This window comes from Amycolatopsis sp. NPDC049252 (assembly GCF_043197175.1).
GTDB lineage: Bacteria > Actinomycetota > Actinomycetes > Mycobacteriales > Pseudonocardiaceae > Amycolatopsis.
On the sequence record NZ_JBICSQ010000029.1, the window covers coordinates 54856 to 98772 of the forward strand.

General features: G+C 72.5%; 31 protein-coding genes. 17 read left to right on the forward strand and 14 right to left on the reverse strand.

Annotation, left to right across the window (positions count from 1 at the left end; genetic code table 11):
- The 6 genes from ACGFMK_RS26910 to ACGFMK_RS26935 form a co-directional block, all read left to right on the forward strand.
- Positions 1–6598 (forward strand): beta-ketoacyl synthase N-terminal-like domain-containing protein (locus tag ACGFMK_RS26910; RefSeq protein ID WP_392768594.1); only part of this gene is annotated, 6598 nt, incomplete at its 5' end.
- A complete protein-coding gene (locus ACGFMK_RS26915; protein ID WP_392768596.1) occupies positions 6595–8190 on the forward strand; it encodes an acyl-CoA carboxylase subunit beta in 1596 nt (531 codons plus the stop codon). The genes ACGFMK_RS26910 and ACGFMK_RS26915, both read left to right, overlap by 4 nt.
- 13 nt (positions 8191–8203) lie before the next feature.
- Complete coding sequence (locus ACGFMK_RS26920; RefSeq protein WP_392768599.1) at positions 8204–9184, forward strand: alpha/beta hydrolase; 981 nt, start codon at positions 8204–8206, stop codon at positions 9182–9184.
- 14 nt (positions 9185–9198) lie between these two features.
- A complete protein-coding gene (locus tag ACGFMK_RS26925; RefSeq protein WP_392768602.1) occupies positions 9199–10428 on the forward strand; it encodes a lipase family protein in 1230 nt (409 codons plus the stop codon).
- A gap of 10 nt (positions 10429–10438) precedes the next feature.
- Positions 10439–10786: a helix-turn-helix domain-containing protein gene (locus ACGFMK_RS26930; protein WP_392768605.1), complete on the forward strand. Its 348-nt coding sequence runs from the start codon at positions 10439–10441 to the stop codon at positions 10784–10786.
- Positions 10787–10818: 32 nt separating this feature from the next.
- A complete protein-coding gene (locus ACGFMK_RS26935; protein WP_392768607.1) occupies positions 10819–11454 on the forward strand; it encodes a cyclase in 636 nt (211 codons plus the stop codon).
- A 54-nt stretch (positions 11455–11508) separates the two neighbouring features.
- Here the strand turns inward: ACGFMK_RS26935 and ACGFMK_RS26940 are convergent, their stop codons facing one another.
- Positions 11509–12735, reverse strand: coding sequence for a helix-turn-helix domain-containing protein (locus ACGFMK_RS26940; protein ID WP_392768609.1), 1227 nt, complete (start codon positions 12733–12735; stop codon positions 11509–11511).
- A gap of 143 nt (positions 12736–12878) precedes the next feature.
- Between ACGFMK_RS26940 and ACGFMK_RS26945 the strand changes: the two genes are divergently transcribed.
- Complete coding sequence (locus tag ACGFMK_RS26945; protein WP_392768612.1) at positions 12879–13349, forward strand: YdeI/OmpD-associated family protein; 471 nt, start codon at positions 12879–12881, stop codon at positions 13347–13349.
- Between the two features lie 11 nt (positions 13350–13360).
- Entirely contained in the window at positions 13361–14320 is a 960-nt protein-coding gene (locus tag ACGFMK_RS26950; protein ID WP_392768615.1) for a threonine/serine dehydratase, read from the forward strand.
- On the opposite strand, the gene ACGFMK_RS26955 is transcribed toward ACGFMK_RS26950, so the two are convergent.
- From ACGFMK_RS26955 to ACGFMK_RS26975, 5 genes are all read right to left on the reverse strand, one after another.
- Positions 14296–15174 carry a hypothetical protein gene (locus ACGFMK_RS26955; RefSeq protein WP_392768617.1) on the reverse strand — a complete coding sequence of 293 codons (879 nt, stop codon included), beginning with the start codon at positions 15172–15174 and terminating at the stop codon, positions 14296–14298. The genes ACGFMK_RS26950 and ACGFMK_RS26955 overlap by 25 nt on opposite strands.
- A 62-nt stretch (positions 15175–15236) precedes the next feature.
- Positions 15237–16754 carry a DUF2235 domain-containing protein gene (locus ACGFMK_RS26960; protein ID WP_392768620.1) on the reverse strand — a complete coding sequence of 506 codons (1518 nt, stop codon included), beginning with the start codon at positions 16752–16754 and terminating at the stop codon, positions 15237–15239.
- 140 nt (positions 16755–16894) lie between these two features.
- Positions 16895–18937, reverse strand: a complete 2043-nt coding sequence (locus tag ACGFMK_RS26965; protein WP_392768622.1) for a cellulose binding domain-containing protein — start codon at positions 18935–18937, stop codon at positions 16895–16897.
- Positions 18938–19074: 137 nt separating this feature from the next.
- Entirely contained in the window at positions 19075–20025 is a 951-nt protein-coding gene (locus ACGFMK_RS26970) for a hypothetical protein (RefSeq protein WP_392768625.1), read from the reverse strand.
- Positions 20026–20103: 78 nt separating this feature from the next.
- Positions 20104–21576 (reverse strand): hypothetical protein, encoded by a 1473-nt coding sequence (locus ACGFMK_RS26975; RefSeq protein WP_392768627.1) that lies wholly within the window; start codon positions 21574–21576, stop codon positions 20104–20106.
- A gap of 362 nt (positions 21577–21938) precedes the next feature.
- Between ACGFMK_RS26975 and ACGFMK_RS26980 the strand changes: the two genes are divergently transcribed.
- The 3 genes from ACGFMK_RS26980 to ACGFMK_RS26990 all read left to right on the forward strand — a co-directional run bounded on the left by ACGFMK_RS26980 (position 21939) and on the right by ACGFMK_RS26990 (position 25521).
- Positions 21939–22859 (forward strand): glycine betaine ABC transporter substrate-binding protein, encoded by a 921-nt coding sequence (locus ACGFMK_RS26980; protein ID WP_392768630.1) that lies wholly within the window; start codon positions 21939–21941, stop codon positions 22857–22859.
- Position 22860: 1 nt separating this feature from the next.
- On the forward strand, positions 22861–24186 hold the full coding sequence (locus ACGFMK_RS26985) for an NtaA/DmoA family FMN-dependent monooxygenase (protein ID WP_392768633.1): 1326 nt from the start codon (positions 22861–22863) through the stop codon (positions 24184–24186).
- A gap of 297 nt (positions 24187–24483) precedes the next feature.
- Positions 24484–25521: an ion channel gene (locus tag ACGFMK_RS26990; RefSeq protein ID WP_392768635.1), complete on the forward strand. Its 1038-nt coding sequence runs from the start codon at positions 24484–24486 to the stop codon at positions 25519–25521.
- 260 nt (positions 25522–25781) lie between these two features.
- Here the strand turns inward: ACGFMK_RS26990 and ACGFMK_RS26995 are convergent, their stop codons facing one another.
- Together ACGFMK_RS26995 and ACGFMK_RS27000 are read right to left on the reverse strand one after the other, a co-directional pair.
- Positions 25782–27104 (reverse strand): cytochrome P450, encoded by a 1323-nt coding sequence (locus ACGFMK_RS26995; RefSeq protein WP_392768638.1) that lies wholly within the window; start codon positions 27102–27104, stop codon positions 25782–25784.
- A gap of 326 nt (positions 27105–27430) precedes the next feature.
- Entirely contained in the window at positions 27431–27556 is a 126-nt protein-coding gene (locus ACGFMK_RS27000; RefSeq protein WP_392768641.1) for a hypothetical protein, read from the reverse strand.
- Positions 27557–27689: 133 nt separating this feature from the next.
- Here ACGFMK_RS27000 and ACGFMK_RS27005 point away from each other — a divergent pair, with 133 nt between their 5' ends.
- From ACGFMK_RS27005 to ACGFMK_RS27015, 3 genes are all read left to right on the forward strand, one after another.
- A complete protein-coding gene (locus ACGFMK_RS27005; RefSeq protein ID WP_392768644.1) occupies positions 27690–30887 on the forward strand; it encodes a family 78 glycoside hydrolase catalytic domain in 3198 nt (1065 codons plus the stop codon).
- 13 nt (positions 30888–30900) lie between these two features.
- Positions 30901–32658: an SGNH/GDSL hydrolase family protein gene (locus ACGFMK_RS27010; RefSeq protein WP_392768646.1), complete on the forward strand. Its 1758-nt coding sequence runs from the start codon at positions 30901–30903 to the stop codon at positions 32656–32658.
- Between the two features lie 312 nt (positions 32659–32970).
- Positions 32971–35379 (forward strand): hypothetical protein, encoded by a 2409-nt coding sequence (locus ACGFMK_RS27015; protein ID WP_392768648.1) that lies wholly within the window; start codon positions 32971–32973, stop codon positions 35377–35379.
- Positions 35380–35429: 50 nt separating this feature from the next.
- Here ACGFMK_RS27015 and ACGFMK_RS27020 read toward each other — a convergent pair whose 3' ends face one another.
- The 3 genes from ACGFMK_RS27020 to ACGFMK_RS27030 form a co-directional block, all read right to left on the reverse strand.
- Complete coding sequence (locus ACGFMK_RS27020; protein ID WP_392768651.1) at positions 35430–37382, reverse strand: DNA/RNA non-specific endonuclease; 1953 nt, start codon at positions 37380–37382, stop codon at positions 35430–35432.
- A 159-nt stretch (positions 37383–37541) separates the two neighbouring features.
- Entirely contained in the window at positions 37542–38684 is a 1143-nt protein-coding gene (locus ACGFMK_RS27025; RefSeq protein WP_392768654.1) for an FAD-dependent oxidoreductase, read from the reverse strand.
- A 9-nt stretch (positions 38685–38693) separates the two neighbouring features.
- On the reverse strand, positions 38694–39395 hold the full coding sequence (locus ACGFMK_RS27030; RefSeq protein WP_392768657.1) for a TetR/AcrR family transcriptional regulator: 702 nt from the start codon (positions 39393–39395) through the stop codon (positions 38694–38696).
- Between the two features lie 138 nt (positions 39396–39533).
- On the opposite strand from ACGFMK_RS27030, the gene ACGFMK_RS27035 reads away from it, so the two are divergent.
- Positions 39534–40544, forward strand: a complete 1011-nt coding sequence (locus ACGFMK_RS27035; protein WP_392768660.1) for a YncE family protein — start codon at positions 39534–39536, stop codon at positions 40542–40544.
- On the opposite strand, the gene ACGFMK_RS27040 is transcribed toward ACGFMK_RS27035, so the two are convergent.
- From ACGFMK_RS27040 to ACGFMK_RS27050, 3 genes are all read right to left on the reverse strand, one after another.
- On the reverse strand, positions 40545–41210 hold the full coding sequence (locus ACGFMK_RS27040) for an HAD family hydrolase (RefSeq protein ID WP_392768663.1): 666 nt from the start codon (positions 41208–41210) through the stop codon (positions 40545–40547).
- Positions 41210–41884, reverse strand: a complete 675-nt coding sequence (gene ribB / locus ACGFMK_RS27045; protein ID WP_392768666.1) for a 3,4-dihydroxy-2-butanone-4-phosphate synthase — start codon at positions 41882–41884, stop codon at positions 41210–41212. The genes ACGFMK_RS27040 and ribB overlap by 1 nt, the downstream gene beginning before the upstream one ends.
- A gap of 123 nt (positions 41885–42007) precedes the next feature.
- Entirely contained in the window at positions 42008–42925 is a 918-nt protein-coding gene (locus ACGFMK_RS27050) for an AraC family transcriptional regulator (protein WP_392768668.1), read from the reverse strand.
- Between the two features lie 82 nt (positions 42926–43007).
- Between ACGFMK_RS27050 and ACGFMK_RS27055 the strand changes: the two genes are divergently transcribed.
- Positions 43008–43424 (forward strand): pyridoxamine 5'-phosphate oxidase family protein, encoded by a 417-nt coding sequence (locus tag ACGFMK_RS27055; RefSeq protein ID WP_392768671.1) that lies wholly within the window; start codon positions 43008–43010, stop codon positions 43422–43424.
- A gap of 232 nt (positions 43425–43656) precedes the next feature.
- A complete protein-coding gene (locus ACGFMK_RS27060) occupies positions 43657–43902 on the forward strand; it encodes an ATP F0F1 synthase subunit C (protein WP_392768674.1) in 246 nt (81 codons plus the stop codon).
- The last annotated feature ends 15 nt before the right edge of the window (positions 43903–43917 follow it).

Genomic DNA, 43917 nt, shown 5'->3' on the forward strand with positions numbered 1-43917 from the left:
CGGGCCGGTCGATCCCGACCGGCCGTTGCAGGAAGCCGGACTGTCCTCACGGGACGCGATGAGCCTGACCGGCGACCTGGGCCAGTTCCTCGGCCGCCACCTCCCGGCGACCTTCGTGTGGCAGCACCCCAGCATCACCGCGCTCGTCACCGCACTGTCCACAGTGGACCATGTGCGCTCGGCTCCGGCCCCGATGGCAGCGGGGGAGCCGATCGCGGTCGTCGGCCTCGGCTGCCGCCTGCCCGGCGGCGTCGAGTCACCCGCGCAGTTCTGGCGGCTCCTCGACGCGGGTGCCGACGGCATCGGCGAGGTCCCCGAAGGCCGCTGGGAGTCCTTCGCCCCGGCCGACGCCCTCGCCGGACTGCCGCGCCGCGGCGGGTTCCTGGGTGACGTCGCCGGGTTCGACGCCGCGTTCTTCGGCATCACGCCCCGCGAAGCCGAGGCGATGGACCCGCAGCAGCGGACGCTGCTGGAGGTGACCTGGGCGGCCCTGGAGCACGCGGGCATCCCGCCCGGCTCGCTGCGCGGCACCCGGACGGGCGTGTTCGTCGGCCTGTCGGCCAGCGAGTACGGCTACCTCACGATGACCGACGTCACCGGCATCGACGCCTGGTCCGGCACCGGCGCCGCCGCGAGCATCACCGCGAACCGGCTGTCGTACCTGCTCGACCTGCGCGGCCCGAGCCTCACGCTCGACACGGCGTGTTCGTCGTCGCTGGTCGCCGTGCACCAGGCGGTGCAGAGCCTGCGCCGCGGCGAGAGCGAGACCGCGCTGGTCGCGGGCGTGAACCTGCTGCTGTCGCCGGGCATCACCGCGAACTTCCACCGCGCCGGGGTGCTGGCGCCCGACGGGCACTGCAAGCCGTTCGACGCCGGCGCGGACGGGATCGTCCGTGGTGAAGGCTGCGGCGTCGTCGTGCTCAAGCCGCTGAAGGCCGCCCGCGCGGCCGGCGACCGCGTGCTGGCGGTGATCCGCGGCAGCGCCGTCAACTCCGACGGCCGCTCCAACGGCATGATGGCGCCCAACCCGGACGCCCAGGCGGCGTTGCTGCGGGACGCCTACGCCGTCGCGGGCGTCAATCCGTCCTCTGTGGACTACGTCGAGGCGCACGGCACCGGCACCCTGCTGGGCGACCCGATCGAAGCCGGGGCGCTGGGCGAGGTTCTCGGCGCTGGCCGCGAACCCGGCCGCCCGTTGCTCGTCGGCTCGGTCAAGAGCAACCTGGGCCATCTCGAAGGCGCGGCCGGCATCGCCGGGCTGATCAAGGTGGTGCTGGCCCTGGTGCACCGGCGGCTGCCGCCGAGCCTGAACTACCACGAGCCCAACCCGCACATCGACTTCGACGGTCTCGGCCTGCGCGTGGTGGCGTCGGGCACCGGCTGGCCGCGGTACCCGGGCACCGCGCGTGCCGGCGTCTCGGCGTTCGGGTTCGGCGGGACCAACGCCCACGTCGTGCTGGAGGAGTGGCCCGCCGCGGCGTTCCCGCCCCGCGCCGGCGCCGACGGTCCGCGGATCTTCGCGCTCTCGGCCCGTTCGGCCGACGTCCTGCGTGCCCGCGCTGGTGAGCTGGCGGACTGGCTGGACTCGCCCGCGGGACGGGCCGTGCCGCTGGACGCCGTCGCGTCGACGCTGGCGACCCGGCGTGAGCACCTGCCCGTCCGGGCCGCCGTCGTCGCCGAGGACCGCGGCGCTCTCGTGAACGCGCTGCGCGACGTCACCCCCGGCGAAGCCCGGGGACGCGCGGACGTCGTGTTCGTTTTCTCCGGTTACGGCTCGCAGTGGCCGGAGATGGGCCGCCAACTGCTGGGGACCGAACCGGCGTTCCGCGCGGAGATCGACGCGCTCGACCCGGCCTTCCGCGCCGAAGCGGGGTTCTCGCTACGCGAAGTCCTTGCGGGGGAACAGGAGCTGCCCGACCTGGGCGCGACGCAGCTGGCGTTGTTCGGCATGCAGACCGCGCTGGCCGGGCTGTGGCGGGCGCACGGCGTTGTCCCCGCCGCCGTGCTGGGGCATTCGATGGGCGAGGTGGCCGCGGCCGTCGTCGCGGGCGCGCTGGACGTGACGGACGGGCTGCGCGTGATGGCGACTCGCGCACGGCTGCTCGCCGAGGTCGACGCGGCCGGCACCGGCGCGATGGCCGTGGTCGAGCTGTCCCCGGCGGAGCTGGCCGAGTTCCCCGACGTCACCGTCGCGGTCTACGCGTCGCCGACGCAGTGCACGGTCAGCGGGGACGCCGACCAGGTCGACGCGCTGGTCGCGCACGTCGAACGGCTCGGCAGGCTCGCCCGCCGTCTCCCGGTCCGCGGGGCCGGGCACTCGGCCGCCGTCGACGCCGTGCTCGACCGGTTCCGCTCGGACCTGGCCGGGTTGAAGCCGAGTCAGGCCGAAATTCCTTGTTACAGCAGCGTTCTCGACGATCCCCGTGAGACGCCGGCGTTCGACGTCGAGTACTGGGCCGCTAACCTGCGCCGCCCGGTGCGGTTCACCCAAGCCCTGGCGGCGGCGACGGACGACGGCCACACCGTGTTCGTCGAGGTCTCGCCGCACCCGATCGCGCTGGCCGCGGTCGAGCAGACCACCGGCGGCGCGGCGATCGGCCTGCCCACTGGCAGCCGCAAGATCGGCGAGCGGGTGGCGTTCCTGACGAGCCTCGCCCGGCTGCACGTCCTCGGCCGGCCCGGCGTCCTGGACCACGGCCCGCGCACGGCACCGGTCGAGCTGCCCGGCCCGGTCTGGCGGCACGAGCGGTTCTGGCCGTCGCGCCGACCCACCACTGGCACGCACCCGCTGCTCGGCGTCCACATCGAACAGCCCGGCGGCGACCTGCACCTCTGGCGCGGCGACGTCGGCACGGCGCAGCTGCCGTGGCTGGCCGACCACGCGGCGATGGGCGTTTCGCTGTTCCCGGCGACCGGCTTTCTCGAACTCGCGCTCGCCGCCGGGGACCGGATCGGTGATCTGGAGCTGCACCAGGTGCTGCCGCTGGAGGAGCACACGGAGGTGACGACGAGCCTGGCGGGCGGGGAGATCAGCGTCCACGCCAAGTCCGCGCACGGCTGGGTCCGCCACGCCACGGCGCGGGTCCTCGACGGTTCACCGCCGTTGATCCCGTTCGGCGCTGTGACCGGCGAAGCCGTCGACCTCTACCGGGTTTTGGAGGACCTGGGCCAGAGCTACGGCCCGGCGTTCCGCGGCCTGCGGCGAGTCGTGGCCGCACCGGGCCGGGCGTCGGCGTCGATCGCGCTGCCGCCGGAGGCCCGGGACCACCCGGCGTACCGGCTGCACCCGGCCCTCGCCGACGCCTGCCTGCACGCACTGGCCGCCGCGACCGGCGAGGCTTTGGGCGACGCCGCGGGCCTGTACCTGCCGCTGACGATCGGCGAGGTCACGCTGGCCGGTGACCCCCGCGGTGGCGTCCGGGTGGACGCCGTCCTCGACTCGGTCGACGAGTCGGGTGACGGGCTGCTGGGCAGCGTCCAACTAGTCGACGCCGACGGTGCGGTGCTGGTCCAGTTCCGGGACGTCTACTGCCGGCGCTTCCGGCGCCCGACGCTGCCGAGCCTGGTCTTCGAGGCCGGGTGGGAGCAGGCCGAGCTGCCGCCCGTCGCGGCGGACGGGACGCACAGCCGGGTCGTGCTCCTGGACGCCTCGCAGCCGTGGCCGGGCACCTTGGGCGACGACTCCCAGCGCACGGTCTCCCTGGGCGACCGCGAAGGCCTTGCGAAGGCGCTTCGCACGGGCGAGGTGACCAGTGTGCTGGCGATGGTCGGCTGCGCCGCCGAACTGGGCACACCGGACCCGTCCCGGGCCGCCGCGCAGATCCTGAGCTTGGCAGGGGTGGTCGCCGAGCTGGCGTCGTTGCCGACGCCACCACGGTTGTGGCTGGTCAGCGCCGGTGCGGCAGCGGTCGAGCCGGGCGAAACGGGCCATCCGGAGCTGGCGGCGCTGCGGGGCTTGGTGCGGGTACTGGCGTTCGAGCACCCGGAGCTGAGGGCAACCCACCTGGACTTCGACGCCGAGCCGGACCCGGCGCGCCTGTGGCTGGCCAAGCTGCAGGACGAGATCCGAGCGGACGCCCCGGACGACGAGATCGCCTGGCGAGAGGGCATCCGCTACACGCGGCGCCTGGTGCGCCCGGATCTCACCGAGCGACCGCGCCTCAGCAGCCCCGACGGCAACCACCCGGCGATCGCCTCGACGCCGCGGGTTCCGGCCGATGGGGTTGCGGGGCGGAATGGCCACGTTCGCACGCAGGTCGCGGAGGCATCGCGAGGCTCCTTGGGCAGGATTGACGAGCGGGATGGCAACCGCCCGGCTGTCGCCGAGGCGTCGCAGGGCTCGGTCGGCGGGATCGCGGGGCAGGGCCGTGTGCGTATCGAGGTCACCGAGCCGCCGCGGGTCCCGGTCGGGGTGGCCGAGCGGGACGGCAACCGTCCAGCCTCCGAGGTGCGACGGCGTTCGGGCGACCGTGATGCCGCACCCGTCGTTCGGGACGGTGCCTACCTCGTCACCGGCGGGCTGGGCGGCCTCGGCCTCGTCGCCGCGAAGTGGCTCGCCGAACGCGGTGCCACTCGCCTGATCCTCTCCGGGCGTCGCGGCCCCACCCCCGACACCGAAGCCTTCCTGCGCGACCTCGGGGTCGACGTCCGGATCGTCACCGGGGACGTCGCCGAACCCGGCACCGCCGAACGGCTCGTCGCCGCCGCGGGGGAGCTGCCCCTGCGCGGGGTGCTGCACGCCGCCGGCACCCTCGCCGACGAGGCCGTGATCGGACTGACCGAGGAAGCCGTCGAGAGCGTCTGGCGGCCCAAGGCCCTCGGCGCCTGGCGGCTGCACGAAGCGACCGCGGGCCTCGACCTCGACTGGTGGCTCGTCTACTCCTCCGCCGCCGCGCTGTTCGGCTCCCCGGGCCAAGCCGCCTACGCCACCGCCAACGCCTGGGCCGACGCGCTCGTCGCCTGGCGACGGGGGCGGGGACTGCCCGCCGCGACGATCAACTGGGGTGCCTGGGGCGAAGCCGGCGCCGCCATCGGCAGCCGGAACCCCGTGCTCGAGCCGCTCGGCACCGCCGAAGCCCTTGACGCCCTGGAAGTGATCCTCGGCAGCGATCGCGAAGCGACCGGCGTCGCCCGCGTGGATACCGACACCGTGCTCGCGCTGTTTCCGCGGCTGGCCGAACGCCCGTTCTTCGAGCTGTTCGTCCCGGCCGAAAAGCCCGAACCGTCCACATGGGACGGCATGGCCGCGCTACCGAAGAACGACCCGGAGCAGGCACGCAAGGCGATGACCGACCACCTGGCGGCGCTCGTCGCCGGGCTCATGGGGTTCCCCCAGGGGGAGATCGACCGGCACGCGCCGCTCACCAGCCTCGGCCTGGACTCGCTGATGGCGATGCGGGCCCGCGGCGCGGTGGAACGCGACTTCGGCCTGCCGCTGCCCGTTCCCCTCCTGCTGCGCGGTGCGAGCCTGACCGAGATCGCCGGGCACCTCGCCGAACAGGCCGGGTTCGGCGCGGGCACACCGGCCGAGCCGAGCCACACCGTGCTCGGGCCGCGGGATCCCGCCGAACGGTGGGTCGCCCGGCACTGGCAGGCCGTGCTCGGCGGGCCGGAACCGGGGGTCTACGACGAGTTCGGCGGCAACGCGGACCAAGCGAAAAGGCTGCGGGAAGCCTTCACCGAGGACCTCGACGACGTCCCCGACGCCGACCGGCTGTTCGCCACGCCGACCATCGCCGCGATGGCCGACCTGGTGCGCGCGGAGGTCGAGGGCTTCGGCGGCGGCCCGGTGCGGCTGCTGCGCGACGGCGTCGCGGCCGACCCCGTCTTCCTGTTCCACCCGGCCGGCGGCCCGACGAGCGTCTACCAGGAGCTCGTCCGCCTGCTGCCCGAAGGACAGCCGGCCTACGGGCTGGAGCGGATCGACGAAGAGGACACCGTCGAGGGCAAGGCGGCGTGTTACGTCGAGCTCCTGCGCGAGATCCAGCCGCACGGGCCGTACCGGCTGGGCGGCTGGTCCTTCGGCGGCTGCCTCGCCTACGAGACGGCCAAACGCCTGACCGCGGCGGGGGAGAGCGTCGACGTCGTCTTCATGATCGACACCATCCTGCCGCTGCCCGCGCCTAAGACCCAAGGCCTGCTCCTCGATCGCTTCGACCGGTTCGCCGAGCACATCGAGCTGACCTACGGCGTACCGCTGGAGATCCCGCGAGCCGAACTCGAACAACTCGGTGAGCACGACCAGATCCGGCTCGTGATGAGCCGGCTGGCCGCCCAGGTGCCCGGCATGGGCCAGGGTGTGCTGCACCACCAGTACACGTCCTATGTGGACGCCCGGGTCGCCGAACGCTACGAACCCGGACCGTACGCCGGGAAGGTCCTGCTGCTGCGCGCACAGGACCCGCACCCGCTGACGACCACGCTCGACCCGCGGTACCTGCGGACCGACGACCCGCTCGGGTGGGACGCGCACTGCGCGGACCTGGAGATCGTCCGCGTGCCCGGCGACCACCTCTCGATGATCGACCCGCCCCACGTGTCGGTGATCGCGGACGCCCTGTCCGCCGTGCTCACCGGACTGCACGCAGGAAAGGGATGACGATGACGCTCGAAGACCTCTCCTTCGCGCCGACGACGTCGTTCCGGATCGCCGACCTGGCCTCGCGTCAGGACGAGGTCGTCCGGATCGCCGAGAAGCGCGCGATCGACCGGCAGCACGCCAAGGGCAAGCTGACCGCCCGCGAACGAATCGACCTGCTGGTCGACCCGGGCTCGTTCGTCGAGCTCGACCAGTTCGCCCGGCACCGCTGCACCGAGTTCGGGATGGACGCCAACCGCCCCTACGGCGACGGCGTCGTCACCGGGCACGCCACTGTGGACGGACGGCAGATCTGCCTGTTCTCCCAGGACTTCAGCGTCTTCGGCGGCAGCATGGGCGAGGTCTTCGGCGAGAAGGTCCTCAAGGTGATGGACCTGGCCATGACGCTCGGCTGCCCGGTCGTCGGCATCAACGACTCCGGCGGCGCGCGGATCCAGGAAGGCGTCGTCTCGCTGGCCTACTACGCGGAACTTGGCCGCCGCAACGCCCACGCGTCCGGCGTGATCCCGCAGATCTCGATGATCATGGGCCCGTGCGCGGGCGGCGCCGTCTACTCACCCGCCATCACCGACTTCACCGTGATGGTCGACGAGACCTCGCACATGTTCGTCACCGGCCCGGACGTGGTGCACGCCGTGACCGGCGAACGCGTGACCGCGCAACAGCTCGGCGGCGCGGGCACCAACAGCGAGGTCGCCGGCAACGCTCACCACCGGGCCGCCGACGAGCACGACGCGATCGAGTGGGTCCAGACCCTGCTCGGCTACCTGCCCTCGAACAACCTCGACCCCGCGCCGGAATACGCCGACGACACCGCGCCCGAGCTGACGACGTCGGATCTGGAACTCGACCGGATCGTCCCGGACTCGCTCAACCAGGCCTACGACATGACCGAGGTGATCACCCGGCTGGTCGACGACGGCGACTACACCGAGATCCACAGTGCCTTCGCGCCCAACATGATCTGCGCGTTCGCCCGGATCCAGGGCCGCTCGGTCGGGATCGTCGCCAACCAGCCCCGCCACCAGGCCGGCGTGATCGACATCGACGCGTCCGAGAAGGCCGCGCGGTTCGTGCGGTTCTGCGACGCCTTCGGCATCCCGCTGCTCACCCTCGCCGACGTCCCCGGCTACCTGCCCGGCGCGGACCAGGAACGCGGCGGCATCATCCGCCGCGGCGCCAAGCTGATCTACGCCTACGCCGAGGCGACAGTGCCGAAGGTGACCGTGGTGACGCGCAAGGCGTACGGCGGCGGTTACGCCGTGATGGGCTCCAAGCACCTCGGCGCCGACGTCAACCTGGCCTGGCCGACCGCCGAGATCGCGGTGATGGGCGCGGAAGGCGCGGTGCAGGTGCTGCACCGCCGCGAACTCGCCGGGCTGCCCGCGGCGGAGCAGGCCACCGCCCGGCGCCGCCTCACCGAGGAGTACCGCGAGCGCCACGCGAGTCCTTACCTGGCCGCGGAACGCGGTTACGTCGACCAGGTCGTCGCCCCGTCGCAGACCCGCCTGCAGGTGGCCCGTGCGCTGCGCACGCTGCGGAACAAGCGGCAGACCCTGCCGGCCAAGAAGCACGGGAACATCCCCCTGTGAGAACGGAGTACCGATGAAGCTTCAGCGGGCCGGACTGGCGGCGCTCCTCACGGCCGTGCTGATCGGCGCGAGCACGGCGTCGGTGGCCGCCGCGGCCCCGGTCACCGCCGACGACGGCGCGAAGGTCACCCAGGAGACGTGGCTGGACGCGCGCACCGTCGACCTCAAGATCAGCTCACCGGCGCTGGGCACCACCGGGATGGTCCGGCTGATCGTGCCGGTGGGCTGGCAGGCGCAGCCGGCCCGGACCTGGCCGACGCTCTACCTGCTGCACGGCTGCTGCGAGCCGGTGGACTACCAGTCCTGGGACCAGTTCACCGACGTCAAGGCGTTCACCGCGGACAAGGACGCGATCGTGGTCATGCCGACCGACGGCGCGGCCGGGATGTACACCAAGTGGTGGAACTTCGGCCTGAAGAACACCCCCGACTGGGACACGTTCCACACCGCCGAGGTCCGCCAGATCGTCGAACGCGGTTACCGCGGCGGCACGCGCCGGGCGGTCGCCGGCGTGTCGATCGGCGGGTACGGCGCGCTCGCGTACGCCTTCCAGCACAAGGGGATGTTCGGCGCGGCGGCGTCCTACAGCGGCGTGCCCAACACGCTCTTCCCGGGCACCGCCGGGGTCATCAAGGGCATCCTGGCGCGGGCGGGGTTCTACAACTTCTTCGACCTCTGGGGCGACGAGGTGGCGACCTGGCCGATCTGGTCGGCGCACAACCCCTACGACCACACCGACGCCCTGCGCGGCACCGCGCTCTACCTCTCCTGCGGCAACGGCCAGACCGGCCCGCTCGACCCGCCCGGGCAGTCCGACCCGCTGGAACCGTCGGCCCTGCTGACGTCCCAGAGCTTCACGGACAAGCTGAGGTCGCAGGGGATCCCGGCGACCGTCGACTACTACGGCCCCGGCACCCACAGCTGGCCGTACTGGCAGCGCGCCCTGCACAACTCCTGGCCGATCCTCGCTAACGCGCTCGGCCTGCCCGCGTGAAAATCCCTTCCCCGATGGAGGTTTCGGTGAAACGCAAACTGTTCCTGGCTCTGCTGAGCCTGTCGCTGCTGGCGGCGGGCGTGGCGATCGCCGGCTCCCCGGCCACCGCGGCCCCGACCGCCGCTCCGGCCGCGGTGGGCCTGCCCGGGCCGTTCGACGACTCCTTCTACAAGGCCCCGGCCCCGCTGCCGGCCGGGCAGCCCGGTGACGTCATCCGCTGGCGCCCGTCGGTGCCGCTGATGAACGCCGCCAACGCCGACGCCTGGGAGGTCATGTACCTTTCGACCAACGGGCAGGGCCGGCCGGACGCGGTGACCGGCACCATCCTGGTCCCGAAGGGCGTCGACCCGGCGAAGGCGCCGATCATCGGCTACGGCGTCGGCACGCAGGGCCCGGCGTTCAAGTGCACGCCGTCGAAGGCGATCGAGCGCGGCACGCTGTACGACCAGCCGGCCATCAACGACTCGCTCTCCAGCGGGTACGCCGTCGCGATCACCGACTACGAGGGCTATTCGCCGACGACCGTGCCCACCTACATCACCGGGCAGTCGATGGGCCCGGCCGTGATCGACTCGGTCCGCGCCGCGCAGCGGCTCACGCCGACGAAGCTCTCGAAGACCGCCAAGGTGATCTTCCAGGGCTACTCGCAGGGCGGCGGCGGAGCCATGTGGGCGGGGGAGAAGCAGCCCACCTACGCACCCGAGCTGAACCTGGTCGGCGTCGCGGCGGGCGGTGTCCCGGCCGACCTGACCGAGGTCGCCAAGGGCCTCGACGGCTACGTCGGGTTCGGCTTCCTCGCCTTCGCCGCGGTCGGGCTGGACGCCGCGTACCCGGACCTGAAGCTGGACTCCTACCTCAACGACACCGGCCGCCAGCAGCTGAACGACGCCAAGCAGAACGCCTGCGTCGTCGAGCTGCTGACCAACTACCCGTTCAAGAAGATCAGCGACTACACGACGTCCAACCCGCTGGACACCCCGCAGTGGAAGGCGCGGCTGGCGCAGAACAAGCTCGGCGCGAACCCGCCGCGCGTGCCGGTGTTCCAGTACCACGCGAGCACCGACGAGATCGTCAACACCCCGCAGGCCGACGCGCTGCACAAGACCTACTGCGCCGCCGGGGTGCGCGAGCAGTGGAACACCTACGTCTCCGACCACCTGTCCGGCATCTTCGCCGGCAACGGGGACGCGCACCAGTGGATCGTCAAGCGGTTCAACGGCGACCCAGCCCCGTCCAACTGCTGACCGGCCGCACGTGCACGACGAGCAGCAGCAGGACCTGGCCGCGCGGCTGCGCGCGTGCCGCGAAAGCCACGGGCTGACCCAGCGCGCCGTCGCCGGCCGGCTCGGCGTGCCGCGGTCGGCGATCTCCGGGATCGAGGCGGGCACGCGCAAGGTCGACAGCCTGGAGCTGAAGGCCCTCGCCGCGCTCTACCGGCGCCCGGTCGGCTACTTCCTCGAGGAGCCGGCCGGGTCGCCGTCCGAGCCCGCGCGGCTGCTGCGGCTCTACCAGTGCCTCGCCGAGGGGGACCGCACCCGGCTGGTCGAGTACGCCGAACTGCTCGAAATCGCCCGCACGGCAAGGCGTTTCTCCGTTCGTTAGGTTCCGTCACCATCCACAAAGGAGTGGTCACCATGACGAAGTCCACCACGGCTCTGCGTTCCCTCGGTGTGCTGGCGGTCGCCGGTGCGGCCGCCGCGGCGCTCGCGGCACCGGCGTCCGCGGCGGTCGTCCCGGTCAACCTGGACTGCCAGGCGAACGCGCCGATCGTCGGCCCGCAGCAGGCGAACCTGACCCAGGGCACCGACGTCACGGCGCCGGCCACGGTCGCGCCGGGCGCCGCCTTCGACATCGTGGTCGACCCGGCGCCGAACACCGTGCCGGCCACGGTCGCGGGCTTCAAGCTCAAGCAGGTCAAGAACTTCGCGCTGAAACTGCCGGTGCCGGCGAACTCGACGTACGTCGGCTCGTCCCTGTCCGGCGGCTCGGGCCTGGGGTCCGGCACGCCGGCGATCTCGGTGTCCGGCGGGGTCGCGACGCTCAGCTTCGCCGGCCCGATCGCCGGTGGCGCCGCGTTCGAGCTGCCGACCATCACGTTCCACCTGACGGCCGGCACGTCGGGCACCATCCAGACGAAGCTGGCGGGCACGAGCTACAACGACCCGGGGCTCACGTTCACCTCGGTGGTCAACCAGATCTTCGACATCTCCGCCCCGACCGCCTGTTTCCCCAACCCCAGCCCGGTCTTCACCACCACGGCGATCGGCTGACCGGATCGGGGCCGTGGTGGCCGGGTGAGCCTCTCCCCGGCCGCCACGGCCCGTTCACGCGACGTCGAGCGGCCGGGTGCCCCGCAGGCGGTGGGCGTGCAGCGCGAGCTGCATGTCCAGCCGCTGCGCCGGGTCGTTGAGCCGGTCGCCGAACAGCTCGGTCAGCTGGTTGAGCCGGTAGCGCACGGTCTGCGGGTGGACCTTGAGCACCTCGGCGATCTCGGGGGTGCTGCCGCGCCCCTCCAGCCACGCCATCAGTGTCTCGCCGAGCCGGTCCTGCTGCTTCGCGGTCAGCCCGGTGAGCGGGCCGAGGGCCGTGCGGGTGAGCTCGGCGAGCAGGAAGTCGTCGTGCATCAACCACACCGTGCTGAGGTGCTCGGCGCTGTGCACGACCGGGGCCGGGTCGATGACGCCCTCCCGCACCAGCTGCAGCGTCCGGGACGCCCACCGCAGCGACGTCGCCGCCTCGGCCGGCGGGACCCGTGGCCCGACCGCCAGGTGCCAGCCGCGCAGCGCCGGCTGCAGGAGCCGCAGGTCGCGTTCCAGGTTGGCGGAGAGGAGACACGGCTGGGTGCTCTCGAGGTCGACCAGGACGTCCGCGGGCAGCGACGGGCCCGGCTCGTCGTCGTGGTGCCGGTCGGCGGGGGCCTGCAGGGCCACGGCGTTGACCCGCTCCGGGAGCGGCCAGCCGGCGGCCTCCGCCGTCGCGGCGACGGTCTTCGGGGGCGAGGGCGGGGTGGCCAGGAGCAGGTCGAGCAGCCGGCGGCGACGTCGTTCGAGCGTGCCCGCGGCCTGCGTCTGGGCCACCGTGTAACCCTCGACCGAGTACGAGGAGATCTCCTCGATCACCGCGAAGATCGCTTCGGCGCAGACGCACAGCATCGGGGTGGGCATGCCGGTGCGCTGGCCCCACGCCGCGATGTAGCGCCAGGCGGCCTGGCCACCGACGCGGTAGGACGCCTGCAGCGAGTCGAGGCTGCCGCCGCCCTTGTGGACGCCCCGGCCCACCTCCCGGAAGAGCTCGTCCCACTTGTGCCGGCCGGGCGGGCGGCCGCCGATGCTGTCGATGGAGCCGATGACGGCCTCCTCGATCGCCTTGATGATGACCGTGCCGAACCCGCCTTCGAGGGGCTTGGCGTACTCGGGCACCTCACGCTGGATGGCTTCGAGGATTTTCTTGCCGAGGTTGTCCGCGTGCGGGCGGAACCGCCGGGCGACCTCGCCCGGCAGGGACACCCACAGCGTCCGGGCCTGGCTGCCCGTCTCCGCCGGTTCGCTCATGCCGGAGCTCCTTCCCCGGTCATGGACTCACGCGCGTCGCGGCCGCGCAAACCGGGCGGTCCGAGCCTGAGGTGAGGTGATGAAACCCGGCGACGCCGTTGTTGCGCGGCTGCTAAAGGCCCGCCGTGTGCGACGATCGGGGCATGGGTGCGCAGCGGTTCGACGCCGTCATCACCGCTGGTCCGCGCGGTGCCGGCCGCATCGCGGTGCCGTTCGACCCGGACGCGGAGTGGGGCGCGAAGGCCGACCACCCGGTCGGCGGCACGATCGGGGACCGCCGCGTCCGCGGCCGCCTGACCCCTCGTGACGGCGGCTGGGAGCTGACCGTGACGCCGTTGTGGCTGCGCGACACGGCCACGGCGGTCGGCGACGAGGTGACGGTCGTGCTGGCCCCGGAAGGCCCGCAGCGCGGTGACCTCGCCGACGACATCGCGGTGGCCCTGGCGGCCGACCCCGCGGCCGGCGCGTTCTTCGACACGCTGGCCCAGTTCTACCGCAAGGCGTACCTGCGCTGGATCGACGGGACGAAGGGTCGCCCGGACGTCCGCGCGGCCCGGATCACGGAGGTGACCGGCCTGCTCGCGGCCGGGATCAAACAACGGCCCCGGCCGTAGGAGGCTCGTCCATGCCGCCGGAAACGCGCTTCGACAGCACCCGGATCGAAGCCGCCCGCGGGGTGATCGACCCGGTCTTCCTCGACACTCCGCTGTACCCCTGCGACGCACTCGGGCGCGCGCTCGGCTGCCGGGTCAGCGTCAAGCTCGAGACGGCGAACCCGGTGCGCAGCTTCAAGGGCCGCGGCACCGAACTCGTGGTGAACGGCCTGGCCGGGCCGGCCGCGGTGTGCGCCAGCGCGGGCAACCTCGGCCAGGCCCTCGCCTGGTCCGCCCGTGACCGGGACGTGGCCGTCACCGTCGTGGCGTCGCGGTCCGCGCCGGCGGCCAAGCTCGACCGCATCCGCGCGCTGGGCGCCGAGCTGGAACTGGTGGACGGCGACTTCGACGTGGCCCGCGAGCGGGCGGTGGCCATCGCGGGGGAGCGGGGGATCCGGCTGGTCGAGGACAGCCTGGACGTCGAGACGTGCGAGGGCGCGGCGACGATCGGCCTGGAGCTGACGGACACCACGCCGTCGTTCGACACCGTGCTGATCGCCCTCGGCGGCGGCGCGCTCGCCACCGGCGTCGGCCACGTCCTGAAGGAGCGCGCGCCCGCGGTGGACGTGCTCTGCGTCCAGCCGGCGGGCGCCCCGGCGATGACGCTGTCCTGGCGCGCCCGGCGGGTCGTCACCACGGACTCGACCAGCACCATCGCCGACGGCGTCGCGGGCCGGCTGCCGCTGGCGGAGGTCCTGGCCGACCTGCTCCTCGTCGCCGACGACGCCCTGCTGGTGCGGGAGGAGTCGATCATCGCCGGGATGCGGCTGCTGCTGGAGCACGCGGGCCTGGTCGTCGAGCCGTCGGCGGCCCTCGGCGTCGCGGCGATCCTGGAGGACCCCGAGCGGTTCGCCGGACGGCACGTGGTCGTCCTGGTCTGCGGCAGCAACGTCGACCTGCCCGCGTATCACCGCTGGCTCGGGAACGCGTAGAACCGCAGGGCGACTTCGCGGGTGCCCGGCGCGGGACGGCGCGGCTGGTGGCAGTACGGCGCGAGCATTTCCCGGTACGCCGCTTCGAGTTCCCGCAGCTGCGGCTCGGTCACCCGGACCGAGGCCCGCTGCGCCCTGGCCCACGAGCCGAACTCGTCGCGGTGGGCCACGGCCCAGGTCAGCAGGCTCAGTTCCCGCTCGTACAGCTCGTCGAGGTAGGCCGCGACCAGCGACCGGTGCGGCTCGTCGAACTCGTCGGGCCGGGGTTCGCGCAGGTACTGCGGGGTCGCGTGCCAGACGCCGTCCCCGTGCCGCTCGGCGTAACCGCCCGCGGCCAGGACCTCGAGTGACGCGGCGATTTCGGCCGGCGGGCGGCCGGTGGTGGCGGCCAGGTCGGCCGCCGAGGCGGGCAGCGCCCGCAGCACCCGCCCGAGCGCCGGGTCGGTGTGCACCTCGACGTCCCGGGAGGACACCGCGCGCCGCGGTGTCCCGGCCAGCAGCCGTCGCGCCGCGACCAGCAGCACCACGGCAATCGGCAGCTCGCCGAACCCGGCCAGGAGCACGCTCGTCCACCGGTCGGGCGAGGCCCAGTCGAGCAGGACGTCGAACCAGGCGTCGCAGCACAGCAGCGCGGCGGTCGCGGAGAGCAGTGGCACCGCGGCCCGGCGGCGGAGCAGCCCCAGCCAGGCGCCGCTCGCGAAACAGCACAGCAAGGCCACGTCGAAGCCCACCCAGGCCGTCCGCCACTGGCCGGTGTCGTACCGGTCGGGCAGCGTGTGGGCGAGGTAGACCGTCCACGGGACCAGGCACACGGCCGCCGCGCCGAGGAACACCAGCATCATCCGTCGGATCATGCCCCGAAGTTAGAGATCCGGCCCGGTGCCGGCATCGGGGATTCCCCTGATTCCGGCCGGTTCTAGGAGAGCCGCCGCACCGTCAGGCGGACCGAGCCGCGGTTGCCCGGGTAGCCGAGCCAGCTGTCGTTGGCGTAGGCGTGGAAGTAACCCGGCTTGCCGTTGGTCCAGCTGGCCAGCCCGCTGCCGATGAGGAACGGGTCGTGGGGCTGCTGCACGTCCTGCTCGTCGAGGTGCTGCGCCGCCACCGCGCCGATCAGCGCCATCCACGGCTCGGCCTCGCAGCGGCGGCCCCCGAAGGAGCGCACCTTGCCGTTTTCGTCGAGCTTGGCCAGCCGCGCCTGCAGCCAGGCCGAGGTCGTGGCCAGTGCGTGCAGCAGGTCCTGCAGGTCGAGCCGCGACGTTGTTTCGGCGCCGTCGGGGTGGTGCGCGACCTTCCCGTCCAGCCAGGTGCCTTCGGCGCCGAACGTGTACTCGCCGGGCTCGAGGTAAAGGCCGGTCCAGTTCCACGGCTTGCCGGCGTAGACGTCGACGGTCGCGGACTCGCCCGCCGCGAGCCGGCGGCCCTCGCGGTAGGGGCCCGCGGTGATCGGCGGCGCCGCCTGCCGTTCCCAGGCGGACGGCGCGAGGTCGGGGGAGCCGGGGGTGATGAACGGGAAGGCCCGCGGCGCCGGGCACAGGACCGTGTAGACGCTCCGGAGCGAGTTGTGCAGCACGTCCTGGGGATCCGGCCTGATCTGGTCGACCATGGCCTTGTCGAAGGTCAGCTCCGTCACGGATTCGACCTCGTCGATCATCCACTTCAGCGCGCCGTCGGACAGCCCGGTGCGGTCGTGCCCGCCGCCGACGTCGCTGTGGTCGCCGGGGAACCAGACCTGCTTCGCGGTGCGCCCGGGCCCGATCTCGGCCAGGTTCGTCCACAGGGTCGGGGCGAACGGGCCGCGCATCTCGTCGATCGCGAGCGCCTGGCGGGCGTGTTTGACGTGCTCGCCGAGCTTGGTGTCGTGGAACCGGGGGAGGTGCCCGGCCCGGTCCTCGAAGAACTTCAGCGGGCCCAGCCAGTCGGGGATGCCGAGGGAGCCGACCGTGTCCCAGACCCCGAGGAACTCGATCGGGACGACGTCGGCCGTCGCTTCGGCGCCCGCGCGGTAGTCCTCGTCGAACAGCTCGCCGACCTTGGCCCAGAACCGGTTCGGCCCGGCGGTCTTGAGTGATGGCGGCAGGCCGCACTTGCCGAGCATGCCGCCGAGGCTGCGGACGGTGAACGCCCCGCGGCTGAACCCGAACAGGTAGATCGCGTCGCCGGGTTGGTAGGTGCGCGCGAGCCAGGCGTAGGCGCCCTTGACGTTCTCCGAGAGGCCCTTGCCCACCAGCCCGCCCTGCAGGTGGTCGAGCATCCCGGGCCCGGTGCCGACACCCGGGTGGTAGTAGCGCAGCTGCGTGTCCCCACGGGCCACGGCGTGGTGGAGCCTGGCCACGTTCGTCGGCGCGGGCTGGCCCTGTTGCTGCTGGTCGGGCGTGTTCCACGTGCCGTCGCAGCAGACGACGAGATGCCGCTTCGGGGTGTCCGGCTCGCTCATCTGACCACCTTCGATCCACTCGGGATGCTGGGGGAGTCGCGTCGATCTCCCCCGTGGTTACAGTCCCGGCGGGTGCAGGAGGCGGTGAGCGGCCGCGGAGATACCGGTGCCGGGCGGCCGCGCCGCCCGGCACCGGGTCCTCAGGACGTGCTGCAGAGGACGCCGTTCAGCGTGAACGACGTCGGCAGGATGTTCGGGCCGCCGTAGTCGGCGGTGAAGCCCGGATCCGCGCTCTCACCCGGGGCCAGTGCCGTGGCCGAGGTGACCGTGACGGTGGTCCCGGTCTGCGTCCAGGTCCCGTTCCAGCCGCCGGTGAGGTGCTGGCGCCCGGTCGGCCAGGTGAAGGTCAGCGTCCAGTTCGGCGCCGGTTTCGGGCCCGTGTTCGTGAGGTGCACCCCGCCGACGAACCCGCTCGACCAGTCGGTGACGTCGGACATCCGCGCCGCGCAGTCGCTGCGCGCCGGGGTGCCCGTGGTGAACGTCAGCGGCGGTGAGGCCCAGGAGACCTTCCCCGCGGTGTCGCGGGCCAGCACGTTGACCGTGTACCGGCTGCCCGGGACCAGGTTGCCCACGGTGAACGACGTTCCCGGCGTCTCGCCCCATTCCTCGCTGGTCGCGCCGGTGGTCCGGTAGACCTCGTACTTCGCGACCGGGCGGCCGCCCGGCGTGGCCGCGGGCCAGGTGAGCGTCGCCGTGCGGTCGGTGACCGGGCCCGCCGACACCGTGCCGGGTGCGGCCGGGGCGCCGGTGACCGCGGTCGCCGGGTGCAGCACCAGGGTGGTCAGGGAGTACGGCGGCAGCGTCCGGCTCGCGCTGCTGCCGCCCGTGCTCTCCGCGATCGACGTCGCGCCGTTGGTGAACGTGAGCACCTGCGACGCGGTGGCCGCCGGGACATAGCCCGCGTAGTCGAGCGCGACCGTGTGGGCGTTCCCCGGATCCTTGTTGAGCAGCAGCACCGAAAGGTCGCCGTCGGGCCGGCGGGCGGCGTGCGCGGCGACCAGCGGATCGCTCGTCCCGGTCCGCACCAGCTGGTCGCCGGGGCGGGCGAACCGCCCGAACATCGCCAGGCCGTGGTAGGGCGCGAACGGCGTGTTGAGCGCGGGTTCGCAGACGCCGCCCAGGCACGTCGCGCTGGAGAGCAGGCCCATGTCGCCGTAGTCGGTCTGTCCCTCCACTGTGGACACCTGGGTCGCACCGTTGTGGGTGTCCCACCAGTCGACGGTGAACACGCCGTTCTCCAGCATCGCGCCGTAGGTGTCCGCGGCGAAGAGCGCGCCCGGCTGGGTGTTCATGCCGACCGGGGTGTTGGTCTCGGTCAGCGCGATCCCGATCCGCGCGGAGTCCGCGCCGGCGTACTGCCCGATCTGGCGCCGGACCACGTACATCATGTCGCCGACCTGCTCGGTCCTGGTCAGCGCGTCCGCCGCCGTCGCGCCGCTCGGGTACCAGTGCAGCACGACGAAGTCGACGTGCGGGCCGGCGATCGACAGGACCGTCTGGTTCCAGGACGCGGCGTCGCCGGCACCGACGATGCCGTCCGGCCAGTTCGCGGGGGTCGAGAGAACCGCGCCGATCTTGACCGACGGGTCGACGGCCTTCATGGCCTCGGCGTAGGCGACGACGCCGTTGGCGTACGCCGTGGGGCTCTTGTCGGCGTGGTCGTCGGCTTCCCAGTTCGCGCCGTAGTGGCCGTTGCCGTAGAGCTCGTTGCCGATTTCCCAGTACCGGGCGCCGTAGCCCTGGGTGACGTTGGCGTACCGGACCCAGTCCGCGGCTTCCTGCGGCGTGCCGGTGCCGTAGTTGGCGATGATGATCGGCTGGGCGCCGGCACGCCGGACGCCGCCCATGAAGGTGTCGAAGTCGGTGCCCGGCGCGACGTAGCCGCCCGGCGCGGTGTTGTCCTTCCAGTGGTAGATGTCGCCGTAGGAGCCGCCGGGGTAGCGCAGCATCCGGACGCCGGCGCCGCCGAGCAGGTCGGCCACGGTGTCGGTGCCGAGCTGGCTGTCCCAGACGGCGTGGTTGGCCCCGAGCGCGGTGTCCGGCACCGTGGCCAGGCCCGCCCGCGCGTTCACGGTGACGGTGACGTCCGGCTCGGCGGCCGCGGCCGGCGTCACCCCGGGCAGTGCCCCGAGGAGCACGGCGACCGCCGCCAGGGTGGCGCGGCGAAGTGGTCGAGCTGTCATGGAACCCATCCTCACTCGTCCTGGATCGAACGGAATGCAGATGGCTGAGAGCGCTCCCAGAAAGCGAACCACCGGGACCGCCGGAAGTCAACGCCGGGTGTGCCGCGGCGGCCCGTCCGGCCGCCGCGGCACCCGGTTCACCAGCTGGACGGGACGTAGGCCCAGCCGAGGTAGTCCGACCGCTGGGCGTAGGTGCTCGTCTGGTACACCGACGGCCCGGTGCTGATCGCGACCCCGCCGCCCAGCGCGAGCATGATGTGCCCGTTGCTGGTGGTGCTCGTGAAGAAGACCGCGGCACCGGCCGGCGCGACCGAGCCGGTGTGGATGCGGCCGTTGCTCTTCTGCCACTGGTAGTGCGTGGTCGCGGAGGCGAACCGGCCGCTGGTGCCGAAGGAGCGTTCGACGAACAGCTCGCACTGGTTGTTCCAGTCCGTGTGACCCAGCCGCGCCTTGGCGAACGCGATCGCGCTGTCGGCCCGCGGGTCCGCGGGGCTCGCCGAGCCGCCCGGCTTGAGGCCGTCGGTGTCGCAGTGTGGCACCCCGGCGACGAAGCCCTCGGTCCCGGTCTTGACGTACTGGTCCGGCACCCACAGGTTGTCGGCGGTGAAGTCCCAGATCTCGTCCGACGCGGTGGCCTGGCAGACCACCGGCACCGAGGCGCCGGTCAGGTACTTGTTCGCGACGTTGCCGGCCGCGTCCGACGCGTCACCCTTGTGCGCGCGGCCGTTGAGGTCCGCCTTCGCCGGGAACGCGTGCGGTGTCGTGCACTGCGGCGCGACCATCGACGTCGAGCCGGTCTTGACGTAGGCGTCGGGGATCCACAGGCCGTCGGTGGTGAGGTCCCAGACGCTGCTGCCGCCGTAGGCCGGACCGGTGTCCTGGCAGGCCAGCGTCACCGACGTGCCGGCGGGGTACATGTTCGCGATCCGCTGCGCGCCGACCGCGACGTCGGGGTCCTTGACGGTCCGGCCGTCCACTGTGGTCGTGACCGGATAGGCCGACGCGGCCTGGGCCGCGGGAGCGGCCAGCCCGGTGACGGTGAGGGCCAGCCCGATCGTGGCCACGGCCGCCTTGAGTGTGGTTTTCATGGGCCGATCGTCGGAGGTGGCCGTACAAGAGACGTACAACCGGGGTGGGCACCTGGTCGGTGCCCACCCCGGTCGTCGTCAGCCGACCTTCTGGATCTTCGGGTTGCGGATGAGCTGCTTGCCGGGTTCGTGGATCTGGTTGAATGCGGCGTTGTTCAGCAGCGCGCAGCTGCCGGACGTCGAGGTCACCGGAACCGTGATGGCCTTGTCGTTGTCCAGGTTGGTGACCTTCAGCATGGTGCCGACCGGGAACTGGTTGCTGGACGCCGAGGGCGTGCCGCCGTCACCGGAGAGGGTCACGGTCGAACCGGGGCAGACGACGGCTCCCGCAGCCTGGTCACCGGCAGCTTGGGTGTCGGTGGCCTGGGCGCCGGCGGCTTGCGTGTCGGTGGCCTGGGTGCCCGTCGCCGCGGCTTGCGCTACACAATCTGCTGCGACGGCCGCGGCCTGGTCCACCGCCTGCTGGTCGGCGCCGCCCGCCGCCTTGTCCTTGGCCTTGCCCTTCTGCTCGCCGGCCCCGTTCTGCGCGGTGGCCATGCCCTGCTGCTGACCGGCAGCGGCAGCGTTGGGATCGGCAGCGGCAACACACTGGAGAATGGCCGCACAATCCTGCCCGGCGGCGACGTCCTGAGCCGCCATACCCTGCTGGGCCGCGTTCGGGTCGGCCGCGCCGTTCTGGTCGGCCATCCCGTTGCCGGCGGCGCCGTTCTGCGTGCCGTTCTGCCCGTTGGCCATGCCGTTTTGAGCCGCGCCGTTCTGGTCGGCGGCCCCGGCCGCGCCGGTCATCGCTTCCTGATTGGCCATGCCGTTGGCGTCCACGGCCGCGGCTTCCTGAGCCAGGCACTGCTGGACGACCGCGCAGGCCGCCCCGTTCTGGTCGGCCGCGGCGTTCTGGTCCGCCACGTTCTGCTGGTCGGCCATCCCGTTCCCGGCGGCGCCGTTCTGGTCGGCCGCTCCGGCGTTGTCCTGCTGCGCGGCCATGGCGTTCTTCTTGGCGGCCATCCCGTTTTGGGCCCCGCCGTTCTCGTCCGCGGCCTTGTTCTTGCCCGCCATGCCCTGCTGGTCGGCCATGCCGTTCTCGGCGGCGCCGTTCTGCTTGGCGGCCCCGTTCTTCTTGCCGCCCATGCCGTTCTGGGCCGCGCCCTTGTCCGCCGCCGCGCCCTTCTGGTCCGCGGCCATGCCCTTCTGCTCGGCCACCGCGGTGCCGTCGGCGGCTCCGGCCACCGCCGCGCAGTCGACCGCCGCCTGGTTGGCCGCCACCGCTCCTGCGCAGCCCGCGGCCTGGCGCCGTTGCTCGATCTGGTCGACCACCGCCTTGCGGTTGGCTATCCGGGCCGCGGACTGGGCGTCCGGGGCCGCCTGCTGGCTCGCGATGAAGCCCAGGTTGTTCTGCAACGCCGTGTCCAGGCCGGCGCAGTTCTCGGTCGCCGCGTTGCTCGCCGGGCTGCTCAGGGCGATCGCCGTGGCGGTCGCCCCCGCGACTCCCAGCAGGGCGACGAGTCCGATCGTCGCCGGTTTGCGGTGTCGTCCGGTCGTGCGCTCGTGGGGCATCAGCCCCTCCTCTCGGGTCGCCACCTCACCACTGCACACGGGAGATCACTCGGAGTGGTTCAGGCAGATTCCCCTTCGGCGGCGAAAACGCCCATCATCCAAGCAAAACAGCATCAGTGTCCATTGTGGACCAATGTGCCCCTATCAGACTCGAAGTCATGGCGAGGTGAACTGTCGTCGCCCCGGCCCGGCGTTGCGAATGCTCTAACCGTCAAAGAAGATGTTGACAGGTTAGCACGGCTCGTCTAACCTTCGAAATCGGGCCAGGTGGTTAGGCGGCCGGCAGTCCCAGCATCTGGGTTCTGTCGTACCCCCTGGTTAGGGTTCGTTCGTCTGGATCATGGAAAGAGGAGTGTGGGCACGTGCGCTGGAGCCGGACCATCCGAATCACCGCGTCGGCGGCGGTGGCCGTCCTCGGCCTGACCGCGTGCGGGGGCGGGGACACCGGCCAGCCGGCCGCGCCGGGCAAGGGCGGGGCGCCGATCGTCGTCGCGTCGTTCAACTTCACCGACAGCCAGATCCTGGCCGAGATCTACGCCGGTGCCCTGGAGGCGAAGGGCTATCCCGTCACCAGGAAGCTCAACCTGGGCTCGCGTGAGCTGATCTACCCGTCGCTCAAGTCCGGTGAGCTGCAGTTCATCCCGGAGTACCAGGGCTCGGCGATCACCACCGGCTTCGGCAAGGAGCCGGTCAAGGACGCGAAGGGCGAGCACGACCAGCTGGCGAAGCTGTTCGAGCCCGACGGCATCGGCCTGCTGGACTACGCGCCGGCCGAGGACAAGAACACCTACATCGTCAAGGCCGACCTCGCCCGGTCGAAGGGCATCGCGACCATCGGCGACCTGAAGAAGCTCGACAAGGTCGTCCTGGCCGGCGGTCCGGAGTGCGAGAAGCGCCTGACCTGCTTCAAGGGCTTCACCGACATCTACAAGCTGACGAACGCGTCGTTCCAGACCGTCCAGGAGATCGGGCCGCGCGTGCAGCAGCTCAACTCGGGCGCGGTCACCGTGATCCCGGTGGACTCGGTGAGCCCGTCGGCCGGCGACCCCAAGTACGTCGCGCTCAAGGACGACCTGAACATGGTGCCCACGGAGAACGTGGTGCCGGCCGTGAGCAAGAAGGTGCTCGACGCGCGGGGCGCGGACTTCGCCGCCGTCGTCAACGCCGTGAGCGCGAAGCTCTCCACCGACGGCATGCGCGAGCTGAACAAACGCGTCGACTCCGACGGTGAACCCGCCGCGGACGTGGCGAAGGACTGGCTCTCGCAGCAGGGGCTGGCCTGACATGCCGGACGAAACGGGACAGCTGCACTTCAACGCCTTCATCTGGCCGAACGGCTACCACGAGTCCGCCTGGCGCGTGGTCGAGGACGACGTCCGCGGGGTGCTCGGGCTGCCGTACTACGCGGACATCGCGCGCACGGCCGAGCGCGGTCTGATGGACACGATCTTCCTGGCCGACAACATCGCCATCGCCGAGTACCGGGCCACGCACCTGCCGCAGACGCAGTTCGACCCGATCTCGGTGCTCTCGGCCCTGGCCGCGGTCACCAGCCACATCGGGCTGATCGGCACCGGCTCCACGACCTACAACAAGCCGTGGGAGCTGGCCCGCCGGTTCGCGACGCTCGACCACCTCAGCGGCGGCCGGGCGGGCTGGAACATCGTCACCACGATCACGCCGCTGGCCGCGGCGAACTTCGGCGAGCGGGCCCACCCCGACCACGCCGACCGCTACACGCGGGCCCACGAGTTCGTCGACGTCGTGACCCGCGCGTGGGACAGCTGGGCCGACGACGCGGTCGTCGGCGACCGCGGGCGCGGCGTGTGGGCGGATCGCACCAAGCTGCACGCACCCCGCTTCCACGGCGAGTTCTACGACGTCGAGGGGATCCTGCCGTTCCCGCGCTCCCCGCAGGGGCGCCCGGTGCTGGTCCAGGCCGGGCAGTCACCGGCCGGCATCGCGCTGGCCGCCCGGTACGCCGAGCTGGTGTTCTCCGGGCCGCCGTCGCTGGAGGCCGCGGCCGCGTTCCGGGCCGAGCTCCACGCCCAGGCGGCCGCCGCGGGCCGCGACCCGGCGCACGTGCTGGTCCTCCCGGCGCTGATGGTGACGCTGGGCGGCACCGAGGCCGAGGCGCAGGAGAAGGCCCGGCGGCTGGAGGAACTGGCGAGCCCGGAGTTCCGCTGGCAGAACATCCTGTACACGGCGGGGCTCGACCCGGACGGGTTCGACCCGGACGCGCCCCTGCCCGCCGAGCTGTGGAGCGGAACGTCGAACGTGTCGAGCCGCGCGGGGGAGCTGTTCGCCCTCTCGCGCGCGCAGCCGGAGGCCACGCTGCGCGAGGTGGCCCTGCAGCTCAAGAGCGGCGCCGGCCAGTCCCACTTCGTCGGGACGCCCGAACAGCTGGCCACCCACGTGATGGAGTGGCAGGACGCCGGCGCGGTCGACGGCTTCACCATCATGGGCTCGACCCTGCCCTACGAGCTGACGGCGTTCGTCGACCACGTCGTGCCCATCCTGCAGCGCAAGGGCCGCTTCCGCACCGAGTACGCGGGCCCGACCCTGCGCGATCACCTGGGGCTGGCGCGCCCCGCCGCGGGAGGTCGATGAGCCGACGGCTGACCGCGGGCCGCCCCGGTGTGGACCAGTCCGGTTTCGGTGAGCGACCGGTCGGCGGCCCGCCTTCCCGCGACGTCCCCGCCGGTCGTGTGATTGCCCGCCCGCGAAACCAGCTCGAACCCCATCCGGCGCCGGTCGGCCGCCGCGCCTGACCGGCCACGATCGTGCGCCGAGGCCGGGCGGTCCCGGTCGTCACGGTCGGATAAAGCCCGTTGTGCCTGGTTCCGGCGTGTGGTGTCGTGATCGGAACTGTCCTCAAGGGACGTTCGGCGTGGCGTGAGGAGGGGTGTGTCCTTCATCCTTTCCCGCCTCCTCGCCCGCTGGATCCTGCGTGCCGGGTGGGCGCTGCCGGTGGCCGTCGTCGTGTTCGTCTTCGCGACCAGCTGGCCGCTGATGGTGCTGGCCGAGCCGGCCGGCAGCGAGCTCGTGCGGCCGGGCAACTTCTGGTGGTACTTCGTCGTGACCGCCTCGACGGTCGGGTACGGCGACTTCTCGCCGGACACGGTGGCCGGGCACTTCGTCGGGGTGTACGTGATCGTCGGCGGGATCGCCACCCTCACCACGGTCTTCACCCGGCTCGCGACGCTGCTCGAGCAAGCGAAGGGACGTCGGATGCAGGGGATGGAACCGGTGCGGCTGAGCGGTCACGTGGTGCTGGTCGGCTACCTCGCCGGGCGCACCGAGCGGATCGTGGCGCAGCTGCTGGCCGACGGCGTCACCGGGCTGGCGCTCTGCGCGGGGGAGGACGTCACGGTGCACCCGATGCCGTCGCAGCCCGTGGAGTTCGTCCGCGGCGAGCTCACCGCGCCGGAGGTCCTTGCGCGGGCCGGGATCGAGCGGGCCGCCACGGTCCTCGTGGACGTCCGGGACGACAACGAGGCGCTCGCCGTCGCGGTCCTCGTGGACCACGCGACCACCGCGGCGCACGTGGTGGTCACCATGCGCGACATGGAACGGGCCGAGCTGATCGGCTACGTCGACCCGCGGATCACCTGCGTCCAGTGGCACACCCCGCGGATGATCACCGAGGAGGTGGTGTCGCCCGGGATCGCCGAGGTCTACACCGAGCTGATGACCAGCGGCGGCGCCGGCACGTACTCGGTCACCCTCCCCGAACGCCTCGGCGCGCTGTCGGCCGAGCACTGCCGCGTCGCGCTGGGCCAGGCCTTCGGCGCCACCGTGCTGGCCGTCCGCGGCGAGCGCGGCCTGACCGTGAACCCCGCCTGGGACGGCGACCTGCCACCCGGCGCGGTGCTCTACTACGTCAGCTCCCGCGCCCTCGGCCGCGACGAGATCGAACGGGCGCTGAGCGGCGCATCCAGGTGAGAGGTCGCCTCGGCGCAGTGGTGGCCGCTCCGGTCGCCGACTTGGCCGTTCCGGTCGCGGTGGCGGGCGGTCGGCGGGTGGTGCCGCCAGGCCCAGAACGGCCGACATAGTGGCGGGAATGGCCTACACGGCGACCGGAGTGGCCACCACGGCGATAGGAATGGCCAACACGGTGACCGGAGTGGCCACCACGGCGACCGGAGCGGCCACCACGGCGCGTGGAGCGGCGGCACCGTGCAGAAACCGGCGCTGAGCGGCGCCTAGACGAGCGTGGCCGGCAGGTACTCGTAACCGCGCAGGATGCGGGTGTCGCGGCGGCGGCTGCCCGGGCGCAGGGTCAGGTCCGGGAACCGGTCGAAGATCGTCCGCAGCCCGATCTCGCCTTCCATCCGGGCCAGGGCGGCGCCCAGGCAGTGGTGGCGGCCCGCGCCGAACGAGACGTGGTCGCGGGCGCCTGCCCGGGTGACGTCGAACGCCGCCGGGTCGGTGAAGACGCCCGGGTCGCGGTTCGCGCCGGCCAGCACCGTCGTCACCACCGCGCCGCGCGGCACGGGCACGCCGGCGACCTCGGTCGCGCGCACCGCCACCCGGCCGGTCAGCAGCACCGGCGGGTCGTGGCGCAGCACCTCCTCGACCGCGTTGCCCCACAGCTCCGGCCGCTCGCGCAGCACCGCGAGCTGGTCCGGGTGGGCCGTCAGCAGGGCGATGCCGCTGCCGAGCAGGTTGACCGTCGTCTCGAAGCCGGCCGCCAGCACCAGCCCCGCCGTCGACTTCAGCTCGGCCTCGGTGAGCCCGACGCCGTTGTCGCGGGCCGCTACGAGCCGGCTGAACAGGTCGTCGCCGGGGTGGCGGCGCAGGTGGTCCAGGTGCTCGCCCAGCCAGGTGTCGAACTCGGCCAGCGCGGTCTCGACGTCGCGGAACGTGCGCCAGCCCAGGCCGAGGTCGAGGCTCGGCGCCGCCGCCGCGCCCAGGGACAGGACCTTGCCCACGTCGGTGGCCGGGACGCCGAGGATCTCGCTGATCACCGTCACCGGGAGCAGCCCGCAGTAGGACTCCACGAGGTCGACCGGCCCGGCGGGGTCGATCCTGCCGAGCACCTCGCCGGCGATCGCCTGGACGCGCCCGCGCAGCTGCTCGACGGCGCGCGCGGTGAACACGCCGGTGACGAGCTTGCGGTAACGGGTGTGCTCGGGCGGGTTGACGGCCAGCAGCGACGGCGGCCGGACCGGGTGCAGGTACTCGCCGGCCGACCACTCCAGCAGCCGTCCCAGCGCGGAGCCGTCGGAGCCGAGCACGCCGGTGCGGAAGTCGTCGCTGGAGAGCACCTCCCGCACGGCCGTGTGGTGGGTCGTGATCCAGCCGAACCGGGTGCGGGCGACCGGCCCGGCGGCGCGGATCTCGTCGAACAGCCCGGTCAGGTCCCGGCCGGCGGCGGCTTCGTCCACCAGCCGGCCCTGCAGGTCGCCGCGCCGGGCCTGACGCAGCAGCACGGCGCGCGGCAGCGCGTGCCCCAGCCCCCACCTGATCACCGGTTTCGTTCGCCCCAAAGCGCCTTCGACGACCGTTTTGCCGAACCGGGTCACGTTTCTCCCACCTTCGCCGCAGGACTCGGGTCCAGCTCAGCGTAGATCGTCAGGTGCGCAGCAACCCGGTCAGATCCGTGAGGTCGCCCAGCTCGGCGAGGCCGTAGGTCGGCTCCGTGATCCGCGCGCTGACCTCGCCGGGAGGACGTGGGCCGAGTGCGGGCTGCCGCGACCGTGTACGACCCCGAGAACGCCGCGTGGTAACCCGACTTCGGCGCGCCCAGCTCGACGATCTCCGCCGGGCTGGCACCTCGGGAACGCCGCCGCCCCGCCGCGTCGATGCCCGCGCGCGTGAAAGTGGTTGCAGGGGTGCGGCTTGAAGAAGATCACCGGCAGTTCCACCGCTCACCCAGCCCGTCGACGATCGCGTCCACATCGGACAGTATCGCCGCGGCCGCCGCCGCGCCGGAGTTGCCCAGTTCCTCGTCGTAGCCCGCCATCCCGAGCCGCACGCCGCCGGCCGGTCGCTTTCAGCCTGCTCAGCTACTGAGCCGAACTCTGTTGTGTGGGTCACACTGCGGTGATAAGATGACTTGAAACGTTTCAAGTCGGAAAAGCACCGCCCGTCCAGCGAGTGGAGCACCCATGTCCGGTCGTCCCGCACGAGTTCTGCTCGCCCTTCTCTGCGCCTTGCTGGCGACGTTGTTCACGGACGCGGCCGCGCTCGCGGGCCACCGTGACGCGGGCGTCGAGGCCTACGACCTGCGCGTCGACAACGTTGTCAATCCGCTCGCGACGTCCGGGACGCCGTCGCTGAGCTGGAAGCTGCGCTCCGGCGGGTCCGGCGCCCGGCAGGCGGCGTACCGGATCCTCGTCGCCAGCGCTCCCGGGCTGCTCGCGGCGAACCGGGCCGACGTCTGGGACAGCGGGAAGGTCGCGAGCGGCGACTCGGTCGCCGTGCCCTACCGCGGCCCGGCCGCCGCCGGGAAGCGGAACTACTGGACCGTGCAGGTCTGGGACGCCCGCGGCGGCGCGCCGAGCACGGCCGCGTCCGCGTGGTGGGAGAGCGGGCCGTCGGACTGGGCGGGCGCGAGCTGGATCAGCCCGGACGCGGGCAGCGCGTACACGTGGCAGGACTTCGGCCTGGACCTGGACTTCACGATCAAGGCCGCGGCGGCGAGCGTCGTCTTCCGCGCCGCGGACACCGACGACTTCCTGATGTGGCAGGTGAACGCGGCCACGACACCGGGCAAGGTCCTGCTGCGGCCGCACGTGAAGAGCCACGGCGCCTTCTCGCTCCTCGGCGAGGTCGACCTGAGCCCCGTCATCACCCCGGCCACCGTGGGCCTGCCGCACCACCTGCGCCTCGACGCCCGTGGTGACACCGTCGTGACGTCGATCGACGGCACGCAGGTCGACTCCCGCACCGTCGGCGCGGTGACCACCGGAACGCTCGGGTTCCGGACGTCGGTCAGCCAGGGCACGGCCGAGGTCGCCCGCTACGACAACATCGCCGTGCACGCTCTTGACGGCACAGCACTGTTTTCCGACGACTTCTCGTCCACACCGGACCCGCGGTTCCCCGGCGTCACCGTCACCGACGGGCAGCTGGAACCGCAGGGTGACCCGGTCCTGCTGGCCCAGTCGCCGGACGCGCCGTTGCTGCGGCACGAGTTCGTCCTGGACAAGAACGTCGCGTCGGCGCGGGCGTACGTCTACGGCCTCGGCTTCTACGAGCTGCGGCTCAACGGCGAGAAGACCGGCGACCAGGTCCTCTCACCCGCGAGCACGCCGTACGACCAGCGCAACCTTTACGACTCCTTCGACGTCACGAGCCAGGTCCACATCGGACGCAACGCCGTGGGCCTGTGGCTGGGCAACGGGTACGGCCCGCGGTTCAGCCAGTACGGCTTCCGCTGGACCGGCCCGAAACAGGGGATTCTCGCGCTCGCCGTCACCTTCACCGACGGAACGACCCGGACCGTCACCACCGACGACACGTGGCGGTGGTCCGACGGCCCGGTGACGGCCAACGACCTCTACGCGGGGGAGAGCTACGACGCCCGACTGCAGCAGGACGGCTGGGACCGGCCGGGCTTCGACGACGCGTCCTGGCACCCCGTGCGCACGGTTCCGGCGCCCAGCGCCACCCTGACCGCCACCACCGCGCCGCCGGTCCGCGTGGTGCAGACCCTGCGCGCGGTGTCGGTGAAGCAGCCTCGCCCCGGCGTCTACGTCTACGACTTCGGGCAGAACTTCGCGGGCTGGGCACAACTTCGTGTCGCCGGGCCGGCCGGGACGACCGTGCGGATGCGCACGGCCGAGGAACTCGGTGCCGACGGGATGCTCGACACCAGCACCAACCGCAACGCCGCGTCCACCGACTCCTACACCCTCGGCTCCGCCGCGGGAACGCAGGTCTACGAGCCGCGGTTCACCTACCACGGCTTCCGCTACCTCGAGCTGACCGGCTTCCCGGGCACGCCGGACCTCGGCAGTGTCGCCGGCCGGGTGGCGCACGCCGACGTCGCCGCGACCGGGCACGTCGAGACGTCCGATCCGCTGCTGAACACGATCTGGGCGAACAACCGGCGGGCCGTGCTGAACAACTCGATGAGCCTGCCGACCGACAACCCGGTGCGTGACGAGCGGACGCCGCCGGGCATGGACGTGCAGGCCTACCACGACGCGTCCGTCCTCGACTTCGGCATGGACGGCTTCTACGGCAAGTACCTGCTCGACCTGCCGCCCGGCACGGCCCTGCCCAGCGACGCGGGCAACGCCCAGCTGCCGGACATGGGCGGGGGATCGGTCGACCTCGCCTGGTCGCTCTACGAGCAGTACGGCGACCTCACGCGGCTCGCCGCGGCCTACCCGAAGATGAAGGCGTTCGTGGACACCAACGCGGCCGCCTACCCGGGCCGCATCTGGCCGGACGACCGCGGGTTCGGCGACTGGTGCCCGCCCGACCGCGGCCCGAACGCCAACGGGGGACAGGGAAACCCGTCGGCGGGGGACTGCTTCAGCGAACGGTCCGTCGTCAACACGGCGCTGTCGTTCCGGCAGGCCGACGACGTCGCGAAAGCCGCGCGGGCACTGGGGAACACGGCCGACGCGGCCCACTTCGCCGGGCTGGCGACGTCGATCGCCGACGCGTTCAACGCGCACTTCCTCAACGCGGCCGGCACCACCTACGGCGACGGCCGCCAGACGACCAGCATCCTCCCGCTGGCCTTCGGCATCGTCCCGCCGGACAAGGTCGCCGCCGTCGGCGCGCAGCTCGCCGACACGATCCTGACGAAGAACGGCGGCCACCTCGACACCGGCATCTTCGGCACCCGCTACCTGCCCGAGGCCCTGGCCAAGGCCGGCCGGATCGACGTCGCGCTGACCGTGCTCGACCAGAAGACCTATCCCGGGTTCGGGTATGAAATCAGCCGTGGCGCGACAACCCCGTGGGAGCAGTGGACGTACCAGTCCGGGATGGAAACCCACGACCACGCCATGTTCGCGGGCGTCAACGCCGCGCTGTACACGCAGTTCGCCGGGATCACCCCGGCCGCGCCCGGCTACTCCGCGATCGCCTTCACCCCGCAGGTTCCCGCCGGGCTCGGCCACGTGTCGGCGTCGATCGACACGGTCCGCGGCCCGGTTTCGTCGGCGTGGACGCAGTCCGGGTGCCGCCTGGACCTGACGGTCACCGTGCCCGCCAACACGACGGGCACGGTGACCGTCCCGGGCACCGGCGTGACGGCGCCTCCAGGTGCGGCGCCGCTGCCCGGCACGAACCGGTTCTCCGTCGGCTCCGGCACCTGGACGTTCACCGCCCGCCACTGCGACTGACCGGGAGCCCTCCGTGAAGCGAATCCTCTTGGCCGCCTCGGTGATCGCCGGTCTCGTCACCCCGGTCGGTACGGCCGACGCGGCCGTCACCTACCCGAGCCTGGCGGCCGCCTTCGACAACGTCGGCGTCAGCACCGCCGACCAGCCGGCCGCGGCCGATCTCGACGGGAGCGGCCACAGCCTCATCGCCGAGGACCTGGCCGCGGCGGGCTGGGATCCCGGACGTACCGTCACCGTCGACGGCGCGCCGCTGCGGTTCCCCGCCTACGCGCCCGGCCTCGCGGACAACGTCGTCGCCGACGGCCAGCGGATCGAGGGCTCTTTTTCCGGTGCGGCACTGTCGTTCCTGGTGACGAGCACCGGCACGGCGTCCGCCGGGACCGGGACGATCGAGTACGCCGACGGGCACGTCCAGACCTTCCAGCTCGGCGCACCCGACTGGTACTTCGGGCCGGGCGACCGGATGACCGTGTCCTTCCCGCGCTGGAACACCCCGAGCGGGCCGAACCCGTTCTCCGCCAAGCTCTACACGGTTGCGGTCCCGCTCGACCCGGGTGTTCCGGCCACCGCCGTCACGCTGCCGGTGATCACCAACGGTGCGGCCCTGCACGTGTTCGCCCTCGGCACGCGACCGGCGGCGGGCCCCTGGACGGGGACGTGGGCCGCGGCGACGGACGACGGCCTCGCCGCCGGGCCGTGGACCGAGCGCACCCTGCGCATGGTCGAGCACACCAGCCGCGGCGGCGCGCAGGTGCGCGTCCGGCTCGACAACGCCTACGACCCCGGGCCGCTGGTCGTCGGCCACGCCACCGTCGCGGTGCGGCAGGCGGGCGCGACGCCGGTGAGCACCCCGGCCACCCTGACCTTCGGCGGGCAGCCGGAGGCCGCGCTGCCCGCGGGCGGCCAGGCCGTCAGCGACCCGCTGCCCTTCGCGGTGCCGGCCGACGCCGACCTGCTGGTGAGCCTGTACCTGAAGGGGAGTGTGACCAACGCGCCCGCGCACAGCATCGGGCTGCAGGACATGTACACCACCGCGGACGGCACCGGGGACCACACGGCCGACGTCGGCGGCTTCCCCTCGGCGGGCACCTTCGGATTCTGGACCATTCTCAGCGGAATCGACGTGGCCGACGCCGATACCGCCGGTTCTGTGGTCGCGTTCGGCGATTCGATCACCGACGGCTATTCGTCGACCCCGAACACCGACAGCCGCTGGCCGAACTTCCTCGCCCGGCGCCTGCTCGCCAGTGGACAGGCCGCGGTGCCCGGCGTGGTCGACGAGGGCATCGCGGGCAACCGGATCCTGCAGGACGCGTTCAGCGGTTTCCCCGACGGCCGTACCGCCGGCGTGAGCGGGCTGGCCCGGCTGGACCACGACCTGATCAGCCAGCCCGGCGCGCGCACCGCGATCGTGCTCGAGGGCATCAACGACATCAACGGCGATTCGAGCGCCGACGACGTCATCGCCGGCTTGAAGGAGATCGCCGCCGAACTGCACGCGGCCCACATCCGGGTGCTGGCGGGCACGCTCACGCCGATCAAGGGCTGCAGTTGCAGCAACGACGCGCACCTCGCCGCCCGAGACCAGGTGAACGCGTTCGTCCGCACGAGCACCGGCGTGTTCGACGGCTGGGTCGACTTCGACGCCGCCGTCCGCGACCCGGCGGACCCGGAGGCGATGCTCGCGGCGTACGACTCCGGCGACCACCTGCATCCCGGCGACGCGGGGTACCGCGCCATGGCGGCGGCCGTGCCCCTCGACGCGCTGTGAATGTCCGTTTCGCGAAAGTGATTGCGGAAGAACGCAGCGGGTCGGGGAAAGCGGTAACTCGAACGAGTGACGGCATACGTGCGTCCAGGTGACGTCATCGGAAAATGCTCATCGCCGGAACGAAAGTTGTTCATTTCGCGGCGGTAACGAACTGCGCCGTTGGCGTCGCACCTTTCGGCGCCCGGGTGACGGCGCTTCAACGGGTTCCCGTCGCGACATACGATTCTTCTTCGGTCGGGGGAAAATCCTTTTCCGGAAAAGAATCGAGGGCCCTTCATGCGAAGACGCATGCGTGTACGCCGCTGGGGAGCGGTGGGTCTGCCGTTCGTGCTCATGGCCGCCGCCTTCCCGCTGCCGGCGTCGGCCGATCCCGCGGCACCGGCCGCGGTCTCGGGGCTGGTGAAGTCCGTGCAGGGCACCGGTTCCCCGGCCGCCCACGGGGCCACCGCGAACTGGGTCGTCGGCTACGACGACCAGGCGAGCGCGACCGGCGCCGCGGCCATCACCGACGCCGTCGGCGCGGGCCAGTCCTACCAGTCCGGGTCGCTGCACGCGCCGCCCGGCTGGACGCCGTCGTGGTCGACCGACGGCAGCACCTTCGCCGGCACCGAACCCGCCTCCGGCGTCACCGCCGTCCGCGCGACCAACCCGCGCTCCGGGCCCGACGCGACCTCGCTGTCCGGCTCGCTCACCCCGCCCGTGCAGGCGGTCACGACGGCGACCGGCGGCGACGGCTTCACCCCGCTGCTGAACCGCACCCCCGACGGCACGCTGCAGGCGTGGAACGTCTACCACCACCTCGCCCCCGCCAACGTGAAGGTGGTGTGCACCGACGTCGGCACCGGCCAGCGCTGCCCGGGCGGCCCGTGGCCGAAGCCGCTCAACACCACGCCCGGCCCGCTCGGCACCGGCAACACCGGCGACATCGCCAGCACCCTGACCCCGCAGTACGTCCGCGACCCGGCCGCACCCGCGCAGGTCTACTACCCGGCTCTCACGGCCTCGTCGGCCGGGGTCGGCTGCCTCGACCTGGCCGCCGCGGCGAACTGTGGGTACTGGCCGCTGGCCGCGACCGGCGGTTCCCCGTCCGCGGTCAACAGCATCGCGGGCCTCGTGGAAAGCGGCGGCAACCTGTACGGCGTCGTGAGCACCGGCGCGGTGGTCTGCTGGACGATCGCCACGAAGAGCGCGTGCGGCGGCCAGCCCTACGCGCCGATCGTGCCGCCCAGCAACAACCAGCCGGGGAACACCCTCGCCCACATCTACGGCGCGATGACCGTCGTGGCGGGCAAGGTGTTCGCGTCGTCCTCCGTCCCCGGCGTCGGCCAGCCCGCTCTCGGCTGCTTCGACCCCTCGACGGCGTCGGCCTGCGCCGGCTGGACGGCACCGAAGCCGACCGGCCCGGCCGGCAACTACACCTACAGCGCCTACACCTACTTCAGCACGGCGGGTGCCCCGGTGGGCGCGTGCTCGACGACGAGCGGCGCCACGGAGACCACCACCTGCTTCGCGCTCGACGGTTCGGCCCTTCCGGCCCCGCCGGTCGTGGCCGCGCTGACGGCCGGGGTGTGGGTCTTCAACCCGGAGGTCGTCACCGACCCGGCCGGCCACCTGCGCAGCTACTTCGCACTCTGGAACGGGGGGTACGCCGGGGCGGCGCTGTGCCACGACTGGACGACCGGAGCCGCGTGCGCGGGCCTGCCCGGCCCGATCACGCACCCGGGTGCCGCCGGCGGCAACACGCGGGACTACGGCTACACCTACGACCCGCCGACCGGCTGCCTCATCGGCCTCGGCGACGCCGGGGTGCTGTTCTCGATGGACCCGGCGACCGGCGCCACGCCGTGTGTCCGCTCCGGCGGGCAGGTGACGCTGAAACCCGGTGACTTCTACTGCGACGGCGGCACCGGGCACGTCCAGGGTTACACGGCCGCGCGGCTGACCGGCATCACGCCGGCCAACGTGAACTTCGCCGCGTCCCGGGTGACGGTCGTCGACCAGGACGGCGCCGTCGTCCCGACCCCCGGGTTCGCGCCGGACGGCTCGGTCGACCTGAGCGGCATCTCGGCCGCCGCACACCCGTCGATCACCGTGACGACGTCGCTGGTGCTCACCGGCACGGGCGACTTCGGCGGCGGCAACCAGCCGCAGCTGGTCGTCGACTACGCCGGTGACGCCCCGCAGCTGTGCTTCCGCACGACGATCGCGGCGGACTGCACGGTGACGTCGGTGGCGAACACGGCCACCGGCACCGACACGACGGGCGCGTTCACCTCCAACACGGTGACGCTCCCGGTCGCGCCGGGCGCGGGCTGCACGCCGACGGTGGTGGTGCAGAAGGAGATCTGCACGTCCGCGACCGTGGCGAAGTGCGGTCCCGGCGGCGTGGGACCGTGGGCGAAGCAGGCGCCGGTCGGGTTGCTGGGCCTGCTGAACGCGACCGCGTACTGGCGGATCACGGTGACGAACCAGGGTCCGGTCGGCATCACCGCCGGCCAGGTCGTGGACAGCGTGGAGCCGTCGTGCCAGACGGGCCCGTTCACGCTGGCGGCGGGAACGTCGAAGCAGGTGTACTGCTCGACGTACGCCCTGCTGAGCCTGTTCCCGATCACCAACCGCGCGAAGGTGGGCTACCTGCCGGTGAACGTCCCGCCGACGACCCCGCCGACGTACACGGACTGGTCCTCGGCCAAGGCGTGCTCGCTGCTGTGCGTCCTGTAGCAGGCTGACCGTCCCGCCCGTGGTGGCTCGGCCACCACGGGCGGGACGGGTCAGAGGACGATGTCGGCCAGGGTCCGGAGCTCCGTGGCCTCGGCCGTCGACTCCAGGCCGGCCAGCGGGTCGGCCGCGGTGAGGTCGCCGAAGGAGAGACCGGTCAGCTTTTCGATGCGGCGCACCGGAACTTGGTACGTGCGGTAGGCGCCGTAGTCGAACTCGGCGGGCGCGACTTCGAGGCCGTGGATCAGCTCCTCCTGGCTCAGCAGGTACGCCGTCGCGGACAGCCGGCCGGCGGCGTGCACGGTCGCCACGACCTTCCAGAACTGGCGGGGGAGCCGGACCCCGCGGTAGCGGTCGTCGTCCTCGGCCAGCACCGGGCCGGTGACGACGGTGACCTTGATGTTCTCCTTGTCCGCGTTCTCCAGCACGTAGTCCTCGAGCCCGGCCCACGTGGTCCGGTTCTGGTTGAAGTCCTTGTGCTGCGGGGAACAGTTCGTGAAGTGGAAGGTGTCGTCGTTGCCGAGCTGGGCGATCGCCGCCGTCGCACCCCACGCCGGGTCGAGGCGGCGGACCAGGTGGCCGCGGTCGAGCGGGTTGTCCCGGTAGATCTCCTCGCCGATCTGTTCGCTCACCTCGACCCGTGGGTCGAGGGACCAGCGGTCCGCCTCGCGGCGCAACGGTTGGCTGGTGCCGCCGTCGATGTTGACCGCGGTGAAGAAGGCCAGGCCGCGGTTCTTGTTCAGCACGACGCTGAAGTGGTGGTAGGGCAGCACATAGCGTGGCTCGCCGGTCGCCTGCCGGTTGGTCGCGGCCAGCGGGACGAGCGCGTCGCTCAGCGTGGGCAGCGGAACCCGGTGCCCGGGCAGGAAGTCCGGGTCGTAGCCCTCGCGGTTCGAGTAGTCCGGGTCGATCCGGATGCTCTCCGGCGCCCCTGCGGCCGGGACCGCCTCGGCGCGCAGCCGGATGTCGAACGGCATCGTGAGCGACTGCGGCGTCGCCGCCGGGACGTCCACTGGGGGCCGAGGACAGCGTTCGGGGCGCGTGGAGAGCCGGTCGACGAGCACCTGCCGATCGGGGGAGAACCGCTGTCCCCGCAGGAACTCCAGCAGCTTGCTCACCCGGATTCCCTCGTTCAGGAAGTCGCCGAACTCCGCGTGCCCGTCCGCCGGGACGCTGGCGTGGTGCAGCGCCACGATCTCCCACTGGTCGTTGAACACCGGCGAGCCCGACGAGCCGGGTTCGGTGTCGGTTTCGTAGTGCAGGAAGAGGTCGAGGACGTCCACGACCCGGTTCTCCCGCAGGGCGATCTTCTTCTTTTCGCCCTGCGGGTGCTGGATGATGGTGACGAAGTCGCCGACGATCGCCTTGCCCTCGGCGCCGATGAGGCGGTTGTAACCGAACGGGCCCAGGTCGGCCGCGTCGGCCTTGACCGCGACGAGCGCGAAGTCCAGTCCGGGGTCGGCGACGAAGAACCGGTCCGGGTCCAGCCTGAAGGCCCGCACCGGGACCGGCAGGCCGTCGACGCCGTCCTGGTAGTTGAACTCGATGGCGCTGAACCCGGCGACTTCGGCGTTCGGCAGCACGTGGTGGTTGGTGAGCAGCAGTTCGGGCGACACCAGTGACCCGGTGCCGTAACCGGCGAGCCGGCCGCGGGCGTCCCGGATACTCACCCGGCCGACCGCGCTCGCGGCCGTGACCCCGCCTTCGAGGTACCCCACCCCCAGCAGGTCGTCGGTGGCGATGATCCGTTCCAGGATCGCGCTCGCGGCCCGCATGGCCGCGGGATCACCCGCCGCGATCGCCGCCGGGCTGACCGGCCGGACGTCGGGGTAGTAGCGGCCGAGCCGGTCGATCCGCGTGGCCACGCGGCCCGGCTCGTCGGCCCTGGCCAGGCCGCCGGGCTCGCGCAGCAACGCGATCTTGGCGCGCCGGGTGTCGATGCGGTCGTCGGCCCGCTGGGCCGCGGCGTCCTGCTGGTCCGATGGTCCGTAGGTCGTGCTGTCCACGATGCCCTCCCCGGAGGCGCTCCGGACGATTCGGGCGATCGGCCGGAAACAGTGCGTGAGTCGCAGCCTCCGGGGGGCGTGTTACAGGGCGTTGTGCGTGTCGTCGGGAATCCTTTCCGAGCCGTTATCGTGAATTGCTCACGCACTGCCTGCCGGTGCTCAGGAATGGGTCGCCATCTGGGAGAAGAACCCGGCGATCTCCACCGGTGCGGTCGGGGTGAAACACGACGCCAGCCCCTGGGCGGACTCGAGTGACGCGTTTTCGGCGCGCGGGAACATCGCGGTTTCGTACTGTGCCAGCGCGGTCTCGAGGTCGGCCGGGTGCTGCAGGATCGCGCGAGCCAGGTCGGCCCCGTCGATGAGCGCGAGGTTCGCGCCCTCCCCGGCGTACGGCGACATCACGTGCGCGGCGTCGCCGACGAGCGTGACGCCCGGGACCCGCTCCCAGCGGTGCCCGGCCGGCAGGCCGAAGATCCGGCGCGGGGTGATCGTGTCGGAACTGGAGCGGATGAGGTCGTGGAACACCGGGGCCCAGTCGGCGAACTCCCGGAACAGGGCCTCGCGGGCCGCGCCGGGGTCGGCCCAGTCGACGCCGGTGGAGTCCAGCCAGTCCTCCGGGACGCGGAGGGAGGCGCCGAGTTCGAGGTCGTCGCCACCGTGGCCCAGGAAGCCCTTGTTGTCGGAGAGGGCGAAGATCATGCCGGGGCCGACGAGCGCGGCCAGCTCGGGGTGCTTCGCCGGGGCGTCCGGGACGAGGATCTCGAGGTGGGTGACCCCGCAGTACTCCGGGGTCGCGGGCGAGAGCAGCGGGCGCACCTTCGACCAGGTGCCGTCCGCGCCGACCAGGAGATCGGTTTCGGTCGTGCTGCCGTCGCGGAAGGTGAGCTCGTGCCGGCCCCCGCCGAGCGCGCGGACCGCGGTGACCTTGTGGTCCCACACGATCCGGCCGGGGTCGAGCGAGTCGAGCAGCAGGGTGCGCAGCACCCTCCGGTCGATCTCCGGGCGGCCGCCTTCGCCGCCCTCGGGCCCGCTGTCGACGTGAACGTGCGCGTTCTTGTCGAGGACGCGCACGTGCTCGCCCTGCGGGTGGGTGTGGCGGCGGAACTCGTCGTAGAGGCCGGCCTCGCGCAGGGCGACCTGACCGGAGTCCTCGTGGATGTCGAGGGAGCCGCCCTGGCGGCGCACGCCGGCCGAGGCGTCCAGTTCGTGGACGGTGGCGGAAACCCCGTGGTTCTGGAGGATGCGGGCGAGGACGAGGCCGGACAGGCCCGCCCCGACGATCGTGACGGAAGGTGAAGGCATGGGAGGTCCTTAGGTGTCGGCCGGCGGTGGGCCGGCGGTGAGGATGCCGTCGAGCAGGACGTCGAGGGCCCAGTTGCCGCGGGAGGCGCCGGTGCCGGAGACGAGCGCGGTGGCGAGCGGGGCGATGTGCGGATACCGCTGCGCGTCCACCGTGGTGATCTGCGTGGCCAGGGCGGACAGCGCCGCGGTCTTCTTCTCGGTGGCTTTCGGGCCGCTGTGCTCGACGGCGACCGCGGTGGGGTAGAGCAGGAGCAGGTCGACGCCCCAGGCCGCGGCCCGGTCGCTCGCCCCGCCTTCGCGCAGCAGGGCCAGCACGGTGTCGACCAGCGCCAGGTAGTGCGGGCCGCTGGGCTGGGTGGACATCGCCATCCGGGCGATCCCCGGATAGCGGAACAGCAGCTGCCCGTAGCTGTTCAGCAGGGCCTTCACCCGCTCACGCCAGGTGCCGGGACCCGTTGTCGTCGGGTTGATCTCGCCCAAGAGCACGTCGAGGATCTGCGCGTGCAGGTCCTCGGTGTTGCGGACGTAGACGTAGAGCGACGCGTGCCCCGAGTCGAGCGCGGCGGCGACCCGCCGCATCGTCACCTTCTCCAGGCCCTCGTCCCGCAGGATGCCGAGGGCGGTGTCGATGATCCCCTGCCGGGTGAGCGCGGCTTTCGCCGGCCGCTCACGGCGGCTGCGGGGTTCGGGGGATTCGTCGACCGGGGGCATGCGGCCACCGTACCACGACCATGGTCGTGACGACCATGGTCGGTTTCCGGGTTACGGGTGTCTTACCGAACCGGTTTCCGGTCGACGGCGGGCACCGTGGCGGCGCAGCATTCGCCCATCCGACCGGGAAAGGGCCTCATGAGACGACGCTCGAGCGCACTCATCGCGACGGCGGTCTTCGCCGGGACCGTGGCGTGCGGCACGACACCTCCGGCGGCGCCGCCGCCGTCGCTGCCGCCCGCGGCCGAACCCGCCGTGGCACCGCCGACGGGCCAGGCCCCGGCCGGGCAGGTGCTGCGGGTCGGTGCCGCGCCGGAGGGCATCGTCGCCGACGCGGTCACCGGGCTGGTCGCGGTGGGCCTGCGCGACCCGGACCGGCTCGGGCTGCTCGAAGGGGCGACCGGCAAGCTGGTGAAGACGGTCCCGCTGCCCGGCCACCTGCGCCACCTCCAGCTCGCCGCGCCCGGCGGCCCGGTGCTGATCCCCGACGAGAACTCCGACCGGCTGCTCGTCGTGGACCTGCCCGCCGGGACGGTCCGGTCCACCGTCCAAACCGGAATGTCGCCGCACGACGCCACCCGCGCCGCGAACGGGCGGCTGTTCGCCGCCAACGAAAACGGGCGCAGCGTCGCGGTCGTGGAGAACGGCCGGGTGATCCACACCTTCACCGACGTCACCCAGCCCGCCGGGCTGGCCGCCGTCGGCAACCTGGTCGGGCTCGTCGACGTCCGGCAGAACGACCTGAGCGTCTACGACGCCGCCACGCTCACCCGCGTCGCCCGGCTGCCCGCCGGTGCCGGCCCCACCCACGTCGTGGCCGACCGGCGCGGGCACTTCGTGGTGATCGACACCCGCGGCAACGCCGTCCTGACGTTCGATCCGGCGGCCTCGGCGCACGCGCTGGCGCGGTTGCCGCTGCCCGGCACGCCCTACGGGGTCGCCTACGACACCGTCCGCGACCGGCTGTGGGTCACCCTGACCGCGCGCAACGAACTGGTCGGCATCGACCTGTCCGGCGCCGCGCCGCGGGTGACCACGACCCTGCCCACCGTCCGCCAGCCGGACACCGTCGCCGTCGACACGGCGTCGGGCGGCCTCTTCGTCACCGGTACCGCGGACGGTGTGGTCGAGCGCCTCGCTTCGCCGTGATCACGCCCATGGCCGGTGCAGGTAGGGCAGCGAAGTCAGCGTCTTGGCGGCGATGAGGGCGTCGGCGGCGTGGTGGGTGGCCAGCCCGAGCACCTCGTGGTCGCGGGCGGTCGCGGGGTTGGGGATGGCGAGCACGGTCATCCCGGCCGCGTGCGCCGAGCGGATCCCGGAACCGGAGTCCTCGACCGCGAGGCACCGGTCCGGGGCCACGCCCAGGCGGCGTGCGGCGAGCAGGTACGGGTCCGGCGCGGGCTTGCCGCGGGTGACGTCGTCACCGGTCACGATCGCGGCGAACCGCAGGCCGGACGCCGCCACCGCGGCCAGGACGTAGCGGGCGGGGGAGGCCGACACGAGCGCGACCGGCCCCGCCCCGGCCGCCGTGGCGACCAGGTCCGCGGCCCCGGGCAGCAGCCCGAACCCGCCCCGGGCCAGCGCGTCGACCATCCCCTCGACGCACTCGGCCACGGCCGCCGCCGGGGTGAGGCCCGGGCAGCGCCGCGCGAGGTAGGCCGCCCAGTGGCCGGTGCTGGTGCCCTGGATCGCGGCCCAGTCGGCCGCGGTCCACCCCTGGCCGTGGCGGGCCGCGACGGCGCCGATCACCCGGGTCCACGTCGCCGCGCTGTCGGCCAGGGTCTCGTCCAGGTCGAACACGGTGGCCGCGAGCATCAGCGGGCCGCGGCGGTCTGCGGCAAGGCCTGCGGCACGTACGCGGCGATCTGCTCGATCGACACGACCTTCAGCCAGTGCAGGTCGGCGAGGGCGCGCAGCTGGGGCAGCCGGGCGACGCTGCCGTCGTCGTTGCACACCTCGCTGATCACGGCGACGGGCGCGAGACCGCACAGGCGCATCAGCTCGACGGCCGCTTCGGTGTGGCCGCGCCGCTGCGCGAGCCCGCCGGCCCGGGCGCGCAGCGGGAAGACGTGGCCCGGCCGGCACAGCAGGCCGGGTGTGGTGGCGGGGTCCGCGAGCAGCCGGAGCGTGCGGGCGCGGTCGGCGGCGGAGATGCCGGACTCGATGCCGGCCGCGGCGTCCACCGACACCGTGTAGGCCGTTTCCGCGGGATCCTCGTTGGCCTGGACCATCGGCGGGAGGCGCAGCCGGTCGGTGACCTCGGGAGCCATCGGCGCGCAGATCAGGCCGCTGGTGTGGCGCATGAAGAAGGCGAGCGCCCGCGGCGTGGCGTGCTCGGCGGCCATGATCAGGTCGCCTTCGTTCTCCCGGTCCTCGTCGTCGACGACGATCACCGGCCGGCCCGCCTCGATGTCCAGCAGCGCCGCGCGCACGGTGTCGAGACAGGACGACCTGTCGCGGCGGACCTGTTCGGGAACAGCGAGATCCATGACTGTCCTTCCGGAGCGGCGGTAGACGGCCGATTCATGATCGACACGCGGGTGCCGCACCGCACCTCGAACCCGCCTCGGTAACCCGAAGCAGTGAAAGGACCGTCGCCTGTGGACGGTGGTTCAGGCCCGCTGGTGGCGGAACTCGCTCGGGTTGGTGCCGCGAACCCGTTTGAACGCCGCGCTGAACCCGAACGGGTCCGCGTAGCCGACCTCGCGGGCGATGTCGGCGACCGTCGCCGCCTCCCGCTCGAGGAGCAGGTCCGCCGCGAGGGTCATGCGCCGGCGGGTGAGGTAGGTCAGCGGTGGTTCGCCGACCAGGTCGGCGAAGCGCCTGGCCAGCGTCGACCGGGACACGCCGGTGCGGTCGGCCAGCGCCGCGACCGTCCACGGGGCCGCCGGCTCGGCGTGCAGCAGGCGCAGGGCGTGGCCGATCACCGGGTCGCGCCGGGCCGCCCACCACGCCGGGGGTTCGCCGCCGGGCCGGTCGAACCACTCGCGCAGCGTGCAGACCAGCATCCAGTCCAGCAGCCGGTCGAGCACCACCTGCTGGCCCGGCGTGTCGGTGGCGACCTCGGCGGCGAGGTGGTCCAGCACGGCGTCACCCGTGCCACCGGCGTCCACGCGCAGCACGACCGGCAGCGCGTCCAGCAGCTGCCGGCTGATCTCCCCGCGCACCGGGTAGGCACCGGTGATCAGGGTCGCCGTCCCGCCGCCGTCGGTCCAGCCGCGCCGGTGCCGCGTGCCGCCCTCCTCGGGTGCCGCGCAGTGCTCGCCGCAGTCGACCGGTTCGGCCCGGGTGCCGATCTCGTCGACGAAGGTGAAGGTCCCGGGGCCGCGCACGACGATCGTGTCGCGCTCGCGCAGCGGCTCGGGCCGGCCGTGCTCCGGCACGATCCAGCCCGCGCCGCCGAGGACGGTGCACAGGGTCAGCGGCGCGCCGTCCACGAAACGCAGGGCCCAGGGTGGTGTCAGAGCCGAACTGCCGAACAACGAGCCGTGCGCACGCACGCCGCGGAACAGGTCACCGAACACGTCCACCCGGCCAGTTTAGACGAATGGACATGCGATCCGGGTGATCACCTATGGACTCGTCCGAGCCCGGCCCGTTGAATCAGCTGTCATGAGCACTGACACCAGTTCCTTGACGGCGGATGACCTCGAGTTCCTCCGGCGCCCGCTGCACGGGTTCCTGTCCGTGGCCGGAGCCCCACCGCGGCCGGTGTGGTTCGAGGCCACTGCCGAAGGCACGATCCAGCTGTTCACACCCCCCGCATCACTCAAGGTGCGGCGCCTGCGCCGGGATCCGCGGGCGTCGATCGTCGTCGCCGCCCCGGTGGGGGAGCGGGAGCGCTGGGTGTCGGTCGCCGGCCGCATGACGGTGGCACCCGGCGGGGCGCACGACCTGAGCCGCCGCCTCGCCGCTCGTTATTGGGACCTCGCCGACGCGGACCGGGCCGCCGACCTCGCCGGGATCCTGGCGGAGGACCAGGTGCGCCTCGTCCTCCACCCGGAGACGGTGCACCGCTACGTGTTCTGACCGCGGCACCCGATTCCCTTCTCTGATATCCTGAGGGTGGCCGAAACGATCGGTCCTCGAATTCTCCGCCCGACGTTTTTCCTGCCTGGCGAGATCAGTTACCTACGCGAACATCGCCGATTCCCGGCGCTCGTGAACGGTTCCGCCCTTGCTCCGTCACTTGTCCGTTGCGACACACGAAGCCGCTGCTCCACGCGAGCGTGCGCGTGGACCGAGGTGAAGGGGAACGTCCATGAACGACGCTGTTCTGGCCCAGACCGCCACCATCAACCCCGGCCTCGCCGCCATCGGCTACGGGCTCGGTGCGATCGGCCCGGGAATCGGGGTGGGGCTGATCTTCGCGGCCGTCATCAATGGTACCGCCCGGCAGCCGGAAGCGCGGGGCAAACTGCAGACGATCGGTTACTCGACCTTCGTGCTGACCGAGGTGCTCGCGCTGATCGGCATCGTCGTTTATTTCATCACGTCCACCAAGTGAACCCGTCGGCGCGGG

What these genes read in the sequence shown, in the direction of transcription:
- ACGFMK_RS26915 (WP_392768596.1), top strand. Translation starts at nt 6,595, where the DNA reads ATGACGATGACGCTCGAAGACCTCTCCTTCGCGCCGACGACGTCGTTC.
- ACGFMK_RS26920 (WP_392768599.1), top strand. Translation starts at nt 8,204, where the DNA reads ATGAAGCTTCAGCGGGCCGGACTGGCGGCGCTCCTCACGGCCGTGCTG.
- ACGFMK_RS26925 (WP_392768602.1), top strand. Translation starts at nt 9,199, where the DNA reads ATGGAGGTTTCGGTGAAACGCAAACTGTTCCTGGCTCTGCTGAGCCTG.
- ACGFMK_RS26935 (WP_392768607.1), top strand. Translation starts at nt 10,819, where the DNA reads ATGACGAAGTCCACCACGGCTCTGCGTTCCCTCGGTGTGCTGGCGGTC.
- ACGFMK_RS26940 (WP_392768609.1), bottom strand. Translation starts at nt 12,735, where the DNA reads ATGAGCGAACCGGCGGAGACGGGCAGCCAGGCCCGGACGCTGTGGGTG.
- ACGFMK_RS26945 (WP_392768612.1), top strand. Translation starts at nt 12,879, where the DNA reads ATGGGTGCGCAGCGGTTCGACGCCGTCATCACCGCTGGTCCGCGCGGT.
- ACGFMK_RS26950 (WP_392768615.1), top strand. Translation starts at nt 13,361, where the DNA reads ATGCCGCCGGAAACGCGCTTCGACAGCACCCGGATCGAAGCCGCCCGC.
- ACGFMK_RS26955 (WP_392768617.1), bottom strand. Translation starts at nt 15,174, where the DNA reads ATGATCCGACGGATGATGCTGGTGTTCCTCGGCGCGGCGGCCGTGTGC.
- ACGFMK_RS26960 (WP_392768620.1), bottom strand. Translation starts at nt 16,754, where the DNA reads ATGAGCGAGCCGGACACCCCGAAGCGGCATCTCGTCGTCTGCTGCGAC.
- ACGFMK_RS26965 (WP_392768622.1), bottom strand. Translation starts at nt 18,937, where the DNA reads ATGACAGCTCGACCACTTCGCCGCGCCACCCTGGCGGCGGTCGCCGTG.
- ACGFMK_RS26970 (WP_392768625.1), bottom strand. Translation starts at nt 20,025, where the DNA reads ATGAAAACCACACTCAAGGCGGCCGTGGCCACGATCGGGCTGGCCCTC.
- ACGFMK_RS26975 (WP_392768627.1), bottom strand. Translation starts at nt 21,576, where the DNA reads ATGCCCCACGAGCGCACGACCGGACGACACCGCAAACCGGCGACGATC.
- ACGFMK_RS26985 (WP_392768633.1), top strand. Translation starts at nt 22,861, where the DNA reads ATGCCGGACGAAACGGGACAGCTGCACTTCAACGCCTTCATCTGGCCG.
- ACGFMK_RS27005 (WP_392768644.1), top strand. Translation starts at nt 27,690, where the DNA reads ATGTCCGGTCGTCCCGCACGAGTTCTGCTCGCCCTTCTCTGCGCCTTG.
- ACGFMK_RS27025 (WP_392768654.1), bottom strand. Translation starts at nt 38,684, where the DNA reads ATGCCTTCACCTTCCGTCACGATCGTCGGGGCGGGCCTGTCCGGCCTC.
- ACGFMK_RS27030 (WP_392768657.1), bottom strand. Translation starts at nt 39,395, where the DNA reads ATGCCCCCGGTCGACGAATCCCCCGAACCCCGCAGCCGCCGTGAGCGG.
- ACGFMK_RS27035 (WP_392768660.1), top strand. Translation starts at nt 39,534, where the DNA reads ATGAGACGACGCTCGAGCGCACTCATCGCGACGGCGGTCTTCGCCGGG.
- ACGFMK_RS27040 (WP_392768663.1), bottom strand. Translation starts at nt 41,210, where the DNA reads ATGCTCGCGGCCACCGTGTTCGACCTGGACGAGACCCTGGCCGACAGC.
- ribB (WP_392768666.1), bottom strand. Translation starts at nt 41,884, where the DNA reads ATGGATCTCGCTGTTCCCGAACAGGTCCGCCGCGACAGGTCGTCCTGT.
- ACGFMK_RS27055 (WP_392768671.1), top strand. Translation starts at nt 43,008, where the DNA reads ATGAGCACTGACACCAGTTCCTTGACGGCGGATGACCTCGAGTTCCTC.
- ACGFMK_RS27060 (WP_392768674.1), top strand. Translation starts at nt 43,657, where the DNA reads ATGAACGACGCTGTTCTGGCCCAGACCGCCACCATCAACCCCGGCCTC.